The organism is Alteromonas sp. HB246098, from assembly GCF_054890645.1.
On the sequence record NZ_JBTZUG010000008.1, the window covers coordinates 1 to 57,671 of the forward strand.

Genomic DNA, 57,671 nt, shown 5'->3' on the forward strand with positions numbered 1-57,671 from the left:
GCTGTCGCCCCTTTTTTTAGTTTTTGTTTATAGTGCGCTTACAGTTAACACTCAATGATATTTACCGCGAGACCGCCTCGTGCTGTTTCTTTATATTTTGTTTTCATATCGTTACCTGTGTCTCGCATCGTCTTAATAACTTTATCTAACGACACTTTTTGTTCACCCGTACCGCGTAGCGCAAGGCGAGAAGCATTTATTGCTTTTATTGCACCCATAGCATTACGCTCAATACATGGAACTTGCACCAGGCCACCTACAGGGTCACAGGTTAATCCAAGGTTGTGCTCCATGCCGATTTCAGCAGCATTTTCTACGGATGCCGCTGTCCCGCCCATTATTTCTGCAAGGGCGCCTGCAGCCATAGAGCATGCAACACCCACTTCTCCTTGGCAACCCACTTCAGCGCCGGAAATAGATGCGTTCTCTTTGTAAAGTATGCCAATAGCACCAGCGGTAAGAAGAAAGCGGCTTGCTACTTCTTCATCAACGGGTCGAATAAATTTATCTACGTATTGAAGTACGGCGGGGATAATACCTGCGGCACCATTTGTAGGCGCGGTGACAACACGCCCTCCCGCAGCATTTTCTTCGTTTACTGCCAAAGCAAAAAGGTTCACCCAATCCATAGTTTGCATAGGATCATTGGTATGCTCGGTTTGAAGGCGACGATAAAGCCCAGGTGCGCGACGCACTACCTTTAGGCCACCAGGCAGTATGCCTTCGCTCTCAATACCACGTTGAATACATGCTTTCATTACCAACCAAATATGATGTAACTGCTGTTTTACTTCATGTTTCGGCCTAAAAGTCGTTTCGTTACGCAGCATCAAAGAGCTAATACTTAAACCGTTGTTCTTACACAGAGCAAGTAATTCTTCAGCGGTTTTAAAAGGGAAGGGCACCGAAGCTTGAAGGCTGGCGGCATGGGCTTTAGTTGCGTCAAAATCTTCGTCTTTGATAATAAAGCCGCCACCTATGCTGTAATAGGTTTGCTCTCTAACCAATTCACTTTTCGAGTAGGCGTAAAACGTCAGTGCATTAGCATGTTTAGGCAGTGTCTTACGGCGATGAAATACAATCGCATTTTTATTGGGGAAATGGACTTGCTTCTGACCGTTGAGGCACAGTAGTTCGGAATTACGAATTTCCTCGAGTTTGCTGTCAATAGTGTCAACATCCACTACGTCGGGAATTTCGCCTAACAAACCTAGAATGACAGCTTTACCGGTACCGTGTCCGATGCCTGTTTGACCTAGTGACCCAAACAACTCAACTTTTACGCTATCAACTGAATCGAAAAGCGCAGTATCCTGCGCAAGTTCAGAAACGAACTCGGCACCGGCTTTCATCGGTCCTACTGTGTGCGAACTTGATGGGCCAATACCCACACTGAACATATCGAATACACTGATCATAAACATTCATAAATTAAAACTAAGTAATATTAAGATCATGCATGCGCTACGTAAAAAGCTCAATACAGAAATGCTAATAGAGAGATTAGTTTTGCTAATAGGCTGTAAAGTTTAATTTATAGCGCTTTAGACAAAGGCGTCTAATTTTTGTTATCAGGGGTGAATATGATGCGACAGGTTTCGCAGCATAGCTGCTGTTGCACCCCAAATCATACGGTGCTGCCAAGGAATAAAGTATATAGGAAAAGTTTTGTTATTGCGGTGAGTATTATGGACTAGGTGGTTCTTTCTATTTAACACATGAGCAAGCGGGACTTCGAAAGCGCTCTCTACTTCATTCTTATCGATAACTGGTGTGAAGTCTGGGTTTACAAAGCCCACAACAGGGGCTATTTCATAACCACTGATTGTTCTATATTTTGGCAGCATGCCAATAACATCTACGTGAGTAGACGGAAGGCCAACTTCTTCTTCTGCTTCGCGAAGCGCTGCGGCAAAAAAAGAATTGTCGGTTTCATCCACCGCTCCACCCGGAAAGCTTATTTGGCCGGGGTGATGTTTTAGGTGGTGAGCACGTTCTGTTAGCAGAAGCTGAAGCGAGTTGCCATAGTCTATCAAAGGTATCAGCACCGCCGCGGGCCGTCCTGTTTTCTTTAAAGGAAAGTCAGGCTCAGTGTGAGTCAGCCTTAAATGATGAAATTGTGATAGAAATTCGCTTTTCTTCATAGATACTATTTATTTATAAATCACAATCCAACGCAAGTTACAAATCAGGCCAGGTCAAAAGCCAGATAATTAGCTTGTCGTTAGAGCGCATAAGACTGTTCTGTTACTGGTTCATCATTGCTAGCACGGGCAGTATTTTTGATACCTTATCAAGTGTTTCTTGATATTCTTCACTTGGTACGGAATCTAGCACGATACCACCGCCTGCCCAGCAATGTAATCTATTATTCTCAGCTAACACCGTGCGTATACAGATACTTGAATCCATATCTTCTCGGTACCCCATATAAAACACGCTACCACAATATATATGGCGACGGTGAGGTTCTAGTTCATCAATCACTTCCATAGCGCGTATCTTAGGTGCACCGGTAATTGAACCGCCTGGGAAGGCAGATGCTAAAAGCGCCAAAGGCGACGACGCGTCGTTTAATTCGCCTGTTACGGTACTAACTAGGTGGTGCACGGCCTCATAACTTTCAAGTGCAAAGAGTGCGGGTACTTTTACTGTGTGGGGCTTGCAGTGTTTTGAAACATCGTTACGAAGCAAATCCACAATCATTAGGTTTTCGGCACGATCCTTTTCGGCGTTAAGCAAACTCTGTGCACTGGCTTCATCTTTTTCTACATCGTTAAAGCGAGGGCGAGTGCCCTTAATGGGCTTAGTTTCTACAACCTTGTTTTTTACGCGCAAAAAACGCTCGGGTGAGATAGACGCTATACAGCCTTGTGGAAGGTTGTAATAAGCAGAAAAGGGCGCTTGATTCTGATTACGTAACTCGCAATAAGCCTGCCACATGCTTCCTTCAAACGCCGCACTAAATCGCTGTGCCATATTTACTTGATAGCAGTCGCCTGCGTGAAGGTAAGCGCTAATTTTAGCTAAACATGTTTCGTAGGCGTCTTTCGACAGATTAGACTCAAAGGGCGATGTGAGCTTAAAAGTCTTAGATGTTGGTACTTGCTTTAACGACTTAAATACTTGTGACAACGAACGATTATCTGCGCTGCAAAAATAGATATATCCGGTTTGTGTGTCTTCAATAAGAGAATACAGATACAAGCCAACGGTGAAGTCAGGTGTACTGTAATCGTTTTGAGCCATACTGGGTAATGTTTCATAGAATCGACCGGTGTCATATCCAGCCATTCCTGCTACACCAACAATAAAAGGTAAATGGGAAGTGTCAAAAGTAGCCTTTAATTCGATAGATTCGACTTTGGCATGCAAATGCGCTTGTACCGCTTCGAAAGGCCGCATGTTAAGACTCTGGCGTGAAGTGGTGTGTAAATCGATTAGTTCTGTTTGTTCACCTTTCGCCTCAATAACAGCGGTAGGTGAAAAGGCCATCATATTAAACCGGCCATCGCTCTTAGAAGAGCCTGAAGTGTCGAATAAAATAGCGTAGGGCTGTGCAGATATTTGCTCAAATAATCTATTGAAAACTATAGTGTTATCGCAGTCTAGCGCAAATTCGTTGGCTAACTCCTGTTGGGTAAAACGGGTGACATGAACATTGATAGTATCTGCGTGTGGCATAGGTTTTTCTGTACTTCTTTTCATCTAGGCCGTCGAGTGCTTAAAAGCAAAAAAGAACGACCGCCAATTTGTAACTGACACTTGCGAACAAGTGTTTTTATTGTCGCTATTTCAACGCTTTCTAATGCGTATAACTAATATAGCGCGTAAAAATATTTGGAATTAGCCCCAAGCACATGGTTTTGCATGGTGCGATGTCTTTAGATGCGCTAGTATACGCTTTTTTAGCTAGCTAAGACCACGAAAGCCAAATAAAAAGAGGATGTCATGACCGTTATCCGTCAACAAGACTTCATTGACAGCATTGAAGATGCCCTGCAGTTTATTTCTTACTATCACCCACTCGACTATGTAAAGGCCGTAGAAGAAGCGTACAAAAAAGAGAAGAGCCAAGCCGCGAAAGATGCAATGGCCCAAATTCTTATCAACTCGCGTATGTCGGCCGAAGGAAAGCGCCCATTGTGTCAAGACACAGGGATTGTAACCTGCTTCGTTAAAGTGGGTATGGGCGTTACATGGGACAAAACTGACATGACCGTTCAAGAAATGGTTGATGAAGGTACACGCCGCGCTTATCTTAATCCTGACAACCCGCTTCGTGCATCTATCGTAGCTGACCCAGCTGGTGCGCGTAAAAACACGAAAGATAACACGCCATCTGTCGTTCACATCGACATGGTTGCGGGTGAAAAGATTGAAGTAATGATCGCAGCAAAAGGTGGCGGTTCAGAGAATAAATCTAAAATGGTTATGCTAAACCCTAGCGATGATATTGCTGATTGGGTTGTTAAAACCTTGCCTACAATGGGAGCGGGCTGGTGTCCTCCTGGTATGCTAGGAATAGGCATTGGCGGTACTGCTGAAAAAGCTGCAGTGCTTGCTAAAGAAAGCCTTATGGACCCAGTAGATATTCAAGAGCTTATTGAACGTGGCCCACAAACTACTGACGAAAAACTTCGCTTAGAAATTTTTGACCGAGTTAACAAACTGGGTATTGGCGCACAGGGCTTAGGCGGTTTGACGACCGTTGTTGACGTTAAAATTAAGTCTCTGCCTACTCATGCTGCATCTAAGCCAGTAGCAATGATCCCTAACTGTGCAGCTACACGTCACGCACACTTTTATCTAGATGGGTCAGGTCCAGCAGAACTTACGCCGCCTAAGCTTGAAGATTGGCCAGAAGTAACGTGGGAAGTGAGTGAAAACACCCGCCGCGTGAACCTTGATGAAGTGACCAAAGAAGACATTCAAGAGTGGAAAGTAGGCGAAACGGTATTACTATCAGGTAAAATGCTAACTGGCCGTGATGCCGCACATAAACGCATCCAAACTATGATGGAAAATGGTGAGGGCCTTCCAGAAGGCGTTGACCTAACTAATCGCTTTATCTATTACGTAGGTCCAGTTGACGCTGTAGGTGATGAAGTAGTGGGTCCAGCTGGCCCTACAACAGCTACCCGTATGGATAAGTTCACAGACATGATGCTTGAACAAACAGGCCTTATCGGCATGATTGGTAAAGCAGAGCGTGGCCCAGCAACGGTTGACTCCATTGCAAAACACAAAGCTGTGTATCTTATGGCAGTAGGTGGTGCAGCTTATCTGGTATCGAAAGCGATTAAGAATTCACGCGTTGTGGCATTTGAAGATTTAGGTATGGAAGCAATCTACGAGTTTGACGTAGAAGACATGCCGGTAACCGTAGCTGTAGACAGCACGGGTGCAAATGCACATAAGAATGGCCCAGCTATTTGGAAAGCAAAAATAGAAGAGCTTGACGCTTCACTTTCTAAATAGCGAGTGACGGTGAGGCTTTTGCAAAGCTTTTACAAATAACTTGGCTAACGCGAAAATCATCACGAAGTGAGATTATCTCGCTTACCAAAAAAAATGTAAAAGCTTCGATTGATTAAATGAAACGGGCGCGCAGTCGCCCGTTTTTTGTTTTTAATTGAGATTACATGACCTTGGATGAAAAACTAGCACTTACGTGATTTACCTGACTTAACCCTATACAAATTGGTATATTTTCATTATTTTGTTTATAGTGCTGTACAAAATAACAGTATGAATGTGCACTATGATTACCAACCTTATCTCAAGCGAACCCGTCGCTTTCTTAATTGCTTTTATTAGTGTTTGTCTATTGGCACTTTATTCTTTCATCCGCAGCCAAAATAACTCGGCGAAGCTTTCTCAATCTTCACAGTATTGTGACAAGTTGCAAAATGAGTTGAGCAGCGAGAGGGTGGCTAACGCAAAACTTCAGGCACAAAACGAGGCCCACCAAGCGAGAATTCAAGCGCTTCATACGGCGCACGAAGACAAGTTAGCGGCTATGAATGCCTCTGAACAACGGTTGCAAACCCAGTTTGAGAATTTAGCAAACCGTATTTTTGAAGAGAAACAACAGCACTACACCCAACAAACCAAACACAACATTGAGGCTGTGCTAGCTCCGTTTAAGAATGAATTAGATGGTTTTAAACGCCAAATTTCAGAGCAGCACATACGTGAAGGCCAAGAGCGAGCGTCACTTAAAACGGAAATATTAGGCTTAAAAGCTTTAAATCAAAAAATTACAGAAGAAGCAGCTGCACTCACCAATGCACTAAAAGGTGATAACAAGAAGCAGGGTAACTGGGGGGAAGTCGTTCTCGAACGCATACTTAAGGAATCTGGTTTACGGGAAGGACACGAATTCGAAACTCAAATGTCTGCGACATCTGAACAAGGCAAGCGTTTCCAGCCAGATGTGGTAGTGCATTTACCAAACGATAAAGACGTGATCATAGATTCAAAAGTGAGCCTTGCGGCTTATGAGCGCTATTTTAATTGTGATGACGAAGCGGAAAAAGCGCAGTTTTTAAGTCAGCATGTAGCTTCAATTAAAGGGCATATTAAAGGCCTTGGCGCAAAAGACTACCAGAATTTAAAAGGTTTAAAGACGTTAGACTACGTTTTACTATTCATCCCTATAGAACCTGCTTTTTTGATCGCTGTAGAAGAAGAGCCCGACTTGGTCACCATGGCGCTTAACCACAATATTATGCTGGTAAGTCCTACAAACTTACTTGTAGCGCTTAGAACAATTAATAATATTTGGCAATACGAGTACCAAAATCAAAATGCGCAGCTTATTGCTGAACAAGCCGCTAAGTTATACGACAAGTTTGTAGGTTTTGTTACTGATATGGAGAAAGTAGGAAAATCTATGGATACGGCTCACGCAAGCTATGAACAAGCAATGAATAAATTAACTAACGGGCGAGGGAATATCGTCAGACAGATTGAAAAGTTTCGTGAACTTGGGGTTCAGCCCAGTAAACGGATGTCACAGCACCTACAGCAACTTTCAAAAGACGATTAAAAAAGGCCGCGATTGCGGCCTTTTTTACATTTTAAGAAAACGTTATGAACGTTTCATGCGTCTACGTAGGTATACCGCTGGAGCAAGAAGTAATGCAATCCAGCCCATAGAGCCACCGCTTGAACCTCCGCTTGAAGGTTGAGGTTGTGGAGGAGAAACATTACTCACATTCACTGTAGTTTGCGCAGTAACTGAACCTTTACCGTCAGATACAGTCACTTCGAATTCAAGTGTAGCGTCAATTGAAATCGAAGGAGTGCTAAATGTGAGCGTTGCCGTGTCAGCGTTGGTTAATTCTACATCCTGCCCGGCTGTTTGAACCCATGAGTAAGATAGGGTATCACCGTTACGGTCACTTGCTACTGCTTCAATAGTTCCAGTTTCACCTTCCGTTACCTCAATAGTCTCTGGTACTACTATACGCGGTAGTGAATTGTCACAATCTGCTGTATCACCGGCAACGACTTCATTAAATACAGGACCTTCTATATTAGAAAATGTTACATTATCGATAAACCATCCAAAGTCGCTTACAGCTGAGTCTGAAGCCATACGGAATCGGAATTTAACGACGTTTCCGTTGAGAACTTCGTCAAACACTATTGACTCTGTATTTCCTGCAGTACTAAAGTCGGCAGCCAAATTACGACCGCTGAAGACTGCTCTACCACTTAGAGGTTGGTCAGCAATCTCACCAAGGACCTGATTATAGCCCCCGTTTGTAAATTGACCAAAGTTAGTGGCATCTTGCCATTCACCGCCGTTTATGCTGATTTCGACAACACCACCGTCATAGCCGCTTTCAATTAGATAAGCATGCCAGAAAGATATGGTGAAGTTACCATTGAAACCAATTTCAACAGTATCGGTTTCATATGCTACATCAGATATAAAGTCGTTGTTTCTGATCAGCATAGTTTGAGCACCCAAGTTAACGCTTGGATTCGTAGACTGGAAGAAATTTGTGTTTACCGTATCTACAACACGAGTTCCAACTGCAAGGCCATCACCATCTATAACATTTTCTACAAAGTCTTCAAAAAGAGAAACTGTTTCCATATCGCTGGTCGATGAACCACCGACAGGTGCTTTCTTGTCGAAGTCAAAGTTCACAGAAGCTGTTAGCGAAATAGGTTCAGGCTCGACAATGTCATCACCCTCAACTTGCTCAGGGAAACGAATCTCTAACTCAATTTCATCCGCTGTTCCAGCCCCTTCTAATGAGACTTCAATTCCATCAACTGTGGAGGAACTAAAAGGCGTCATATCGCCGAACACAACAACGCCATCGTTTTCAATTACAACATCATGATCGCTTACAACTACAATCTGTCCGGTTACTCCCGTTAACGACTCGCTCCCGCTATTATTTACAGTTACCGATAAAGTAGCTGTCTCGCCATTGTCAAGAATGCCATCAGCACTACAATAACCAACAGTTTCACCATCATAATTTGCATCTAGTGTGAATGATGCTGCTGTAAACGAGGCTAACTCTACTGCGTTAGATTCTACTACATTCATGAGATCAGCATCGAATCTGTCTGGAGAAATTGCTCCCAGGCCCATACCACGCTTCGCGAAAGCAGCAATCGATAATTCAAAATCTTCAGGGTTATTTGCGTAAACTGAGGCAAGAATTGCATCGCGAGCTTCGGTATAAGTTGGCGCAACAGGCGTCATCTTATAACCCTCTACGATATAGCGAGACATCCGGTCTCGACCTTCGTCAAAACCGTGCTCATTGACAAGTGCTACGTACATCTCCCAAAGAGTTACTGCCCAAATTTCACCAGCACCGTGAGGGGAAGCATTTGTCGTAGCAGGGAACCCATCTGGGGCTGCACCTGTAGAAATATGTTGGAAAGTGAACGGGTTAATTTCCATGTTTGTCGAATAAGGTGCGCGACGAATACCACGGAAAAAATCAGCTACAAAAGTTCCAACGCCATAGTTTGCCTGAAGCATGTCATTACCAGGAATGGCAAGGTCTTCTTCTTTAGTAACAAATAATAAGGCGTGTACGTCTGACCAACCTTCACCCATCGCACGTCCCTGGAAATTTATAAGACCGCTTGCGTTTCCGACTAGGCGATTTTGAATGTAGTGACCAAATTCGTGGGCAATAATTGCATTGTCAAAAGTTGAATCTTTAAGAGGGAAATTGCTAAACATTTCAACTTGAAGGTCAATGTTTGCGTCAACTTCAGCATAAACCTGACTACCTTCTTCGAAGTTGAGACCCATGCTAGGAATTGATACTAAAGGGTCAGTTCCTCCCATAGGAGCAGGTGTTCCATCATCAATATTGTTTACAATTAACGCTCCGATAGCACCAGCTTCTTGTGCGTTAATTACTTTTTCAGTAAAGGCACAACCGCCTCTATCAATTATTGCAATATTACCAGCTAGAGCGTCGCTATTGATTGCGGGCTCGCAACCATCTGTTTCGGAACCAGCTGTTAAATCGCCGTCAACCAAGCGTACGACACTACCTGAAACATCTGAATATTGTTGAGGCCCAAACGAAGCAATTTGACTTGACTCTAGTAAGCCTAAACCATCAACGTTAGTAACGACTGTTCCCCAGTCTTCGCCAACAGTCGCATCTTTATCGTTCCATAAATATTGCTGCATACGAGGGCTTGAACCGTCTGCTGGCGTTGCCATGTTAGCGTTGTTTAGTCCAGAATAATCCTGCGCTTGAAGCTCTAAAGGATCCCCTTCAAAACCGCCACGATCGTAGTTTGACAGTTGCGCATTCCCAGATGCTTCATCGAAACCATAATCATAATAGTAGTCGTGTAAGAAATTGGTCATGTAAAACAGGTTTACAATGGCAGCTTTTCTGTTGTTATAACTGTTTGCGCGCTCGTCATCACTAAGTACGTAGTCAAAGGTGTTTTGCGACGTTGTTTCAGCAGTAAAGTCACCATTATTGAAACCTTGCGGGGGAATTACGTCTGCGTAAGCAAACGCGTTGTTTCCGGATGTAATGGTCGCTCCTTCTTCCAACCATGGATCTTCTGTGCTTAGGCTTTCATAGTGAGAGAGAGTAACGAGAGATGCATCAAGAATCTCAGTTGGATCATTTCCCTCAGTAAGTTGGGGGATGACGTCGCCGTGAGGTCCTTGTAATGGGTAACCATTTTCCTTCGCGTAAGCCCGATATGTAAATTCTGTTGAATGTGCTACGAGGTTGTTTTTCAATAAAACTTTACCTGAATTAGCATCTACCACATAACCAAAGTACTCACTTTCCACACTGTTAACATCTGCAACAGACACTTCAACATAATATGCGGCGATCAAACCATTGTCGCTGTCAAAATATACTTTTTTAGCGCGAGGCTTACTATCAACGACAAGGTCGTTCGAAAACGACGTTGCGACAAAAGTTTCATACTTTTCATTTGCCGAATCAGCATCAAGACTCAAGTTGATGTCCCCAGCATTAAGGTCTTTGAACGCTAGAGAAACTGCGGTATTTGAATTACCAAAATCCATATTAGGTGCAATCTGACCTTCTGGTAGAAGATTCTGTGAAAAATAACCCGAGCCAGCAACTAATGAATACTCAGCGTTTAACATTACGCTGTATTCACGGTTGAATACTTCTACCCCCAAAATATTTTGTCGATATTTTGCAATGCGGCTACCTTTACCAAGGTCATGCATGTAAACGAGATTTGCACTATTGACTGTTGATTTTGTGCGATTGACACCTGTTAATGCAGATAGGTAGTAATCAGCAGCAAACTCTGCGCGTGCCTCAGGTTCTAAGGCTGAAAGACTAGGTGCAGATAAGTTTTTTGGGGCCCATACAAAGGTCGCCTTGCCCATTTCGCTATCAAACTGACTAGCAATGCCAGATACTGTTGGTCTTGCGGCCAATTCACGTTGGAAGTCAGCATCGTGGCTTGTTGCGTTAAACGATGACGCTTTTGAAACAGAACTGCTATTTGAAAGCTTTGTGTAATTAGTAGGGACGGCGTCCACGGCTGTGCTGGCAAGAACAGCAGCCACGGCAGCTGACACTGTGGTAAGTTTGAGATTTAACATGTTGTTTCCCTGGTATTTTTTTAAGTGACCTTATTATGGTCTTATATTTTGCTGTTAGCTCTTATCCAATAATACATCTGTCAAAACAAAGTTTTGCCCTACGCTTTTAACATCAGCAAAATGCGAATGTGATGAAAAAGAGCCAACTTAAAAAATAAGGTCTTACACTCAATAAAGGCAAGAAAAATTCTGCTTAATATCTAACTTTAATTGTAAAAAATTGTTTATATTTACTTCCTAAGTACCAAGAGGAAACAAAAACAGTGAACCTAAAATCAAAATTTAGTATATATATCAAAATGTTATCGATGCTAGTAACAAGCGTAGCGGTCATTGCGTGTAGTAGTGAAAACGAAAAGGCTGTTGTAATGAAAGAAATTGTGAGAGAAGGCGAGAGTAATAACAATGTTAAAGCAAAGGATATTACATATGAAAACAAAGTAGAGTCCGTTATTGACAGCAAAAATAAGCAATCAGTTTCTCTTAATATAAACGGGGAGAAATACAAACTACTGTCTCCTGATTTTAAAGCGGGAAGCAAAGTAAGAAATGTATTAACTAACGAGATTGGAACAGTGATGGGATCTTTTTATGTATCGATAGAAGAAAAGATGGAATTAAACAAACTTAACACTCGCTTCAAAATAAAGCCATTATCTAACGATACATTTGAATTTATCCCACTAGACAGAAAAGCTCATCTAATAGAAATTTATAGAGAATTAAAACTTACCCCTGAATTTTTGCATGTTGAAATGAATATCATGTTTTTAGGAAGTCATGACGGCGACACAAAAAAGCAGTATTAAGACGATATTTTAAGAATAGAGGAAGGTTACTTCCTCATTCCCGCCTGTTAACTAAGCAAGTCAGTTTTCACACACTGTTTACAGTGTTTACATCTCCTTCACGTGATTTAGGATATTTGTTTCGTATTGGCATGGAACGATAGGAGGTTTATACCTTAGTAATTCATAAAAGCCAATTAATGAAAATGACACTCCTGCTTCTCCTCAACTAGCATATTGTTATCACTATAAGTCGCTAGGAACCCTCATATTTAAAGGGAGAAAAACGTGAAAGACAGAAATCATTTGGCCGAAGTAAAAACAACAAATAAGGTCGAAATTATTACTAAAGGGGTTGTTGATATCCCAATGCTGCAGATCCTTTCTGCTGAAGGTGAACTCATTGAAAAAGCTGTTGAGCCTAACCTCAGCAAAGAGGAAGCATTAAAAATATTTAATACCATGCATTATATCCGCGTGTTGGACGAACGCATGGTAGGTGCACAACGTCAGGGGCGTATAAGTTTTTATCTTGCTAGTACAGGTGAAGAAGCCGCATCAGTAGCAAGTGCGGCTGCGTTATCAGATGATGACATGATTATGTCCCAATATCGTGAACAGGGCGCGCTGGCCTACCGTGGTTATACGACCGAGCAATTCATGAACCAAATGTTTAGCAACAAGGACGATCCGAACAAAGGTCGTCAAATGCCTATCCATTACGGTGATAAGCCACTTAACTTCATGACGATATCTTCTCCACTAGGCACACAAATCCCTCAAGCTTCAGGTTACGCTTACGGACAAAAAATGTCGGGTAAAGACGTGGTAACCATTTGCTACTTTGGTGAAGGTGCAGCTTCAGAGGGCGATTTCCATGCTGGCTTAAATATGGCGGCTGTACTGAATTGCCCAGTAATTTTCTTTTGCCGTAACAATGGTTACGCCATATCAACGCCCGCAGAGGAGCAATTTGCCGGAGATGGTATTGCTTCTCGCGGCTTAGGTTACGGTATCAAAACTATCCGCGTTGACGGTAATGATGTGTTAGCAATTTATGCTGCTACTAAAGAAGCCCGCAGAATCGCCATTGAAGAAAAGTGTCCAGTGCTCATTGAAGCCATGACGTACCGCTTAGCTGCTCACTCAACGTCAGACGATCCAACAGGCTATCGCTCTCGTGAAGAAGAAGACAAATGGCGTGCAAAAGACCCTATCGCCCGTATGGAAAAATGGCTAGAAAGCAAAGGGTGGTTTGACGCAGCTGAAAATCAAAAACGTGTTGATAAAGCAAGACAAGATGTATTAGCAGCAATGAAGAGTTGTGAGAAAACAGACGTATGTGCTATCGACGATATAGTAGAAGACGTTTACGACACAGCGCCATGGCACTTAAAAGAACAGCTTAACGAACTAAAAGCCCATATCAAGAAATACCCAAAGATGTACCCTAAAACCGCAGGGAGAGTGAAATAATGGCTAAGATGAACTTACTACAAGCAATTAATAATGCACTCATCACAGCCATGACCGAAGATAAGAAAGTAATGGTCTTTGGTGAAGACGTGGGTCACTTTGGGGGGGTATTTCGAGCAACGAGCCATCTTCAAGAAAAATTTGGTAAAGCTCGTTGCTTCAACACGCCACTCACTGAGCAAGGCATTATTGGCTTTGCCAATGGTTTAGCCTCGCAAGGCTCGGTTCCTGTTGCAGAAATCCAGTTCGGTGATTACATCTTTCCAGCTTTTGATCAAATAGTGAACGAAACAGCGAAGTGGCGTTATCGCTCAGGTGGACAGTTTGATGTAGGTACATTAACTATTCGCACTCCATACGGCGGTGGGATCGCAGGCGGACATTACCATAGCCAGTCACCTGAAGCGTTCTTTGCACATTGCCCAGGTCTTAAGATTGTTATCCCACGTGATCCGTACCAAGCAAAAGGTTTATTGCTTGCGTCAATTCGCGATAAAAATCCCGTATTGTTTATGGAGCCTAAGCGACTTTACCGTGCCTCCGTATCAGAAGTACCAGAAGAAGATTACGAACTCCCGTTAGGTAAGGCAGATATTGTTCAAGAAGGTAGCGATATCACCTTATTAGGGTGGGGCGCGCAAATAGAAATTCTGCAAAAAGCCGCAGAAATGGCTCTTGAAGATGGAGTGTCGTGTGAAATTATTGATTTACGCAGCATATTACCGTGGGACGTTGAAACGGTTATGCAATCTGTAATGAAAACAGGTCGCTTATTGATAAACCACGAAGCACCGCTGACGGGTGGCTTTGCGAGTGAAATTGCCGCGAGCATTCAAGAACGTTGTTTCTTATACCTTGAAGCGCCGATTGCAAGGGTGTGTGGTTTAGATACGCCGTATCCTTTGGCGCACGAAAAAGAATATATGCCAGATGAAACGAAAACGTACGAAGCCATAAAACGTACGCTTCACTATTAAGCCGGGGGACGATGAAATGACAATTGAATTTATCTTACCGGACATTGGTGAAGGTATAGTTGAGTGTGAACTTCTGGAATGGTTAGTTTCTGAAGGAGAACATATTGAAGAAGATCAACCTGTCGCGGAAGTAATGACCGACAAGGCTACCGTGCAAATTCCTGCTATGCATGCAGGTGTAGTTAATAAACTGCACTACGCGGTAGGCGATATTGCAAAGGTTCATGAACCACTATTTTCAATGGCGCCTGATGATGCGAACGATGCAAGTGCAAATAGCGACACAAGCACTAAGGCAAATACGCAGAGTCGAGAAGAAAACGATAGCGCTGAAGGACCTGAACACACAGCTGCCGCCAAAGGTGGTTTATCAGCTTCAGGTGATTCCAACGGCAAGCACATTGAAGACTTTATACTGCCAGATATTGGTGAAGGTATCGTTGAGTGTGAAATTGTGAAATGGAATGTGGCCGAGGGCGACGACATAGAAGAAGATCAAGCTGTTGTTGAAGTGATGACCGATAAAGCAGTGGTTGAAATTCCTGCCAAAAATGCGGGAACCGTGCATCGGCTTTACTACGCCCAAGGCGACATCGCAAAAGTGCATAGTGCTTTGTTCGCACTAGAAGTTATCGGCAATTCTGAAGTGACAAACAGCACATCTGACGATTCAGGTGACGCATCTAAAGCGACAAGCACGCTTTCATCAAATGCTTCACCACAAACCTCAGATGAAAACACACAACCGAAATTCAGTGATGGTGAGTTTGAGCCACCTTTTGTTATAGAAGGTAAAGTGCTTGCGAGCCCTGCGGTAAGACGTGTTGCTAGAGAAAAGAATATCGACCTATCTACGGTTAAAGGAACTGGTAAAAAAGGGCGTATTCTTAAATCTGACGTAATGAATCTTCAACAAACAAATGTTGGTCTGCCGGCGCGACATACGTCAACTGCTTCGTCAAACGAGCCCACTGCACAAAAAGGCAATAGAAATAGCGTAAATACTGCGGTTAAAGGCAGCGTTAAGACTGAAAAAGTGCGCGGTATACAGGCCGCTATGGCCAAGCAGATGTCCGCGTCGGTCTACACAATTCCTCACTTCACTGTAAGCGACGAGTTGGGGATGGACAACCTAATGGCGTTACGTAACTTGCTTAAGCCTGAGTTTGAGGCGAGAAATGTTAAACTAAGCTTTATGCCGTTTTTCGTTAAAGCAATGTCGTTGGCACTTACCGAGTTCCCTGTAATTAACAGTCAATTCAATGACGATGCCACTGAGATTAGCTACTATTCTGATCACAATATTGGCTTTGCGGTAGATTCCAAAATTGGGCTTCTTGTGCCTAATATTAAAAGGGTACAAGAACTTTCACTACTGGATATTGCCGTTCAAATGCAAGATATTATCGAGCAAGCAAGGGCAGGGCGTGTAGCCGGCGAGCATTTAAAAGGCGGTACTATCAGTATCTCAAACATTGGTGCTATCGGCGGTATCACTGCTACGCCGGTAATCAACAAGCCGGAAGCCGCTATTGTGGCGTTAGGTAAAACTCAAAAGCTTCCTCGCTTTGACGATGAGGGTAATGTTAGCGCACAACATATCATGGCAGTTAATTGGTCGGGTGATCATCGAATTATTGATGGTGCAACTATGGTGCGCTTCAATAATTTATGGATGAGTTATCTTACACAGCCAGAAAAAATGCTAATGCACCTTAAATGATTTATTTAGTGCATTTTGATATGCCGTAGCGAAATAGTAAGGAGGCCAATATCAACGTATTGGCCTTTTTTGTTTTGTGTACCTCATCGCGGGATGGCGTTATTATAGCTACCTATAAACAAACATAAATTTTACTGAGGTTTTGTGCTTAGTTATCAACACGCCTTTCATGCTGGCAATCACGCCGACGTCATCAAACATCTCTGTTGGATTGGTGTTATCAACGCCTTAAAAAGGAAAGATAAGCCCTTTACGCTTTTTGATACGCATGCCGGTGCTGGCACATACGATTTGACCGACGACCTATCGTCAAAGAACAAAGAGTACGAATCAGGTATTTCCCGTCTTTTTGAGCAAGGTGATGGAACTGCAGCTCCAGATAACCTGGCTCCAAAAAACAAGAGCACGGAAAATTTGCCAAGCTTACTCAATGACTACCTGTCATTATGTGAACCTTTCTTAGCGCAACAGCAATATCCAGGCTCTCCTGCAATAAGCGCTAAGGCTAAACGCGGCATTGATACTTTACATTTGATGGAGCTTCATCCTGGCGAGTTTCAAAAATTAGAGAAAAACGTGTCGCGGCTTCGAACCGGACATAGCCACACACACAAACGAGATGGCTACGAAGGGCTTCGAGCACTCACGCCGCCAAAGCCTAATCGCGGTGCTGTTTTAATTGACCCTCCATACGAGAGAGTGAATGAGTATAGCGACCTTGTTAAAGGCGTTGAACAGGTGTTGAAACGTTGGCAGCAGGCGCAAATTGTCGTGTGGTACCCACTGCTATCAGGAAGGGCGGGAGCTAAAAGCGGTGCAAGTGAAGCAATGTGCAACAAGCTCGCAGAGCTTGGCAGACCCTGCTTTAAAGCTGAGATATGTGTTGCAGAAAATACGTCTGACGCAGGCATGTATGGTTCTGGTGTATTTGTACTAAATCCCCCATGGCGGCTAGATACGAACCTAGACAGTGCATTAACAAGCGTTGTTGACATGCTAGGTGAAAATGAAACAGGTTTTCACGCCACCGCGCATGTTACTTGGGTAAATAACGATACCTAATTAACTGTATTGACGGTCAATTAGGGACTAAATACGGTAGGCGCTTTGTTTATTATCTTGTTACCGCATAAAAGGCATAAGAATAATTCCATAACCGTGAAACAATGAAATGTCTCAGCTCAAAGGCTTAAAACACTTTTACATACCAGACGAACAGTCGATTTACTTGCTATCCCATGCGGATGCAAAAAAATTGAAAGACTGGGTAAATCTCTGTATGTCTCAACTTGCAGGGTTAGGGTATAGCGATATTGAGCTTTTAGGAAAAGGCGCATTTGGTTTTGCATTTGCAGGGAATGCGCCAAGTGGAGAATCACGAGTATTTAAGTTCTCGCGTATAACCTTGCCGCAGCATGTCCAAGACCGCTTAGAAGAAGAAGCTTTTATGCTTTCTCACGTTAACCACAAGTTTGTGCCGCGTTTTATTGAATATCAGCAGATACGTAAGCAATCAATCTTAGTTATGGGCAGAGCGCCTGGTGAAGATTTAGAAAAAGTAAGCTTGAAAACAGGCCCTTTACCTCCCCGAATTATCGTGAAAATAGCCGTTCAAGTGGGCGAGCTTTTGTCGAGTTTCCGCCAATACAGCGAGAATGGCGAAACTAAGCCTATTGTCCACGGCGATATTAAACCCTCAAATCTGGTCTGGGATGCCACTCATGAATCCATAGGCTTAATAGACTGGGGGTCTTCCGTCTTCGCTCAGACCGACATTGCTGGGCAATATGTGGGTAACAACGTCATGGATTTGATGTCCGGCGAACTTCATCAGACGAACGCACGGCTGGGCGATGTTTACTTTATTGGCGAAGAACAATTAAATGGGGCGCTTTCCAGCCCGCGTTTTGATGAGCAGGGTTTAGCTAGCACCCTATACGCACTAGCATCTGGGCAATCTTGTCGCTATGGCAGTAAAGTTATTACGCCATCATCCCTTGGTTTACCCAAAATGCTTGCCAATATTCTGGAGTATATGTTGAGTGATGACCCTGTTAAGAGAAGACAGGGTGGCGATTATTTGTTTAACCACCTTCATGTTTTAAAAAACATGGTTTTCACCCAAGACAAACAGACGCAATACACCCCCTTAATACCCACTTGGCTCACCCATACTCTTAATGCTGATATAGAAACCGTCGTTTATAGTTCGCGCAAGTCTTATTTACGCCAACAGGCGCTGCTATCTGATTCTTTAGATGATAGAGACGTAGAAGAGTTACGCTACATAGACGACGCGCAATTTGACCGCTATTACAAAAACTACCTGCAAGGTATGGGTGATACTGAGAAAGCCTTTGTGTCGGCGATTAGCCGATTGGGCCGCTACCCAGTAGTAGGTGGTATGGCGGTGCGTTGGGAGCCAGAGGGTATTTATGTAGATTCCAGCTTGAATTTGTATGATGAAACCCTCAAAACTGCCTTTGATTTAGCGGTAAATAACGTCATCAATTTAGCGAGAGCCATACACAAACCAGCGGTATTTAAATGCTGTATGTTTAATGCGAAGAATACGCTTCATATTGAACGCGACAGCGAAGATGAAGACTTTCTGCCTGGTAATGACCTTTCCATTCCTTATGAATTGTCACGTGTTTCTGCACACAAAGATGAAAGTCGAACTCACTCTTATTTTGAAGATGGCGACGACCCTGATGAACTACTAAAACTGCCGCAAGATATCATTGAAACTATTGTACAGTTAAACTCGATACACCACACTGGATGCATTATATTTGAAGCATTGCCTAAACACCTGAAGATACACAACTATTATACGTTGCTTGACCATAGCCAAGAGAAGCGCTTTAAAGCGTTATTGGCGCAACTAGTGCAACAAATCCCTAACATAAAAGGGCTAGGCATTTCAGGGTTTATGAAGTTACCCTATAAAGATACGCGCTTTTTTGAGCATAAAGCAAAATTGCCTGAAAAATATTATCCGCGAAACCCCAAAGCAGTTATTGAAGAGAACGTACAACATGTCCGAGATTAAACTATCATCACTATTTGAACTTGAAACAGTGGAAGCTGGCATCTATCGAGGTCAAAGCTGGGATTTAGGCTTTAGAGCTTTATTTGGCGGGCAAGTTTTGGGACAAGCTCTGGCAGCAGCCTATGAGACCGTATCACCAGACAGAGTGGCCCACTCATTTCATACTTATTTCCTATTACCAGGCGATGCTAAAAAACCGGTGGTATACGACGTGGAAATAGTAAGAGACGGAAGAAGTTTCTCAGCTCGTCGCATCAAAGCGATACAAGACGGCAGAAATATTTTCTATATGACAGCATCTTTCCAAGTGCCACAAGAAGGCATGGAGCATCAAAATTCGACCATGCCTAATGTTCCTGGACCTGAAGAAGTGCAATCTGACATAGAGTTTTACGAGGCGAATTTCAACAAAATAGCGCGCCCTATGCAGGAAGCGTTGAGCTACCACAAACCGGTTGATATTCGCACCGTAGATGCAGCTAATTCATATCACTCAGCTAAGCGTGAACCTACCCGCTATATTTGGTTAAAAGCAAGAGATACCATGGATGCACAACTTGCCGTACACCAAGCTGCACTTGCTTATGCGTCAGACTATCATTTTTTAAGTACATCATTACAACCGCATGGCGTTGCTGTAACTGATAAGTCACTTCGCATCGCAACCATTGATCATGCAATGTGGTTTCATCGCCCAATTAGCATGAATGAATGGATGTTATATGCAATGGAAAGCCCATTTAGCGGTGGATCTAGGGGCTTAGTTCGCGGTCAGATTTTTAATCAAAAGGGCGAACTTATTGCATCAACCATGCAAGAAGGGTTAATGAGAAAAGTAGACGAATAGGGAATAAGCGAATGCGTTATAAGTTAGGTTCAACAACACCGCAAGTTCACCAGAGCGCTTTTATTGCACCGGGCGCTCACGTCATTGGAAACACTGAACTTCAAGAGGGAGCCAGTGTTTGGTTTAACGCGGTAATCCGCGGCGACATGGACAAAATAACAGTTGGTGAGAATACAAATATCCAAGACGGTAGCGTGTTACATACCGATGCCGGAATTCCTTTGGTCCTTGGCAAAGGAGTGACAGTAGGTCATAAAGTTATGCTCCACGGTTGTGAAATTGGCGATTATTCGTTGATAGGTATTAACGCCGTGGTGCTAAACGGTGCGAAAATTGGAAAGTTTTGTATTATTGGCGCTAATGCACTAATCACTGAAAATATGGAAATCCCAGACTACAGCTTAGTTGTAGGGGCGCCTGGCAAAGTTATCAGGACTTTTGATGAAAACGTAGAGCCAAAGTTAAAGGCCTCAGCAGACCACTATGTCAGCAACGCAAAGACATACATGACATCTTTGCAACAGATTGATGAGTAATCATCCTACTCGCCATTTAATTTTTCTTTCCCCATAAAAAATGCCCAGAACAAACGTTCCGGGCCTAGGGGAATGGCTCATTGCTGAGCCGTGCGCTAACTTTTACAGGGAGAGTTTAAATAAAAAACTTTAAACGGACAATGAGTATAGTTTAAATTAGCTCAAAATATAAACAGCGTTTGTGTGAATTTTATCTTACACCCTGATTACTAACCTAAGTATAGAAATAACCTTAAATATATCAATGAACTAAATGCTGGTCGGATGTGGTAAAAATTTTTACTCAATTTGACGCACTTATTCACTCAGTTATACCTTTCCCACTTTCATAACATTGAACACCCTTCGCATACATAAAATCGAATGTATTGCATGGCGTTCATTCATGTTATTTATGTTCAAAACAGACGGTTGTTCCTTTTGACCAAACTTGTAGTATGACGGCATTGGTCATGCTTAAAAGGCAAGACACTCACTATAATAATTGGCTCTCACAAAAATAAGGATGGATTATGCAATCTTTATCTACTTTTATACCGCCTGAGCGTACCTTGATGGGTCCAGGACCATCCGACGTTAATCCCAGAATACTAAATGCCATGGCCAGACCTACTTTAGGTCATTTGGATCCTTTATTTATTGAGTTAATGGATCAAACGAAACAGCTGTTGCAATATGCTTTTAAAACCGAAAATGCCCTCACTATGCCCATTTCCGCCCCTGGCTCTGCGGGTATGGAAGCGTGTTTTGTTAATCTGGTAGAGCCTGGTGATAAAGTACTTGTATGCATTAACGGCGTTTTTGGTAACCGCATGGTCGAAAATGTTGAGCGATGCGGTGGTGAAGCTATTACCATCAATAATACGTGGGGTGAGCAAACCGACCTTAACGCTGTTGAGGATGCCCTAAAAGCCAACCCCGATATAAAAATTCTTGCCTTTGTTCATGCAGAAACATCAACAGGTGTGCGTAATGAAGCAAAAGCACTCTGCGAACTAGCTAAAAAATATGGTTGTTTAAGTATCGTCGACGCGGTTACTTCGTTAGGCGGCATTGAGTTAGACGTTGATGGGTGGGAAATTGATGCGATTTATTCAGGCTCACAAAAATGCTTAAGTTGCGTGCCAGGTATTTCACCTGTTTCTTTTAGCGATAAAGCAGTTCACGTTATTCAAAACAGAAAAACAAAAGTGCAAAGCTGGTTCTTAGACATGAATTTGATTGTCGGTTACTGGGGCCAAGGCGCAAAACGTGCGTATCATCATACCGCGCCCGTTAACAGCATGTATGCGATGTACGAATCACTTCTAATACTAAAAGAGGAAGGGTTAGAAAATGCGTGGAAGCGACATGCTTCAGGTCACGAAAAACTTGCACAAGGTTTAAATGACCTTGGTTTAGAGTTAACCGTAGACAGTACTTATCGTTTACCTCAGCTAAATGTTGTCAAAATACCAGATGGCGCAGATGATGCAGCCGTGCGAAAGCAATTGCTTCAAGACTTCAATTTAGAAATAGGAGCTGGGCTGGGCGATCATGCAGGCAAAGTATGGCGTATCGGGCTAATGGGTTATGCGTGTAAGCCACGCAACATAGACCACTGTTTAGCAGCGTTGCGAAGCGTATTGAAATAGTAGCGTATTGAAATAAACCAGGGTAACCAACCCCAAGTGTCTACTCTTACCTAATGTCTATAAAACGCCAACATGTTTAGCGAACTAGGTTATTGAACGTGTTGGCTTTCTAAGCTTCATCTTGTGAAGTTAGCCCATTAATACCCTTTGTTTTCTATTGTTAACAAGGGGCTTACCTTATAAATAATGCTGCTCGACGAAGTTGTAACTCTTTAGCTTATAGTTCAGTGCTAATATTTTCTGCATCGATTACATTCATACACTATTCAGCCATATACATTTATTCTCAATAACACAGTGAATAAAGATGTCGTCTGAAAAGGAATCATTATGAAATTATTTACGCATACAAAACTAATTACGTTTAGCAGAGCATTTTGGGCCTCAGCAGTAATCGCATTGTCCGCCCCAACGTTTGCTCAGGCAGCGCAAGATGCAGTAATAAATGTGCAAGGCGTAGGCGCTGTAGAAGTGACACCAAATGCTTACTCAGTGAAGCTGGTTGTTGAAGAAGAGGGAGCGACTGTAGGCAAACTTAATACGCGACTAGATGCAGACTTGCGTTCTATCGTTAAGTTTTTACTTAATCAAGGCATAGATGAGAAGCATATTCAAAGTATGCAAGTGCGCTTGCAACCTCGTTATACCAATACACCACAGGGGCGACAGCAAGAAGGTTTCACTCTGTCTCGTGATATAACTGTCACCTCAACTGATCTTGAAACCTACGATAAAGTGCTAGATGGCGTGCTAAAACGTGGTGTTGACCGTATCCAACAGTTTAATTTTATTACTATTGGTGAAGGCGATGCATACCAAAAAGCACTTATTGCTGCAGTGAAAGACGCAAAGCAACGCGCCCACCTGTTGGCGAAAGAATTAGAGGTGGAAGTAGGTGAAGTAGTTGCAATCTCAGAATCTGGTGGCAATATGCCGATTCCAGTAATGCGCGCTGAAGCTTTTGCCAAAGACATGTCTATGTCTTTACCTGGGCAAGAGCGTGTAGAAGCGCGGGTTAATGTGTCTTTTAATATTGTTCAATAGCAGGAAATTCGTTTGAAAGAACAACAGTACAACCGGTTAGTTGCCCAAGCAAAGAGCTTGGTTTCTGGTGAGCATGATCTTATTGCCAATATGGCCAACATCAGTGCGCTGCTTTTCAATAACCTCGAAGAGGTAAATTGGGCAGGCTTTTACCTTTTTAAAGAAGAGCAATTGGTACTTGGTCCATTCCAAGGTCAGCCCGCTTGCATTCGTATTCCCCTAGGAAAGGGCGTTTGCGGTACAAGTGCAAGTACCAGAACCGTTCAGCGCATAGCAGATGTTCATCAGTTTGCAGGACACATTGCTTGTGATGCCGCGTCTAACTCTGAGATTGTTGTTCCACTTGTACTCAATGATAAGCTTATCGGCGTACTTGATATCGACAGCCCTGTTTTTGAACGCTTTAACGAAGAAGACGAAAAAGGGCTCGTCGAAATTGCTCAAATTCTCATGGATTCGCAGAAATAATTATGAAATCCAGTGTCGATATACACGTTGTTTTATCCACATTTGAAGATATGGAAGACTTTCATGATGACCCAGATGAGGCATCTGAACGTTTAAACTTTATTCTTCACGCGGTTTATGACAATGCAGAAGAAGATATTGAAACACAGCGTTTAGAGCAAATTTTGCACTACGCATGGGAATCTTGGCAACAAGATAAGCATTTATTAGAAATAGATGACGACGAATTGCTTGATTGGGTTGACCACACGCTGGCAACTTGGGATGATGCAAGTAACGATGAAATCTCCTGAATAATTTAGAAAGTTAATGGAATCACCAGAGAAGTTTACTAACAGTAAGGAAGTGATAGCTTTCCTTGCAGAGACCTTTCCGAAATGTTTTAGCATTGAAGGCGAGGCCCGCCCACTTAAGATCGGTATTTTTCAAGATCTTGCCACTCGCTTAGAAGAAGAGGAACGCGTTAGCAAGACGCTTCTTCGCTCTACATTACGTCATTACACCAACAGCTGGCGCTATCTTTATAGCATCAAAGAAGGTGCGAACCGTGTAGATTTAGACGGCGTTGAAGGCGATGCGATTGAAAAAGAACATGCTGATCACGCGCAACAGCAGCTTGAGGAAAGCAAAGCAAAAGCCGCTGAAAAGCGTAAAGCTAAGCTTGCACAACAGCCTAAGCGTAAAGACAAACGTCAATTTAATCGCCCAAAAGGTGAAAAATCTGCAAATTCGGACCATGCTGATAGTAAGCGCGGAACTAAACCGAAAAATAACAGACCAAACAATACACCACCTGCGAAATTGACCGACAGCGATTTACAGCAAGGTACGCAAGTTACCGTTAAATTAGGTAAAGCACCTATGCCGGCAGTAATTACCGAAGTTGCTAAAGATGGCATCCACGTTCAATTAGACTCAGGCATGGTGGTTAAAGTAAACGCAGACGCTTTACGTTTGGCACGCTCCAAGAGGTCGTAAAATATGAGAGACATCCTTCGAATTTCCATCGCCAGTGCTTTTCTTACCGTAGGGGTAGGAGCTGGTGCCGTTACGTCAACACCAGAGGTAGACGAGCTTCCTATTTTACAGCAGGAATCTCAACACAGTGTTGCGGCAAAGCGAGTAAGCGCACTTTTTACAAGGGCGCATTACAAGGAAATATCGTTGGATGACGCGCTCTCTGCTCGAGTTTATCAGCGCTTTATCGATAGTTTAGATCACAACAAGCAAGTATTGTTATTGTCTGATGTGGTAGGTTTTGAAAAATACCGCACCTTGTTCGATGATGCGCTGAGTAAAGGTAATCTTTCAGTTGCCTACGATATGTATAATGTAAGTGCGAAGCGTCGCATTGAACGTTACGAGTTTGCATTATCATTGTTAGAAAAAGGGCCATTCGATTTCGAAAAGGAAGGCGATAAATTCTTTTACGATAGAGAAGATGCAGATTGGCCTGCAAGTAAAGCTGAGCTTGATGAGATCTGGCGTCAACGGGTTAAGTATGATGCGTTGAATTTGATACTTGCAGACAAAACTTGGGATGAAGCGAAAGAGCTGCTTACCAAACGTTACACGCGAGCAATTAAACGTACAAAGCAAGCAAAAAGCGAAGACGTGTTCCAAACTGCAATGAATGCCTTTGCACGCACCATAGAAGCCCACACTAGTTATTTATCTCCGCGAAATGCTGAACGTTTCCAAATGGACATGAACTTGTCGTTTGAAGGTATCGGTGCGGTATTGCAAAGCGAAGATGATTACACAGTTATAAAAAGTGTAGTGCCAGGCGGTCCAGCAGACGAATCGGGCGCAATAAAGCCTGAAGATAAGATTGTTGGCGTAGCGCAAGATGATGAAGAATTTGTAGACGTAATTGGATGGCGACTAGATGAGGTCGTTGAGCTTATCAAAGGCCCGAAAGGAAGCACTGTTCGATTACAAGTTGAAAAAGGCGCCTCTGAGTCTAAAACTACCTCGGTGGTTAGTCTTACTCGCGATAAAATTAAACTTGAAGATCGCGCCGCTAAGTCTGAAGTGTATGTACCTGAAACAGGTCCTCACGCAGGCGAACCCTTAGGTGTAATCACCATTCCTAGCTTTTACAACAATCTAAGTATGGATGTTGCAAAAGAAATAGAAAGCTTGAAAGCACAAAACGTAAAGGGCGTGATTGTTGATTTACGCGGCAACGGAGGTGGCTCACTTACCGAGGCCACATTGTTAACCGGCTTATTCATAGAAAAAGGCCCAGTAGTTCAAATTCGCTATGGTCAAAGCAAAGTGAGCGTAAATCGAGATACTGACGGTGAGGTCGCCTACGATGGTCCACTGACGGTATTAGTTGATCGCTATAGCGCTTCTGCATCAGAAATTTTTGCAGCGGCCATGCAAGACTATAACCGCGCACTCATTGTTGGCGAACAAACTTTTGGTAAAGGTACAGTTCAACAACACCGCGGCTTAGGCAAGATTTATGACCTTTACGATAATCCACTTGGCAGTGTTCAATTCACTATCGCTAAGTTCTATCGTATTGATGGCGGAAGCACTCAGCATAAGGGCGTTATTCCTGACATCCTTTATCCATCTGCTGTAGAGCCATCAGAGTGGGGCGAAGCTCAAGCTGAAAACGCACTTCCATGGGACAGTATAAATCGTGCTAACTATACGACATTTGCTGACGGCACTGCCGCATTGGACGTATTAACAGCCAAACACAACAAACGCATTCTGCAAAACCCAGAGTTTTCTTATATTTATGACGATATTGAAGAATACAAAGAAAACAAAGATAAGAACTTTATCTCACTGGTGAAGTCTGTGCGCGAAGCAGACAAGAAAGAGGCGGAAGAGAAATCTCTCGCACGTGCTAACGAACGTTTACAGCGAATGGGAATGGAAACTGTCACATCATTGGACGACTTACCGGAAGATATGGAAGAATTAGATCCATTCTTGGATGAAGCAGCCAACATCACCTTCGATATGATTGAAACAGGCCGTTACGCTATCACAAGAAACTAAGTGATTAGAGAAAAGGGCTGGTCTAGGGCCAGCCCTTTTTTTGTGTCTATAAATAAACTAATAAAACAATAATAAAGGGAAATAACATGGCTATCAGAGGCGAATTTTCCTCTCGAATAGGGTTCGTGCTAGCAGCGGCAGGCTCAGCAGTTGGACTCGGTAATATTTGGGGTTTCCCCACAAAAGTAGCGAGTAACGGAGGGGCTGCGTTTGTTCTTGTTTACTTACTCCTTGCATTCGTTCTTGCTTACCCAGTTCTCATGGCTGAACTTATTATTGGACGCAGCTCCCGTTCAAATATGGTTGACGCGTTAGGTAAAATATCAGGTAACTTCGCCGGAAGACTCACCGGAATATGGGGCTGTGTTACCGTTTCGCTCATTCTTGCCTTCTACGCAATTGTTGGTGGATGGATGCTAGTTTATTTCGCCGATGCTGCTGTTAGTTTAGTCGGATTAAGCGATGTAAGCGACTGGTTGCTTACTTCATCGGTTACGCGTAACATTGTTTTTTGCTTTTTATTCATGGGGTTAACCGCATTTATCGTTGTTGGTGGTGTAAAGTCAGGTATTGAGAAGTGGTCAGTACGACTTATGCCAACTTTAGTTATATTAATCCTCGCGCTTATTGTTTACGTAAGCCTTCAGCCCGGTGCAGTCGAAGGTTGGTCAGCTTATCTAGTGCCTGACTTCTCCCGTGTTCTCGACCCAGAACTACTAATCAATGCAATGGGGCAAGCGTTTTTCTCAATGTCATTAGGTGTAGGTACTATGCTGGTCTACGGTTCATACCTCAGCAAAAATGAAAACTTACCGTCTATTGGTGCTTCTGTTGCTTTAGTTGACATTGGGGTAGCCGTTATTGCTGGTATGCTTATTATTCCAGCTATGTACGTTGCGCTGAATAACGGCGTCGAAATCTTTACGCCAGAAGGCGCGTTAATTCAAGGCGATACACTAATTTTTAAAGTACTGCCCGCGCTTTTTGACACCATAGGTACTGTAGGGCTTTTTGTTGCTTTTACTTTCTTCGCATTGATGGCTATCGCAGCGGTAACCTCTTCTATATCGATGTTGGAAGTGCCGGTTGCCTTTATGGTGGAAAGCAAAGGTCTACAGCGTAAAAAAGCAGTTGTGCTAATGGCTTCGATTATCTTTTTATTAAGCTGCATCATTATTTTAAATTTCGAAACCTTGTTTGGCCTTGTAATCGCACTAACCACAGAGTACAGCCAGCCACTCCTTGGGCTAGCGTTATGTATTTTTGCCGGTTGGGTATGGCGTAGAGACGCAATACTGGAAGAACTCAAGCAAGGCGACCAGTATGCTGAGCACAGTATATTCTGGAAAATTTGGCCTTGGTACGTGCGCTTTGTATGCCCGGTTATCATCGCGCTAATGTTCTATCGCTCAGTGTTCTAAAGCACTAAAAGTTGCAGCAAGCAGCACGTTTAACGCGTTATAAATACAATAAAAAAGGTTTTTAAAAACGACAATGACGAATAAAGAGATAAAAACGCCGTCACTACTCGATGCAATACTTCCTATTCTTGCGCTAGTGGTCATGATGGGAAGTGCGGTTTACCTGTTTGCGGATAATTCATCATATGGTCCGAACCAAATTGCGTTACTTTTGGCAATGGGCCTAGCTGCTATTATCGGCATGAAAAATGGGTACAGCTGGAAAACGATAGAGAAGGGTATCGTAGATGGAATTTCCATGTCTCTGGGGGCCTGCCTAATATTGTTAGCCGTAGGCTCACTCATTGGTACATGGATGCTTGCCGGCACAGTGCCTACGCTTATTTATTTTGGTTTAGAGCTACTAAACCCATCGTTTTTCTACGCCGCTGCATGTTTAATCTGTGCGGTAGTTGCTATGAGTATTGGTAGTTCTTGGACTACCGCAGCAACGGTAGGTGTGGCATTAATGGGTGTATCAGCGGGAATGGAAATGTCAGCTGCTATTACGGCTGGCGCTGTTGTCTCTGGTGCGTATTTTGGCGACAAAATTTCGCCATTATCTGAGACCACTAACTTAGCTCCCGCTGTTGCAGGCACTGATTTGTTCGAGCATATCCGCTATATGCTGTGGACGACCATTCCAAGCTTTGTCATTGCCCTTGTATTATTCACTGTCCTTGGCTTTAGCGAAGTAGGTGAAGCTAAAGCAGAGCGTATTGAACAAATGCAACTACTGCTTAATGACTCTTTTGACTTGGGCTGGCATTTGCTAATTCCTCTTGCCGTTCTACTTACTTTAGCAATTAAGAAAATGCCGGCTTTCCCAGCGGTTTTTATTGGCGCTTTGTTAGGGGGCGTTTGGGCTGTCGTGTTTCAATGGGATGTAGTTACATCCATGGCAAGTAGCGATGACTCTGCAAACATTGGCGCGTTGAAAGTTGTGTGGACAGCGCTATTTGATGGGGTGAGCTTTTCTACGCCAGATGAAAATTTAAATAGCTTGCTGTCTCGCGGCGGCATGTCATCTATGCTAAATACAATTTGGCTTATCATTTGTGCTATGTCTTTTGGAGCCGTTCTTGAGCGTGTAGGTCTGTTAAAACGTGCCGTGTCTGCCATATTAATTGGCGCTAAGTCAGCCGGTGATATGGTAAGTCGAACCATTCTTACGTGTTTTGGAACTAACCTTGTAACGGCCGATCAATATATTTCTATCGTTATGCCAGGTCGCATGTACAAAGAAGAATTTAAAAAGCGAGGGTTAGACCAGCTTAACCTTTCTCGTAGTCTTGAAGACGGCGGTACACTTACATCTCCGCTAATTCCTTGGAACACCTGTGGTGCCTACATGCACAGTGTTTTATTGGTAAACCCATTTGATTATGTGTTCTATGCATTCTTTAACGTAATCAACCCGATCCTTGCTGTTGTGTATGCGTACTTAGGTATTAAGATTCTACGTATTACACCACCACACGTTGAAGTTAACAGTAAAGAAACGGTTTAACCAAACGTTCCAAATAAACCCACGTAGGCTTTCTTTTAGGAGGATCTATGTCAGTTCAAGCTAAACGCCGGGCGGATTATCAGCCGCCCGCTTTTTCAATAGCGACAGTTGACCTACATATTACGCTACATCCAACGCAAACGCAGGTTATCAGTACATTATCCGTAACTCGTAATGGAAAACATACCGGCCCTTTAATTCTAGATGGCGATAACTTGTCGCTAAACGCTATTGCGATTAACGGTAATGCTTTATCTGATGAAGAATATTCAGTGTCAGATACATCGTTAAGCATTGCTACACATCACGATGAATTTACCTTAGAGATTACTAACACCATTGCGCCTGAACAAAATAAAGCCCTTGAAGGCTTGTACTTATCGGGCGGCGCTTATTGCACGCAATGTGAAGCGGAAGGGTTTCGCCGAATTACCTATTTTATGGACCGCCCTGACGTTTTGTCTGTTTACACGGTTACTGTGGTTGCTGAGAAATCAGTGCCTATGCTACTTGCCAACGGCAACCCGGTAGATAAAGGGGATATCGATGAAAACACCCATTTCGTGAAATGGCACGACCCGCATCCCAAACCTTGTTACCTTTTTGCATTGGTCGCCGGTGATTTCGATTTACTAACCGATAGCTACACAACGACAAGCGGTAAGGAAGTTGCGCTAGAGTTGTATGTCGACAAAGGCAAAAAGTCCCAAGGCGTATTTGCTTTAGAGTCTCTTAAACGAGCGATGAAATGGGACGAAGATGTTTTTGGGCTAGAGTACGATTTAGATATCTACATGATTGTTGCCGTCGACTTCTTTAATATGGGAGCGATGGAAAACAAAGGTTTAAACGTCTTTAATAGTAAGTTTGTTTTAGCCGACCAAAAAAGTGCGACTGACGATGACTTCTTCAATGTAGAGTCTGTTATTGCACACGAATATTTCCACAATTGGACCGGAAATCGGGTTACATGTCGCGATTGGTTCCAACTAAGCCTCAAAGAAGGGCTTACCGTTTTCAGAGACCAACAGTTTAGCGCGGACATGACCTCGGCACTAAGTAACCGTATTAAGCATGTTCGCGTAATGCGAGAGCATCAGTTTGCTGAAGACGCCAGCGCAATGAGTCATCCAATTCGCCCTGAAGAAGTAATTGAAATGAATAACTTCTACACGGTAACAGTTTATGACAAGGGCGCAGAAGTCATTCGCATGTTCCACACCTTACTTGGTCCTGATGGATTCAGACGAGGTATGGATGAGTACTTCAGAAGGCACGATGGTCAAGCGGTCACGTGCGATGACTTTATTTCAGCCATGCAGTCAGCGACTGATTTAGATTTAACGCAATTTACACGCTGGTACAGTCAATCTGGTACGCCTGTCATTTCTGTTAAGCACAGTACAGAAGCTAGCGACAACGAGACTATCAGACATACCTTTACTTTGACGCAACACACGCCCGTTACTTCAGATCAAAGTGAAAAGCTTCCCCTTTATATCCCAGTGAATATTGAGATAATTGATAAAGAGGGCAATACCTATACTGACAACGAATCGCTTATCGATGACGGTATGGTTATTTTAAAAGATGCCTCAATGCGTTTAACCGTAGATGCTAAACATAGTGAATTAACACCGGTAGTGTTAGGTAACTTTTCAGCGCCAGCCAAAGTTGAAAACCCGCTAGATACAGAATCATTACTTACCATTTTTAAACATGCGAAAGATCCATTCAATCGCTGGGACGCAATGCAAGCTTTGTATGACCGCTGTATAAAACAGTTGGAAGAATCTCCGGGCTCTGCCATTAGTAACGATATTTGGAATGGTATTAAGCAGGCTATAGCTCAGGAGCAGAATAACCTAGAACTACTTGGCGAATGTTTAGTTATTCCTTCTTTTGAGACCTTGTGTCAAAGTCGTAGCAATATCACTGTGTCCGCGCTCTCAAAAGCTCGAAAGGCATTTTGTGACCAGTTTTCTCGCGCGCTAGAGCAAGAACTGTTTGCTGTGTTCAACAACATTGAACAAAGCGCATACAGCTACACGCAAGATGCAATCAATCAGCGCCGTTGCAGAAATGTGGTGCTTGCGCATTTAGCACGCTTACCTCAATACGAAGACCTCGTCTTGTCGCAATTTGATAATGCAGATAACATGACCGATACACTTGGAGCATTGAGAAGTGCGCAACACTGCAGTTCTGCCACATTCGATAGCTTGATGGCTCAATTTGAACAAACGTGGAAACACGACCCACTCGTACTAGATAAATGGTTTGCGCTTCATGCAACGCAAAATCGCGAAGATATCTTTGCCACCATCACAATGCTTTGTGAGCACCCGCAATTTGCAATGAGCAATCCAAACCGTGTTCGCTCAGTCATTGGTAGTTTTGCGTTTTATAATAGCGAAAGGTTCCATGCTGCAGATGGGAGCGGTTATAAGTTTGTAACTGACTATTTGCTTAAGCTGGATGCAGTCAACCCGCAAGTTGCGGCTCGTATAGTCACACCGTTAACCCAGTGGCAGGGTTTCGCTAGTGAACACCAAGTTCATATGAAGCAGCAACTTGGCCGCTTACTTAACCATAAGGGCCTAAGTAAAGACTTGTTTGAAAAAGTAAGTAAAAGCCTTGCTTATGAAAAGCATTAACGCATCAGACTCCGTCTTTTATTTTTCAATAAACGCACCTTACAAACAATGTGAGGTGCTTTATGCCCCGTCTATGCCAGATGTGGTCATGTTAAGTGAATCCGGTCTAAGTGTTCAGGTACCTACGAATCGGCTTCGCCAATTTGTCACATCGGACGGTATCAAAGGCCGTTTCAGAATGGTCATTGACGCTAATAAAAAAATTAAATCTTTTGAAAGGCTCGGATAGGGCCTTTTTATTTTCTCACAGCTGTAACTTACGCAATACTACAACTGCCTGCACATCTTAGGTTCAAGGTCTTCACAAATACGCCAAACTCTTGAAAAAGCGACTTAACGATAAATCAAATTATCGCTCGTTAAACTTGTACAATTTTCCTGCAAGTTTATAAATGCCTTTTATACTCACAATAAAGCAATAACTATTTGATACGACTAATGTTGTAAATTTTGTTAACTGGTAGGATTAGTTCTTGCGGTTATGGCAAAATGATGTAATGATTTTGTTAATCGTTATGGTTGGTCATGATGTCACGTATTAAGTCACATCGACTTGGGAGTATAAAAATATGAAAAACGGGCCTAGCGCTTTTAAGATATCACCGGTAGCAGCGGGAGTTCTCTCTCTGTTAGGTGCTGCTGCAGTACCAGTACACGCTGCAAATTGGCAAGTAGGTGATGTAAGTATTTCTTTAGATTCGACATTTACATTAGCTACAAGTATTCGAACAGAGGCAAGAGATTACGACCTTATTGGTAACAGTAACCATCCTCAGTTTGACTGGAGCGGTTATCACGCAGCTTTCAATCCTTTATACCCAAGTGGCGATGTGTGGGGGTTAGCAGATGGTGCGTATTCAACGAATGGTGACCTCGGTAACCTAGCGCACGATCCAGGCGATGCGTTCGCAACGCAGGTTTCAGGCTCACATGAATTAGATATTAACTTCGGCGACTATGGTTTCTTCGCTCGGGGTTTCTGGTTCTATGATTTCGAGCAAATGGATGGTGACCGTCCTTACTCTAACCCAATAACGGGCGACCAATACGATCTTTGTCAAGACCCAGAGGCGGAAGACCTTTTATGTACAGATGTTCGTTTGTATGATGCTTTCTTCTATGGCGACTGGTGGATTGGTGACAAGCCACTAACGCTTCGTGTTGGCCGCCAAGTAATAAGTTGGGGTGAAAGTACGTTCATCCAGCATGGTATCAACACGACCAACCCTGTGGATGTAACGCGTGCTCGTGCACCAGGTGCCGAACTAAAAGAGGTATTCCTACCGGTAGGTATGGTTTACGCGTCTTTAGGCCTAACCGATACGGTGAGCATTTCAGGTTACTATCAATATGAGTGGCAACGCAGCTGGCTTCCTGTGTCAGGCAGCTACTTCGCCGGTAACGACTTTGCAGGTGAGGGCGGTCAACGCCAGAATATCCAGTTAGGCTTTAGTGGTAACCCTGATATTGACTTAGATCACTTATTAACTGCTTTAAATGGTTACGGTGATTTATTACGCTCAGGTGCTGATGCTGCAGATATCTCTCAAGCTTATCTTGCTTACCCGACAAAAGTTGCAATTCGTGGTTTCTCTGATGAGGCGCATAACGATGCAGACGACCAAGGCCAGTATGGCTTGCGCTTAACGTGGTTTGCTGAGAATTTGAATGAAACAGAATTTAGTTTCTATCACATTAACTATCACAGCCAGCGTCCGCTTATTTCTGGTAAAACATCAGACTTTACTGCCGAAGGTATTGGCGCAGACCTAGCGTTCCTGGCTACTAACACGGTTACTCGGGATAACATTACAGAGCTGGGTGCCTTCACGCAGTCTGAATTCTACTATCCAGAAGACATCAAACTTTACGGTATGAGCTTCAACACCAATATTGGTACTACGGCTCTTGCGGGTGAATTTGCTTATCGTGTCGATGAGCCACTTCAAATAGACGATGTAGAGTTGCTTTACATGGGGATGCCTGAACAGTTAGCTAACGCAGGCTTACGTCCAGATCTTGAAGGAATCTCTCAGCTAAATAACATCGGTAGAGCGGTTGGCCCAGGTGAAACCGCAGAAGGTTTCCTTTTCTCTGATACCTGGCAAATGCAATTTACCGCGTCACATGTATTCGGCCCTAAATTTGGATCCGACAACTTCGTACTTCTAGGCGAAGTAGGTTATGTAAACGTTGTTGATATGCCTGACCCAGATGTTATTCGCTTAAATGCACCGGGTACTGCTCGTACACCGTCGCTTGAACCAATTAACGGTAACGCTCGTGAAGGTCTACACCAAGGCCTTTCAGACGGACCTGAGACTAACCCGTTTGCAACTGACGATGCGTGGGGCTATCGCTTATTGGCGGTTGCTGACTACAACTCAATATTCGCTGGTATGAACCTTCGAGTTCGCGGTACTTTCTCTCATGACGTTGAGGGTACTACGCCAGATCCATTATTCCTTTTCACAGAAGATGTTAAGTCTGCTGCACTTTCTTTCACGTTCGATTATTTAAGTAAATGGTCTGCAACGGCGTCTTACAGTGCATTCTGGGGCGGCATTGGTACAACTAATGCGCTATCTGACAGAGACTTCATTTCATTTAACATCAAATACGCAATCTAAGAGTGGTTTTTATGATTAGAAAAGTAGGAATTATTGCAGCCGCCTTGTCACTGGCTTTATCTGGTGCAAGCGTTATGGCTAAAGTGTCTGATGCAGACGCAAACAAGTTGGGTAATGAACTAACGCCGCTCGGCGCTGAAAAAGCGGGTAATGCTGATGGCAGTATTCCTGCCTGGACTGGCGGTATCACGTCTGCGCCTGCAGGGTACAGTGTGGGTGACCACCATCCAGACCCTTACCCAGAAGACAAAGTGTTGTTCGAGATAACAGCACAGAACTATAAAGAGTATGCGGAATTCTTATCTGAAGGCCAGAAGAAGCTTTTTGAGGCTTATCCAGAAACGTTCCGTATGCCGGTATACCCAACACGTCGCTCTGCGTCAAACCCTCAGGCTATTTATGATGCGACTAAGGTAAACGCAACTCGCGCTGAGCTTCTCGACGACGGTAATGGTCTTAAAGGTGCAGTGTTGGGTATCCCATTTCCAATACCACAAAACGGTCTTGAAGCAATTTGGAACCATATTCTTCGTTATCGCGGAGCAGCAGTTCAGCGTAACGGTGGGCAAGCAGCGGTTACTACCGGTGGTGATTACAACGTAATCGGTTTTGATGAGCAGTTGCTAATTAAATATGCTGAAGAAGGTGCTACACCTGAAAAGCTAACAGATGAAAATATTCTGTTTATGTTTAAGCAAAAAGTAACTAAGCCAGCCCGTCTAGCAGGTACGGCGTTACTTGTTCACGAGACCGTAGATCAGGTTAAAGAGCCGCGTAAAGCTTGGACGTATAACACGGGTCAGCGTCGTGTTCGCTTAGCCCCTAACATCGCTTACGATACGCCGGGAACAGCGGCTGACGGCCTGCGCACTACTGATGATTTCGACATGTTTAACGGTTCTCCTAATCGTTACAACTGGAAGCTTGTTGGTAAGCAGGAAATGTTTGTCGCTTACAACAACTATGCACTACATTCAGACAGTGCTTCATACGATGAAATCTTGAAGCCAAATCACGTTAATCCAGACCTTACCCGTTGGGAAAAACACCGTGTTTGGGTAGTTGAAGCTACGTTGAAAGAAGGTTTCCGTCACATTTATCAAAAGCGCGTATTCTTCATTGATGAAGATAGCTGGCAAATTCAAGTAGCTGATATGTATGATAATCGTGGCGAACTCTACCGCGTTGGTGTAGCTTATGGTGTTAACTACTATGAAGTTCCTACGCAATGGTCGACGCTTGATGCGTACTACGACTTAAACTCTCGTCGTTATTTGGCCATTGGCCTAGACAATGAAGAGCAAATGTACGACTTCACCGTACGCCCTCGAGATGTGGAATTCACGCCTCAGGCGTTGCGACGAGAAGGTAAGCGCTAATCACCTTACACAACAAACGGTTGGCAATTGCCAGCCGTTTTTGTATACAGACAATTATAAATAGGGGGAATGGTTAATTATGAAAAAAACCATTGCAGCGTGCATTGCCGCCACATTCGCAGCTAATTATTCTACAGCTGCACTTGCCGAAGAAGCATTCATGGCACCTTTGGTTGAGCAATCAGTTCTTTTGGACATAGACGCTGATTCATTTGTCGTTATTGTCGGTGAACGCGGTCACGTATTAGTGTCGGAAGATGGCAAAACTTTCAATCAAAAAGCGGTGCCAACTCAATCAACGCTTACCGCAACCACGGTTGTGGGCGAAAAAATATGGGCAGTAGGTCACGACGCTGTCATTCTTCATTCTTCAGATAGGGGCGAAACATGGGAGATACAAAATTATCAACCCGAACTTCAACGCCCATTTTTAGATGTATTGTTCTTCAATGACCAACAAGGCATTGCTACAGGCGCTTACGGCCTGTTTTATCGTACGAAAGACGGTGGGAACACGTGGACTGCCGAGCGTCACGCGAGCTTGTTAGACCCTCTTGACCAAGAGTACCTCGAAGAAGTCCGCAAGGAAGATGAAGCATTCTATCAACAAGAACTAGAATCTATTCTGCCTCACTTAAATCGTGTAACCCTTGATGGTGATACGCTTTATCTAGCGGGTGAAGCGGGACTTTTGGCCAAGAGTGTTAATAAAGGTGAGTCTTGGGAACGTTATTACGTCGACTACACAGGCTCTTTCTTCGATATCAAACCGCTGGATGAAAACACGGTACTTGCAGTAGGTCTTCGTGGGAATATTTTCGTAAACAGAAATCAAGGGGAATGGGAATATGTACAAACCTGTTCAACGAGCACCCTTAATTCAATCTTAATTGAATCAGAATCACAGGTTTATGCTTTGGGTAACAACGGCATGATGGTAAGTGCACAACGCCCGCTACCTACCAGTACGCGTGACCCTTATGCCAATCCATCCAATTGCCAAAGTGATGACGGCATTTCCGTGTCTCAAATAAAAGATAAAGCGGCGATTTTAAACGCCACCGAGTTTAACGGTACCAGCATTGCTGTTACTGCAAATGGCATTAAAACGTTGAATTTAAAATAGGGCAGTATAAAAACAATGACCCATTTTCTTGAAAAATTAGTGTTTGGTAACCGCAAAGTTGTGGTGGCACTGTTTGCCATTGCTACGGTTTTTCTAGGTTACCAAGCCTCACAGATGCGCCTAGACGCAGGTTTCGAAAAGAATATTCCGCTTAATCACGAGTACATGAAAACGTATATTGAGCACCGCCAAGATTTTGGTGGGGCCAACAACATCCTAGTTTCTGTATGTGATAAAAACGATAATATTTATAATCAAAATTTTTTCGATACGTTAAAGAACGTTCACGACCAGCTTTTCTTCATCAATGGCGTAAACCGTTCGTTAGTAATTTCACTTTTCTCTCCCTCTACACGCTTCACTGAAATTGTAGAAGGTGGTTTCGCGGGCGGCCCTGTCATACCAGCAGACTTCGACTCGTCAAGGCCAGAGGCCCTGGAGCTTGTGGCTGCGAACGTGGAAAAAGCGAACATCGTTGGTAGACAGGTTTCGAGTGACTACAGCTGCGCAATGGTAACTGCACAGTTGCTGGACATTGACCCTCAAACTGGCGAGCCCCTTGATACCCTTGCGTTAGCTGCAGAGCTTGAAGAACAGCTGCGCGGTCAGTACGAAAACGAAAATACCTCAATCCATATTATTGGATTTGCGAAAATGATTGGCGACGTAGCCGATGGCGCTAAAGATGTACTACTGTTTTTCGCTATTGCTATCGCGATTACAGCCGTTATGGTGTACTTCTTTTCACGAAGCCTGATGCTTACCGTGTTGCCATTGGTATGTTCAATTATCGCCGTTATTTGGCAGCTCGGGCTTTTGACTTCCATTGGTTTTGGCATGGACCCTATGTCAATTTTAGTGCCATTCCTTGTATTCGCTATCGGTGTAAGCCACGGCGTTCAAATGATTAACGCGGTAGAAAAGCAAGCGGTGACGGGCATTGGCGCGAAACAGGCTTCAATGGCGGCATTTAGAAACCTTCTAGTACCCGGCGGAATTGCCTTGTTATCTGATACTGTAGGCTTCATGACGCTACTGGTTATTGATATTGGTATCATTCGCGAGCTAGCCATAACAGCAAGTATGGGTGTTGCGGTAATCATACTTACCAATCTTTTATTACTTCCTGTCCTTATGAGTTTCTTAAAGCTAGACCAGAAGTATGTAGAGAAATTTGCTGGTAAAGAAAACGCAAATTCTAAATTCTGGGAAGTAATTGCTGCGTGTTCACGTAAAAAGCCAGCTGCGTTTATTTTAATTGTCACCGCTATTTTATTCGTGCTCGGTCATTTCCAAGCGCAGAATATGAAAATAGGGGACTTACACGCCGGTGCACCAGCGCTACACGAAACTTCTCGCTACAATGAAGACACTTTTTTGATCACTGACAAGTACGAAGTAACGGTGGATTATATCTCTATACTTGTAGAGACGACCCCGGAAGCTTGTACCTCGCACAGTGTGATGAAAGCCATGGATGACTTCCAGTGGAAAATGGAAAACGTTCAGGGCGTGCAGTCTGCGGTGTCACTTGCGTCAGTCGCCAAAATTGTTAATGCCGGTTACAACGAAGGGAACGTAAAATGGCAGGTTCTTCCGCGTAATCAACAAACGCTGGTTCAGGCAATCTCTCGCGTGCCTACCTCATCTGGACTACTTAACGGCGATTGTTCAGTTATGCCTATCATCCTGTTTATGGAAGATCACAAGGCAGAAACCATCTCTCGCGTTGTTGATGCAGTTAAGTCGTATCGCGATGCGTATCAAACTGACGATATGAAGTTTAGTCTTGCTTCTGGCCCTGTCGGCGTAATGGCTGCAACTAATGAAGCAGTGAGCGCGGCGCAAGATCCAATGATGCTTTATGTATTTGGAGCTGTTATCGCGCTCTGCTTAATTAGCTTCCGCTCAATACGTGCCACGTTAGTTGTAGTAATACCGCTATATGTAGTGTCTGTGTTGGCTCAAGCACTAATGACATACCTTCAAATTGGCCTCACCGTTTCTACATTACCAGTTATCGCACTTGGCGTGGGAATCGGAGTGGACTATGGTATTTATATTCTTTCTACCAAAAGCTTAATGCTGAAGAAAGGTGCTACCGTCCAAGAAGCTTATTTTGCTGCTTTGAAAGAGCGCGGAAGTGCAGTGTTGTTTACCGGCATAACGCTAGCTATAGGCGTAAGTACCTGGGTATTCTCTTCACTTAAGTTCCAAATGGATATGGGTATTTTGCTAACATTTATGTTCGTTGTGAACATGCTTGGAGCAATAATTGTACTGCCCGCCTTGGCTAGGTTCCTGTGGTGGAATAAGAACGACCCTGATGCATAAATTATTTTTGCATAGCTACGCATAAAAAAGGGCCTTTAGGCCCTTTTTTTTGGGTGTTTTCTGCATAGTTATCTATGCTGTTAATATAAGGTTAAAAATGGGCTTTCATTAGCGTCATTTATTAGAGAAAATAGTTAGGTACTCGGCACTTATACCAAGTTCAATTGGTATTACGACATTCAAAAAAGGTTAACAAATGACAGTCACCTCACAGCGACACTCAGTACTGCTAGACAATGTATTTGCACTTATTGATAAAAAAGTAGATACCAAGCAGAAGTCTCTTGTGCAGCAATTCGGACGTCTGTTGTATAAAAACATATCAAGCGACGATTTAGAAAATCGCAACGACAGCGACCTGTATGGTGCAACACTTAGTTTATGGAATGGTTTAGCAAAATTTGAATACGCTTCGCCTTACGTTCGTGTTTTCAACCCAGAAATAGCTAAACACGGTTGGCACTCAAGTCACACAATAGTAGAGATTATTGTGTCAGACATGCCGTTCTTAGTTGACTCTGTGCGTATGCTACTGAACCGGTTGAACATTACTGCGCATTTATTTCTTCATAGCCCTATTGGCGTTAAACGCGACAAATCGAACAAAGTCGAAACCTTTGCAGAACCAGGTCAAACCATAGAAGGTGCTAAAAAAGAGACTGTCATTTTCATTGAAATCGATAGACAGACGTCGAAAAAAGATATTGATGCTTTAACTAAAGAGCTTTACTCGGTAGTTGATGAAGTCTCTTTAGCTGTTGAAGACTGGCAGGGCATGACCAGCACTTTACAGGACGTTATTAAGAATAACGCGAAATACAATTGGCCTGTTTCCGCAGATGCAAAAAAACAGACTAAGGCATACCTTGAGTGGTTGGGTGACCATAATTTTACCATGATGGGATATCGCTATTATGAAGTTAAAGCAATTGAAGGCGATCATAGATGGATACCGAAAAACGACACCAGCTTAGGTCTTCTTAAAAACTCGATAAATGACCGCGAACGTCTGTTATCAAGACTGCCTGCATCAGCAAGAGCTGAAGCATTAAGCAAAAACCCGTTGATACTGACCAAAACAAATTCTCGTGCCCGCGTGCATCGGCCAGCCTATATGGACTATGTGGGCGTGAAGGTATTTAACAAAGACGGGCAGGTCGTAGGTGAGCATCGCTTTCTAGGACTTTATTCAGCATCGTTTTATAACAACAGCGTAACCCAGCTACCCATTTTACGAGAGAAGATTAAGCGAATTTGTGAATTATCCGGCTTTGAGCCAGGCACACACGCATACAAAGCTTTTGCGAACATTATAGAAACCTATCCACGTGATGAGTTACTGCAAACACCAGCAGAAGAACTCGCACAAATTGTGATGGGCATTTTTCAGATGCAAGAGCGCGGTATATCTCGTTTGTTTATTCGAAAAGATACATTTGGCCGCTTCTTCTCTTGCATGGTATTCGTACCAAGAGAGCGCTATAACACTCAGTTGCGTAAAGAGACTCAAGAGCTACTTAAAGCGTCATTAGGCGCTACTGAAGAAGTCGAATTTACCACCTTCTTTTCAGAGTCTGTATATGCCCGTACGCATTACATTGCTAGAGTCAACGACAACAACGCGGAATTCGATGTGAAGGAAATAGAGCAAAACATTATTGAGTTGACCAAAACCTGGAACGACAGACTAGCGTCAGCAATTTCAGCGGCTCACGGCGAAGCATCTGGCAAGGCGCTTGAGCGCAAATACAACAATGCGTTTTCTCGTAGCTATATGGAGCATAACCTTCCATCGGCAGCGCTGGTAGATATCGGCAAGCTAGAGATGCTTGACGACAATCACACCTTGGATATGTTGTTCTACCGCCCACAAGAAGAAGACGCTGAAAGCCAAGTGGTTAAGCTTAAGCTTTTCCACCGTGCAGAACCCATTCACTTGTCTGACGTACTCCCCATGCTGGAGAACTTTGGGTTACGCGTAATCGACGAAAGTCCATATAAAATCACGTGTTCCGAAGGTGAGCGAAATTGGGTAATGGACTTCACCATGCTGCACAAAAGCGGCCAGCACTTTGATATGGAAATGGCGCAAACCCTTTTCCAGGACGCTTTTGCGAAGGTGTGGTATAAAACGCTTGAAGATGACGCGTTTAATCGCCTGATTTTGGGCGCCAATATGACGGGTCGAAAGGTGACGGTTCTGCGTGCCTACGCTAAATATATGCGTCAAACTGGCAGCTCATTTAGCCGTGACTATATTGCAAATACCCTTTCTAACTATCCAGATATTGCCCGTTTATTGGTAGACTTCTTTGACCAACGCTTTGACCCCAAGAAAAAGCGTAATCAGAAAAAAGAAGACGCAATTCTAGAGACCATCAAGGAACAGCTAGACAATGTAAGTAACCTAGATGACGACCGTATTATCCGTCGTTATTTGGATATGATGTCGGCAACTCTACGAACCAACTTCTATCAGCCAGACGATGCAGGCATCGAAAAGTCTTACGTGTCATTTAAGATGATGCCAGAGCTTATTCCAGAAATGCCGCTTCCGTTGCCTAAGTTTGAAATCTTTGTATACAGCCCACGTGTTGAAGGGGTACACCTTCGCGGCGGCAAAGTTGCCCGCGGCGGTCTTCGTTGGTCTGATAGACAAGAAGATTTCAGAACCGAAGTACTAGGTCTTGTAAAAGCACAGCAGGTTAAAAATACGGTTATTGTTCCTGTGGGGGCGAAAGGCGGGTTTGTTTGTAAAAATTTGCCAGTAGGCGAAGGCCGTGCAGCTATTCAGGCTGAAGGCCAAGCCTGCTACCGGACTTTCATCACGAGCTTATTAGATATTACTGATAACATCGTTAATGGCGAAATAGTACCGCCAAAAGACGTCGTTCGCCTTGATGATGACGACCCGTATCTAGTTGTAGCCGCAGATAAAGGAACTGCAACTTTCTCTGATATCGCAAACGGTATTGCGGAAGAGTTTGGTTTCTGGCTAGGTGATGCATTTGCCTCCGGCGGAAGCATTGGTTACGACCATAAGAAAATGGGCATCACTGCACGGGGCGGCTGGGAGTCTGTGAAGCGTCATTTCAGAGAAATTGGCATTGACTGTCAGACTACCGATTTCACCGCTGTAGGCGTGGGCGATATGGCTGGTGATGTATTTGGTAACGGTATGTTGCTGTCAAAGCACACGCGCTTAATCGCGGCGTTTAACCACTTACATATTTTCTTTGACCCAAGCCCTGATGCGGCAGCAAGTTACAAAGAGCGCCAACGTTTATTTGAAAACCCAAGCCTTAGCTGGGAAGACTACGATAGCAAACTTATCTCGAAAGGCGGTGGTGTATTCAGCCGTGCCTCTAAGTCAATCAAGCTGACACCTGAGATGAAAAAGTGGTTAGGAACGCGTCAATTAACAATGACGCCTAACGAGCTTATTCACAACATTCTTAAAATGCCGGTTGATTTACTATGGAATGGCGGCATAGGTACTTACATCAAGAGTAAGAAAGAATCTCACTCTGAAGTGGGCGATCGTGCGAATGATGATTTACGGGTTAATGGCCGCGACGTTCAGGCTAAAATCGTGGGCGAAGGTGGTAACTTAGGTTTAACCCAATTAGGCCGTATCGAGTACGCCTCTAATGGCGGTCGCGTTAACACTGACTTTATCGATAACGTTGGTGGTGTGGATTGCTCGGATAACGAAGTTAACATTAAGATTTTGCTTAACAGCCTTGTCAACGATGGTGAGCTAACGCTTAAGCAGCGTAATAAGCTTCTTTACGATATGACTGACGACGTTAGTACGATTGTATTGAAAGACTGTTACCGTCAAACTCAATCTATCTCTATTACCGAGTTAGCTGGCGTGAAGCAACTTAAAGAACAGCTTCGCTTTATTCACGGTCTTGAGCGCGAGGGGCAATTAAATCGTGAGTTAGAGTTTATACCGAGCGATGACGAGATTTCCGACCGCGTAGCAACCGACCAAGGCCTAACTCGCCCTGAACTTAGCGTGTTAATTGCCTACGGTAAAATGGTGCTTAAAGATGCGCTTAATATCCCAGAAATTACTGACAATCCTTACCATGGTAAGCTATTAGTTGAAGCTTTCCCTAAAGTACTACGCGAAAAGTTTGCATCACACATGCAGCAGCACCCGCTTAGAAGCGAAATTATCGCCACTAAATTAACCAATAATATGGTTAACGATATGGGCCTTAACTTCGTGTTTAGAATGCAGGAAGAAACTGGTGCAAGCGTAGACGAAATTGCAGATGCTTACGCGATTGTGCACGGCATTTTCAATATGGATACGCTATGGGAGCGTATTGAAGAATTAGACAACGTTATCCCAGCAAAGCTTCAACTAAAAATGCTTGATGAAGCGCGCAGAATTATGCGTCGTGCCGCCCGCTGGTATATACGTCACGGCAACAAAGCGCAGTCAATTGAAGAGGCGATTGCGAGCTATCGCGGTACATTCGATATACTGTCGAAAAACTTACAGCATTATCTTGTTGAAAGTGAATACGCGCAGCTAGAAGCCGCAACGCAGAAATATATCGATAAGGGTGTACCTCAAGATATTGCGTATCAAGTAGCGAGTTTCTCAAACATGTTCTCAAGCTTTGATTTGGCACAAATTGTAGAAGCCGATAAGCATGATACTGATGTTGTCGCCAAGCTTTACTACCAATTGGGGTCACGTCTAGAACTTCACTGGTTCTTAGATCAAATCAACAATCAGGCGGTAAGCAACCACTGGCAGGCATTGGCTCGTGCTTCATATCGTGAAGAACTTGATTGGCAGCAGCGCTCAATCGCAGCAAACCTGCTAGCCTCTCGCGAAGATGTGAGCAACGCTGACCAAATTCTAGATGAGTGGATTGAAAGTAATCAGGCGCTTCTTAAACGTTGGTATCACATGATGTCAGAGTTTAAGACCAGCACAACGCACGAATTTGCGAAATTTTCTGTCGCTTTACGCGAATTGATGCTTTTAAGCGTGAAGTCTAACCATTAGAATACACGCACCTTAATGATTTAAGCCCTGTTTATCAGGGCTTTTTATTGGCCGATTGGTTATTATTGTCTAGCTTTACAGCGTTTTTTGTCAGCAGATGATCTGTAAACGCAAGGCATAGCAACGACCAACAGACCCTTAATAAGCGAGCGTTAAACACAACCATGCAATCTCTAGTGCAAAAATTCTTACTTCAGTGTGAACCTGAAAAAAGTCACGATTTCACCATTAACTGGTTAAACAAGACACAACATACACCGCTGAAATGGATGTACAGCACGCCAACGCTTAAAAAGCCCGTCACTGTTGCCGGCATGACGTTCGATAATCCGGTAGGGTTAGCCGCAGGTCTCGATAAGAATGGTGACTGTATTGATGCGTTTTCAAGCATGGGCTTTGGCTTTGTAGAAATTGGTACGGTAACGCCGCGTCCGCAACCGGGGAACCCTAAACCTCGCTTATTTAGAATTCCTGAAAAACACGCCATTATTAATCGCATGGGATTCAACAATAAAGGTGTTGATCATCTTGTTGAGCAAGTAAAAAAGGCCCAGTTTAAAGGTCCAATTGGCATTAACATTGGCAAAAACAAAGACACCGAAGAAGCGAATGCACTCGACGATTATCTGATTTGCTTAAATAAGGTTTACCCTTACGCCAGCTATGTCACTATCAATATTTCATCGCCTAACACACCAGGGCTTAGAAACCTGCAGTACGGTGAAGCACTTGATAAACTGTTAGTAGGCTTAAAAGCTGCGCAAGAAACGCTGACACAAACCCACGGAAAGTACGTGCCGTTGTTTATTAAGATAGCGCCAGATTTAAGTGATGTGGAAATCGAAAGTATTGCGGCATCGCTAATCAATAGCAAAATGGACGGCGTCATTGCAACAAATACAACGCTGTCACGGGACTCAGTTGCTGGCCTAGAGCATGCTGATGAAATGGGTGGCCTAAGCGGCTCTGTTATGACCGATATGAGTTTAGAAGTAACCCGTAAACTGAATAAGGCACTTGACCGCGCTATACCTATTATCGGCGTAGGGGGCATCGACTCTCCTGAAGCGGCGCAAGCGCGCTTAGATGCTGGCGCATCATTAGTGCAAGTCTACTCGGCCTTTATTTATCAAGGCCCATCTCTCGTTAAACGCATCGTAAACGCGTTATAATACAGTCGATATAAAGTACACCCGAAACCAATCTCTCGTGTGCGTGCTTTACGGTAAGCGCGTACATCAAAAACAGGTACATGAATGAATACTATTCTGGTTACGACCAGTCGCGGTCTTGACGAACTATTGAAACAAGAGGTGCTAAGCCTTTGCCCTGATGCACAAGTTAAACAGGGGCCTGGTACTATTCAGTTTGAAGGGTCAAAAGAAGACGCTTATAAACTTTGCCTATGGTCACGCTTAGCTAATCGCGTAATTTGGGTGCTTGCATCAGGAAAAGCAGGTGACGCAGATGCACTTTACAACACGGCGATGGGCATTGACTGGCAAATGCAGATGGATTCACGTCATACCTTATCTGTACAGTTTATCGGAACTAACTTTGCTATCAAAAATACCCAATTTGGTGCGGTTCGTGTTAAAGACGCCATAGTCGATTCATTCGTAGAGCAGGGCTTACCGCGCCCATCAGTAGAGCGTAAAACCCCTGATATCTCTGTATATGCAAGGCTGCATCGCGATAACGTGATTTTAGGCATAGACCTAGCTGGCGCCAGCTTGCACCAACGCGCGTACCGACAAGAAACGGGCGACGCGCCGCTTAAAGAGCATATTGCAAGCGCCATGTTAATGCGTAGTGGTTGGACGGAAAATACCGACGCGCCATTAGTAGACCTTATGTGCGGTTCAGGCACTATCGCCATAGAAGCGGCTTACATTGCCCGAAATATCGCACCGGGTATAAAGCGTTCATACTGGGGCTTTACTAAATGGCTTGGCCATGAAGCTAAGGTTTGGGACGATTTGATTGAACATGCTATTTCAGTTCAAAAGCCAAGCTGCGGCGGTATTTATGCGGGCGACTTCAGTCGCAAAATGGTGGCGATTGCAAAAGCTAACGCTGATTTTGCTGGCGTGTTTAACGATATATCGTTTTCTCAGCAAGATGCTACCAAGTCCTCGCCGCCAGTTAGTACTCCTGGCTACGTGGTTTCCAACCCGCCATACGGAGAGCGTTTAGGTGAACTTACTTCGTTGATCCCGCTATTTAGCGATTGGGGTAAGCGCTTTAAAGAAGCATGGAAAGGCTGGCACGTGTCGCTTTTAAGTAGTAACCGTGACTTGCTACGTGTACTAAAGCTTCGTGCCACTAAAGACTATGCCATGAATAACGGCAAGTTAGAGTGTCGCTTGGCCAACTATGTGCTTGATGAACAAAACACGGTTCAATTTAGTGAAGACGCCAGCAACCATGAGTTTGCGAATCGCCTCAAGAAAAACCTTAAACGCATGAAAGGTTGGATAAAGAGCGCTAACACTAACTGTTACCGCATATACGATGCTGACTTACCGGACTATAACGTTGCTGTAGACAGGTATGGCGATTGGCTGGTCGTTCAAGAGTACGCGCCACCAAAAACCGTATCAGAAGATAAAGCCCGTAAACGCCTCCAAGAGGTTTTACTACATTTACCAGCAGTAACCGGAGCCTCACCCAAGCACATTGCGCTTAAAGTGCGTAGCCAGCAGAAAGGGACTAAGCAATACGAAAAAATTAACCAGTCAGGCGAAATGATGGAAGTGTTCGAAAATAACGCACGCTTTTTGGTAAACCTGACTGATTACTTGGACACGGGTCTTTTCTTAGACCACCGTAATACCCGTCAAAAAGTAAAAACCTTGTCTAAAGACAAAGACGTGTTGAATTTGTTTTCTTACACGGGCAGCGTATCTGTATTTGCAGCTATGGGCGGCGCCAAGTCTGTTACCACAGTAGATATGTCGAATACCTATTTGGAATGGGCAAAGAAAAATATAGCGCTTAATAAATTAAGTGGTCCCCATGCCTTTATTCAAGCCGATTGCACCACATGGCTAGGTACGCACAAAGGTAAATATGACCTAATATTTATCGACCCACCGTCGTTTTCTAACTCAAAGCGGATGCAAAGCACGTGGGATGTACAGCGCGACCACGTAAAAATGCTTACCGACGCTAAAGCGTGTTTAAAAGAGCAGGGGATCATCATCTTCTCTAACAACAAGCGTGGTTTTAAGTTAGACGAGCCAGCCATCAGCGACCTTGGCTTGGACATTGAAAATATCACCCACGAAACCATACCCGAAGATTTTGCCCGTAAAGGGAAAATACACCAGTGCTGGATTCTACGTTCATGAAAATAATTTTCTACACGGGCCCTCAATGTGGTCTTTGTGATTTAGCCGATGTTGAACTGCAGCAAACGTCTATGTTTTCATCGCTTGTTATTGAGAAAGTCAATATTCGTACAAGTACCGAGCTTTATCACTTGTATGGCGCTCGTATTCCAGTTTTGAAGCGGGCCGATAATGAAAAAGAAATTGGATGGCCTTTTAGTGCCGCCGATTTAGAGGAGTTTCTTCAGTGAGCATTTTGCAGTTAAAAAACATCACTGTTATTTACGGAAATCCGCCGCTTTTAGACGGCGTTGAGCTGGTTGTTCAACCTAAAGAACGCGTATGTTTAGTTGGGCGCAACGGGAGCGGTAAATCCACCCTTATGAAAGTTATCGCAGGCGATATTATTGCCGACGATGGCCAGCGCATTATCGAAAATAATACCGTAATTGCACGTTTAGAACAGGACCCACCGCAGACGACAGACGTAACTTTGTTCGATTATGTTGCCGAAGGCTTATCTGATGTGGGCGAAACGCTGAAAGCGTATTTTCATCAAACCCGCGTCGTGGGTGAAGACCCAAGTGAAGCTAACTTAAATAAGCTGCAGCGTTTACAAGAGCAATTAGAAGCCAGAGACGCGTGGCAGTTCGAGCAGCAGATTGAGCAAACGCTTACCATGCTTAAGCTTGACCCTGAGATATCGTTATCAACGTTATCTGGAGGCTGGCGAAGAAAAGCCGCTTTAGCCCGTGCGTTAGTGCGCCAACCAGATATATTACTGTTAGACGAACCCACTAACCACCTTGATATTGAGATGATCCGCTGGCTTGAATCGAGCTTGAGCAATTATCAGGGTGCTATTGTGTTTGTAAGCCACGACCGTGCATTTATACGTGCCATGGCTACGCGAATTATTGACCTTGACCGTGGCTCGGTTACGAGCTATCCGGGTAACTACGAAACTTATTTAGAAAAGAAACAGCACGATTTAGAAGTTGAAGCGTCACAAAACGCTGAGTTTGATAAAAAGCTAGCGCAAGAAGAGGTGTGGATTCGTCAGGGCATTAAAGCTCGCCGTACCCGCAACGAAGGCCGAGTTAGAGCGCTGAAAAAGCTCCGTGAAGAGCGCAAAGCGCGCCGAGCAGTTCAAGGCAATGCGGTAGTCAATCAACATCAGGGCGCACGCTCTGGAAAAATGGTGTTTGAAGTAAAAGATTTGAGCTACAGCATTGAAGGAAAACCCATTGTTAAAGGGTTAAACCTGAATGTTTTACGTGGCGACAAGCTTGCTCTCATTGGTCCTAATGGAAGCGGTAAAAGTACGCTTATCAAGCTATTATTGGGCGAGTTGCAACCCGACAACGGCAACTGCAAACAAGGCACAAACCTTGAAGTGGCATACTTTGACCAACATCGCCACGGCTTGGATTTAGAGAAGTCTGTGATAGACGCAGTAGGCGACGGTAAACGCGACCTGATGGTAAATGGTCATCCGCGCCACGTTATTAGCTACCTACAAGACTATCTATTCACACCTGAGCGCGTTAATGCGCCAGTTAAATCGCTATCTGGTGGTGAGAAGAATCGCTTAATGTTGGCCAAACTCATGCTTAAGCCAAGTAATGTTTTGGTACTGGATGAGCCAACTAACGATCTTGATGTCGAAACCTTAGAGATGCTCGAAACATTACTCAACGAATATACCGGCACCGTGCTTTTAGTCAGTCACGATAGGGAATTTGTGGATAACGTAGCGAATAGTAGCGTGGTGTTCGAGGGTAATGGAATGCTTCGCGAATTTATTGGGGGTTTCACTGACGTAGAAAACTGGTATAAAGAGCAACAGGAAAAACGTCAGCAAATCGAAAAGGAAGAGAAAGCCAAGGTAAAGAATGAAACTAATTCAGCTTCAGACAGTCCTAGTGCTAAGTCTTCTCCCCGTAAGACGAAAAAGCTATCATACAAAGACCAGCGTGAACTTGAGTCCTTACCGAAAGAACTAGAAACACTTGAGGAAGAACTTGAGGCTATGCAAGAAAAAGTCAACGACCCAGACTTTTTCAAACAAGACAGTGACGTTACTGCCAAGGCGTTAGCCGAGCTGGCAGATAAAGAAGAATTACTTTCCCAGAAATATGCGCGCTGGGATGAACTAGAAAGTATGCTGGAAGATAATCAGCAGTAAATAGGATTTTAAATGAAACGAACTCAGCTTGCCGCCGCCGTTCTGTTGGCAACAGGAAGTGTTTCGGCATTTGCCGCGACCTATTCAGTGACGCCTCTTCCTTTACAGGATACCGCTAGAAACAATTTTGCACGTTCAATCGACAACTCAGGCAAAATGCTGTCTGTTGTGCAGCTTGAATATAACCCACCTGTAGATGTGGAGCAGTTAGAAGAAGATACCACTTTCTTCGATGTTAACGGCTCTGCTTTAGAAAATGAAGACGATGCGCGCCAAGGTGTGTTCACTGATTCAGATTATACGACAATCGTTAACTATCTACTCTCGTCTAGTACTGCGACCACAGGTCAGAAACTTGCGCCTTTCAGAACCTTCTTAACTGACACCCAAGATACTTCTTTGGTACCGGGTTTGGACGAAGTGACTGAAAAATTTGATGATTACACCCGCTCGGTAGAAGCGATAGGTAGAGACAGCTTAAACGGCAACTTTGTAGTAGGCGATTCATCTGGTTTAGTTGTTTTAGACCCATACGAAGATGAAGATGGCGATACCATAAACTACACTTATGCAGAATCGGCGCAGCAAGGTTTTATTCAAGCATCTGGTGTGTCTAAAGCACTACCAGCTGTAGACACAACAGCAGGCGGCTTTTCTTCGGCCCGAGCAATAAATGCAAACTTACAAGTAGCAGGCTTCAGTACGGTCAGTTTTCAAGACCAGGTAGATGAAGCTATTGAAACTTGTGCAGACGATGAGTTACGTGGCGATCAGTCTGAAGGGCGTTGTCTTTTCACCATTTACAATGGTGACTTTGCAGTACCACGCATTTCTAGTTATTTCTTAAATACTTCTACGAACTACTTGCCTGGCTTCGTTTTGTTGTCAGAAGTTAACGCCACCATATGGCAAGTTGACGTTAATGGAGACGTGATTAGCACTGATACTTATCCATTACTGTTCGAGCCGGATGAAGACGATACAGCACACTACTTTACCTACGCTTATGATATTAATGATCAAGGTATTGCGGTGGGAGAAGGGCTAACTGGCGATCGCATTACGATCAACCGACCTAACCAATCGGGCTTAACTGAAAGTGAGCGCGTTGCAACTGTATTCAGAGACGGCGAGACTATTGAACTTCTTCCTCGCGAAGAAAATCTTATCAGCCAAGCAATTGCTATAAACGATGAGAACTGGGTAACTGGCGCTGTACTTCGTTCGCAAAGCAGTATCGCTCGTTCACGCCTTTTTGTTTATAACTTAGATACTCAAGAACAAAAATACCCTGATGGCTTTTTCGTGAGTGCCGGTGTTACTGCGAACGCAATTAACAATAACAATATCGTGGTGGGTAAGGCAGATGTCGATGCGACAAGCGACACGCTACGTGAAACCGCTGCATTTATGTATAACATTGATACTGAAGAGTTTTTGGATCTTAATGATTTAGTCTCGTGTGACAACACTTACGAATTAATCGAAGCGGTTGATATCAACGATGACAACGAAATTATTGCTAATGCGCGTATTAAGATAAACAGTAAATACGTAACCGGCGTCGACATCATAAACTCAAGCGGTGAAACAGAACTGGTTGACTCTGTCGTTGCAGTTAAGCTATCTCCGATAGCTAATGGCTCTATCGAAGACTGTGAAGTACCTGAGGACGAACAGCCGTTTGAGCGCAGTGGCGCATCCACTGGCTGGCTTACGTTCTTTGGTTTGTTTGCCGCTGCTTTTGTGCGCAGACGTTTTAAAAAATAAATAACCTCCTCATGTAAATTCATGATGAGTTTAATAAAGCCACATTCGTGTGGCTTTTTTTATGCCTAAAAAATGCAAAAACAGACATATTTATGCATAAAAAATGTAATATAAATTTCATCGAAACTTCATTTATTTAACGATTGTCAAGCGTTTTAATTTTATATTTTTCTTGAACCATTTTGTTAATTGCACTATCAAAGTAGTGTACGCAATCACTTTTCCGGCACTATCAACCGATATGATGTAGAGCGCTCGAGAAAATGATTTGTTGTACGTCCAACAAACAAAAGAGGCTAATCAATGAAAAGACAAAAAAGAGATAAAATGACTCGCGCTCATTCTAAAGGCTATCAAGCTGGTATTAGCGGTCGTTCAAAGGAAAATTGTCCATTTCAGCAAAACGATGCACGTTCACAGTGGTTAGGTGGGTGGCGTGAGGCAGTAGAGGATAGACACTTAGGTTTAAGCGTTAAATAACACTTCTCTTTTATGAACTGATTATGCAAAAAGGAAAGCCCCTGAAAAGGGGCTTTTTTGTGCGGCAGCGTTTTTATATACAATGTCGACTAAAAACAGCGTTTAAAAATTTGATGTATCTTGGAACAGACCTACTTTCAAATCTTTCGCGACATAAATTTCACGCCCGTCGACCTCAACCGAACCATCAGCCATACCCATGAAAAGTTTACGCTTAATTACGCGCTTCATCGTAATTTTATACGTAACTTTTTTGGCTGTTGGTAGAATCTGACCGGTAAACTTCACTTCACCAACACCTAGCGCACGCCCTTTGCCAGGCCCGCCGCTCCAACCAAGGAAAAAGCCAACTAGTTGCCACATTGCGTCTAGACCAAGACAGCCTGGCATGACAGGGTCGCCTGGAAAGTGGCAATCAAAAAACCATAAATCTGGGTTAATATCTAACTCAGCAATAATCTCGCCTTTGCCATGTTCACCGCCGTCTTCAGTAATTGAAACAACACGGTCCATCATTAGCATATTTGGTGCAGGTAGCTGGCTGTTACCCGGACCAAACATTTCACCACGGCTACACGCCAATAAATCTTCTTTATTAAAACTACTTTTCTTCTCGGACATTCCCAACTCATTGTTGTTATTTAAGTGACGGTGTTAATTTAGCGAACACTTGTACGCCAAACAACTCTGAACAGTCATTTTTCTGAAGAAAAACGCATGCTAATATATTCTTAGTTAATTTAACTCGTGCAAATGTTGCCCTACAAGCGCAATTTATAAACAGCGATTATTCTACGCTTCACAATAGCGTACCTTTATGTGAAAACTATGACAGAACAAACAACAAAAAAAGCCATAAAAAAGAGTCCTGCGGATAAAGCTAAAGCAAATGCGGACAAGCAGCGCCGGTTTAGAGAAAGACAGAAAGACGCAGGAAAGAAACTTGTAAGAGGGTACGTGAGCCCAGAGGCTAAGGCTTGCTATGACGAAATTCGTGACAAAACAGGTTGGACCGACAGTGAAGCTATGTCGAACGCTATGCGGCTAATGTATGCGGCCTACAAGTGTGGTCAGATTAAGCTATTAAATGAGTGGCTAAGAAAGAATAACCGTTAGGCTGTTTTTTCAATTTGTGATTTGAGCCATATTCTGCTTGGACTATTTTGCATGGTATGGCGCCTGACAATACGCTGCGCTTCTTTTACCACATCATCGCGCTCGCGATAGTCCCATAAACGTTTCGCTGTTATACGGTTATTCTCTGCAATATCAATAATGGGCAGCACATAATCTTGTTTAACGTCAAAACCAAGCATTTGCGCTTCTAATGGCGGTAGGTCGTAGGGCGCATGAACTGCTTCATTAGGTAGTTTAGCTAGCTCTGGCACCCACTTCTTAATAAATACGCCATCAGGGTCTAATTTTTGTGACTGTGTTGCCGGGTTGTACAGCCTTACGGTATGGATACCAGTGACACTTGCCTGCATTTGTATTTGGGGGTAGTGGATCCCCGGTTCAAAGTCTAAAAACTGTGTTGCAAGGTAATGTGCGGCTTTCAGCCAGTGCACGTTTAAATGGTGGCATAAAAAACTCGTTACCATTGCCCGCATCCGAAAGTTTATATATCCGGTATGTCGTAGCGCTCTCATGCAGGCGTCTACCAAAGGGTAGCCTGTATGTCCAATGCTCCAGAAATAGAAACGTCGCTCAGCTTCCGGCCCGTCTATAAAAGGGAAGTGCTCATAAGCACGGTTCATTGGGCGCCACTCTATACTGGCCTCACTCTCAAATTTTTGAATAAAGTGGCAGTGCCAGTGCAGCCTAGATGTTAAAGCGGATAGGGCGCGACTCCACTGTTTGCGCTGTGATGTTGGCAAAGCTTTCTTAGCTTGTTTTTCCAACTGAACGCTTTGATAGACCTGCTTGATAGAAATGTTGCCCCATGCGAGATAAGGGCTTAATCGTGAGCATGCGCGTCGTGCATACTCAGGTTTTGAAATATGTTGGTGATAATACTGTCCACGAGAACTGAAAAAATCCTTCAAAACCTGCCAAGCACGCTTTTCGCCACCAGGCTGCATCAACGCGATATTAGGTGTTACTTCAACTTCAGTCATTTCGCTCTTGAGTGCGCTACCGTCTATATTACCGCTACAGTAGTTGGGTAGGTCAGGCGATGACCGTTTAAGTTCAGCTATCTCGTTAATAGATTTCGACGCGTTTAAAATGTCTTTATATTCACGCCAGTTAGCCCAATTAGCCGTTTCTATATCAAAATCATAGGTGGGGGTTTCGAAATGGAGCTCCCAGTGTTGCTGCCATTGTGCTCTATGAGGCAGACCACGTATTACTGCACCATACTGATATTCAGCGAATACAATTGGTCTATTTATCAGGTATTTAGCAACGTCAATATCACGGTTATGCGTAACTGAAAGACCGGTTTCTTGGTAACTCCTAACCGCTCCAATGTTGTAATTTTGAGCAATAAGTTCAAGTGCCTCTATTACTTCACAGTGCAAGGACAAAACACGTGCATGAGCGGGCAATTGACTGTTAATGTCATCTATACTTTGTTGCATAAATTGCCAATGGCGAAGGTCCATATGCGGGTCTGCGATAAGCGAGGGCTCCCAACAAAATAGTGGGAGTATCTTTTCTCCTGCCTCAACAGCGCGATAAAAAGGCTCGTGATCACGTAAGCGAAGGTCTCGCTTTAACCATATAACCGTGACTATCTCTTTTAAGTTAGCCTTTTTTAAGTTATCTGACGCCATACAGTTTAAAAACTACAGCCATTTATTACGAAATGCGCCTGCCGGATCGTAAATTTCAGTCTGTTTTTGAAGGTTGAATTGCCTATGTCCGCGAGGGTCGCTTCCCACGCCGGCAAGGTAGAGCCAATTTCCCCAATTGCTTCCCACATCATGATCAACTAACTGATGCTCAAACCATGCAGCACCGTAACGCCAGTCTTGCCGAAGTTCGTGTACAAAGCAGCTAGCAACAAGCTGCCTACCGCGGTTCGACATATAGCCTGTTTCTGCTAGTTGTCGCATACACGCGTCTACAATAGGGTATCCAGTATTGCCTTCACACCATTGAGCAAAGGTCTCAGGGCAATGTGAAGTGGAAGGAGTTTTACCTTGAATGCCGCTAAAGCGAAACCATTTAGCGCCATACTTACACTGCAGCCAGTGAAAAAATTCTCGCCACAAAAGCTCGAAATAAATCCAATAAGTGGAATCATTTTTTTCAACGGTCTCTTCAAAGTTATGTACTTGCCTCATCACTTCGCGCGCAGAAAGTGAACCATTTGCTAACCAGGCAGACAACTTTGTGCTGTCTTTCCATGTATCAAGTGCATTACGTGTTTCCTTGTAGGATGACGCAGCATGCCAGTCAAATAAATACGTGTTTAGGTGAGAAAGCGCTGCGGTTTCACCACCAACGAACGAAGATTCAGACGGTTTCGGTAAATCGAGGTCAAGACTGAACAGAAAAGACGCGTTTAATGTTGGTGTGAAGGAGGTAGGTAGGGACTCAGGTGTAGGATGAACCGCTAACGGTTTGCAATGTTTCTCTACTTTGCGTCGAAACGGACTGAAAACATCGGGCATCTCTTCAATACTAAACGGAAATGTTTGTGCGTCAAAAAGACCAAACGTCGAGCGCTCGACAATAGTTAGTGAGTCAAAGAAACGTTTTACTGTGTTTAATTCTGCGGTTTCATCATAACCACAATATTGACTAACTCCAAGGTGGGTGTACTGCCCTGACTTCAACAGCTCAACTAGACACTGAGCGGCACTACCTTTCGCAACAAGTAAGTCGTGGCCAAACTTTGCTAATTGGCGTTTTAAATCTAACAATGTCTCAAGCAAAAATGTGCGTCTATGCTCGCCCATTGGATTAAGCCCGAACGCGTTAGGCGTAAAGTTTTTGTCATCTAAAATATAGACGAATGTGATTTGACTGACCTGTTCACACAACGCTGTAATGGCCGCATTATCGTGCAGTCTCAGATCATGCCTGAACCAAAATAGGCCTCGTTTATCATTAAATTTAGTTTTATCGTTAGAATGTTGATTTATCATACTAATTTTAAGCGTTATTTTTAATATCTAGACGGATCTTGAATCCGCTTTTCTTCGTAAGACATTAGATACGAATAATATTTAAATTTGGCGCAACGCCTGAGGAAAAAAAGTGACCGTTCCTGTTAGTATCATGTGGTTCAGACAAGACCTACGCGTAAAAGACAATCCGGCATTAAATGCAGCTTGTGATATGGGGAAAATAGTACCCATCTATATTTATGATGATACAACCCCTGACGGAAGAGTACCTGGAGGAGCCAGTAAATGGTGGCTTCATCATTCTTTAGCTTCTCTGAATCAGCGCCTTAATGGCCACCTACAAATTTTTAAAGGCAACCCAAAGGATATCATTTCAACATTAATGAAATCTTTTGACGCAAAAGCTATCTTTTGGAACCGGTGCTATGAACCATGGCAGATAAACCGCGACAAAGAGATTAAGCAATTTCTCATTGACAGTGATTACGAAGCGCACAGCTGTAATGGAAGTCTTTTATGGGAGCCAATGAAAGTGCTCAAAAAGGACGGCACGCCTTATCGCGTATTTACTCCTTATTACAAAAAAGGTTGTTTGCAAGTAGAAGAGCCGCGTTATCCTAAAGCGCCACCAGCACGCATAACTTACGCAGGTGTAGAAAATGAAGGCATTGAATTAGCATCGCTGAACTTACTGCCCACTATCAATTGGGACGAGACCATTTCGAAAGAATGGTCCCCAGGCGAAGACGGAGCTGCGGATAATCTAGCAGATTTTATCGAAAACTCTGCACGCAAATATAAAGACGGGCGAGATATCCCTTCAGCTCGCGGCACATCGCGCTTATCACCCCATTTGCACTTTGGTGAAGTTTCGCCAAACCAAGTGTGGTACGCAATAAAAGACAAATTTGGCAATAGTGAAGACAAAAGTATTGAAACCTATTTGAGCGAATTAGGTTGGCGAGAGTTTAGCTACTACTTGCTGTTTCATTTTCCAACTCTG

At 43.7% G+C, this 57,671-nt stretch carries 40 protein-coding genes (1 of these 40 running past the window's edge); 33 read left to right on the forward strand and 7 right to left on the reverse strand.

Annotated features, from left to right (window positions below):
* Positions 1 to 44 precede the first annotated feature (44 nt).
* From ACYTPF_RS15710 to pabB, 3 genes are all read right to left on the reverse strand, one after another.
* On the reverse strand, positions 45 to 1,418 hold the full coding sequence (locus tag ACYTPF_RS15710; RefSeq protein ID WP_269917092.1) for an L-serine ammonia-lyase: 1,374 nt from the start codon (positions 1,416 to 1,418) through the stop codon (positions 45 to 47).
* Between the two features lie 153 nt (positions 1,419 to 1,571).
* Complete coding sequence (locus tag ACYTPF_RS15715; protein WP_461852868.1) at positions 1,572 to 2,144, reverse strand: CoA pyrophosphatase; 573 nt, start codon at positions 2,142 to 2,144, stop codon at positions 1,572 to 1,574.
* Between the two features lie 103 nt (positions 2,145 to 2,247).
* Positions 2,248 to 3,684, reverse strand: a complete 1,437-nt coding sequence (gene pabB / locus ACYTPF_RS15720) for an aminodeoxychorismate synthase component I (RefSeq protein WP_461852869.1) — start codon at positions 3,682 to 3,684, stop codon at positions 2,248 to 2,250.
* A 267-nt stretch (positions 3,685 to 3,951) separates the two neighbouring features.
* Here pabB and ACYTPF_RS15725 point away from each other — a divergent pair, with 267 nt between their 5' ends.
* Together ACYTPF_RS15725 and rmuC are read left to right on the forward strand one after the other, a co-directional pair.
* Complete coding sequence (locus ACYTPF_RS15725) at positions 3,952 to 5,481, forward strand: fumarate hydratase (RefSeq protein WP_461852870.1); 1,530 nt, start codon at positions 3,952 to 3,954, stop codon at positions 5,479 to 5,481.
* 283 nt (positions 5,482 to 5,764) lie between these two features.
* Complete coding sequence (gene rmuC / locus ACYTPF_RS15730) at positions 5,765 to 7,054, forward strand: DNA recombination protein RmuC (RefSeq protein ID WP_461852871.1); 1,290 nt, start codon at positions 5,765 to 5,767, stop codon at positions 7,052 to 7,054.
* Positions 7,055 to 7,096: 42 nt separating this feature from the next.
* Here the strand turns inward: rmuC and ACYTPF_RS15735 are convergent, their stop codons facing one another.
* Positions 7,097 to 11,116 (reverse strand): rhombosortase-dependent M36 family metallopeptidase, encoded by a 4,020-nt coding sequence (locus tag ACYTPF_RS15735; protein ID WP_461852872.1) that lies wholly within the window; start codon positions 11,114 to 11,116, stop codon positions 7,097 to 7,099.
* Positions 11,117 to 11,379: 263 nt separating this feature from the next.
* Here ACYTPF_RS15735 and ACYTPF_RS15740 point away from each other — a divergent pair, with 263 nt between their 5' ends.
* From ACYTPF_RS15740 to rmf, 29 genes are all read left to right on the forward strand, one after another.
* Positions 11,380 to 11,925 (forward strand): hypothetical protein, encoded by a 546-nt coding sequence (locus ACYTPF_RS15740; RefSeq protein WP_461852873.1) that lies wholly within the window; start codon positions 11,380 to 11,382, stop codon positions 11,923 to 11,925.
* 267 nt (positions 11,926 to 12,192) lie between these two features.
* Entirely contained in the window at positions 12,193 to 13,380 is a 1,188-nt protein-coding gene (locus ACYTPF_RS15745; RefSeq protein WP_461852874.1) for a thiamine pyrophosphate-dependent dehydrogenase E1 component subunit alpha, read from the forward strand.
* Positions 13,380 to 14,357, forward strand: a complete 978-nt coding sequence (locus ACYTPF_RS15750; protein WP_461852875.1) for an alpha-ketoacid dehydrogenase subunit beta — start codon at positions 13,380 to 13,382, stop codon at positions 14,355 to 14,357. The genes ACYTPF_RS15745 and ACYTPF_RS15750 overlap by 1 nt, the downstream gene beginning before the upstream one ends.
* Before the next feature lie 16 nt (positions 14,358 to 14,373).
* Positions 14,374 to 16,080 carry a dihydrolipoyllysine-residue acetyltransferase gene (locus tag ACYTPF_RS15755; protein ID WP_461852876.1) on the forward strand — a complete coding sequence of 569 codons (1,707 nt, stop codon included), beginning with the start codon at positions 14,374 to 14,376 and terminating at the stop codon, positions 16,078 to 16,080.
* A gap of 144 nt (positions 16,081 to 16,224) precedes the next feature.
* Positions 16,225 to 17,142 carry a 23S rRNA (adenine(2030)-N(6))-methyltransferase RlmJ gene (locus ACYTPF_RS15760; RefSeq protein WP_461852877.1) on the forward strand — a complete coding sequence of 306 codons (918 nt, stop codon included), beginning with the start codon at positions 16,225 to 16,227 and terminating at the stop codon, positions 17,140 to 17,142.
* A 109-nt stretch (positions 17,143 to 17,251) separates the two neighbouring features.
* On the forward strand, positions 17,252 to 19,135 hold the full coding sequence (locus ACYTPF_RS15765; RefSeq protein WP_461852878.1) for a protein kinase domain-containing protein: 1,884 nt from the start codon (positions 17,252 to 17,254) through the stop codon (positions 19,133 to 19,135).
* Entirely contained in the window at positions 19,122 to 19,982 is an 861-nt protein-coding gene (gene tesB / locus ACYTPF_RS15770; RefSeq protein ID WP_461852879.1) for an acyl-CoA thioesterase II, read from the forward strand. The genes ACYTPF_RS15765 and tesB overlap by 14 nt, the downstream gene beginning before the upstream one ends.
* 11 nt (positions 19,983 to 19,993) lie before the next feature.
* Positions 19,994 to 20,518, forward strand: coding sequence for a gamma carbonic anhydrase family protein (locus ACYTPF_RS15775; protein ID WP_179983460.1), 525 nt, complete (start codon positions 19,994 to 19,996; stop codon positions 20,516 to 20,518).
* 512 nt (positions 20,519 to 21,030) lie between these two features.
* Positions 21,031 to 22,152: a pyridoxal-phosphate-dependent aminotransferase family protein gene (locus ACYTPF_RS15780; protein ID WP_461852880.1), complete on the forward strand. Its 1,122-nt coding sequence runs from the start codon at positions 21,031 to 21,033 to the stop codon at positions 22,150 to 22,152.
* Positions 22,153 to 22,482: 330 nt separating this feature from the next.
* Positions 22,483 to 23,196, forward strand: coding sequence for an SIMPL domain-containing protein (locus ACYTPF_RS15785; protein WP_179983461.1), 714 nt, complete (start codon positions 22,483 to 22,485; stop codon positions 23,194 to 23,196).
* 12 nt (positions 23,197 to 23,208) lie between these two features.
* Positions 23,209 to 23,664 (forward strand): GAF domain-containing protein, encoded by a 456-nt coding sequence (locus tag ACYTPF_RS15790; protein ID WP_461852881.1) that lies wholly within the window; start codon positions 23,209 to 23,211, stop codon positions 23,662 to 23,664.
* A 2-nt stretch (positions 23,665 to 23,666) separates the two neighbouring features.
* Positions 23,667 to 23,957, forward strand: a complete 291-nt coding sequence (locus ACYTPF_RS15795; RefSeq protein WP_118494789.1) for a hypothetical protein — start codon at positions 23,667 to 23,669, stop codon at positions 23,955 to 23,957.
* Positions 23,958 to 23,973: 16 nt separating this feature from the next.
* Complete coding sequence (gene proQ, locus ACYTPF_RS15800; RefSeq protein WP_118494787.1) at positions 23,974 to 24,642, forward strand: RNA chaperone ProQ; 669 nt, start codon at positions 23,974 to 23,976, stop codon at positions 24,640 to 24,642.
* A gap of 3 nt (positions 24,643 to 24,645) precedes the next feature.
* Positions 24,646 to 26,688: a carboxy terminal-processing peptidase gene (gene prc / locus ACYTPF_RS15805; RefSeq protein ID WP_461852882.1), complete on the forward strand. Its 2,043-nt coding sequence runs from the start codon at positions 24,646 to 24,648 to the stop codon at positions 26,686 to 26,688.
* An 86-nt stretch (positions 26,689 to 26,774) separates the two neighbouring features.
* Complete coding sequence (locus tag ACYTPF_RS15810; RefSeq protein WP_461852883.1) at positions 26,775 to 28,109, forward strand: sodium-dependent transporter; 1,335 nt, start codon at positions 26,775 to 26,777, stop codon at positions 28,107 to 28,109.
* Between the two features lie 73 nt (positions 28,110 to 28,182).
* Positions 28,183 to 29,658 carry a Na+/H+ antiporter NhaC gene (gene nhaC, locus ACYTPF_RS15815; RefSeq protein WP_179983465.1) on the forward strand — a complete coding sequence of 492 codons (1,476 nt, stop codon included), beginning with the start codon at positions 28,183 to 28,185 and terminating at the stop codon, positions 29,656 to 29,658.
* A 47-nt stretch (positions 29,659 to 29,705) separates the two neighbouring features.
* Positions 29,706 to 32,315: an aminopeptidase N gene (pepN, locus tag ACYTPF_RS15820; RefSeq protein ID WP_461852884.1), complete on the forward strand. Its 2,610-nt coding sequence runs from the start codon at positions 29,706 to 29,708 to the stop codon at positions 32,313 to 32,315.
* Positions 32,302 to 32,544, forward strand: a complete 243-nt coding sequence (locus tag ACYTPF_RS15825; RefSeq protein WP_269917075.1) for a DUF2835 family protein — start codon at positions 32,302 to 32,304, stop codon at positions 32,542 to 32,544. Before pepN ends, ACYTPF_RS15825 begins: the two co-directional genes overlap by 14 nt.
* A 340-nt stretch (positions 32,545 to 32,884) precedes the next feature.
* Positions 32,885 to 34,945, forward strand: coding sequence for a DUF1302 domain-containing protein (locus tag ACYTPF_RS15830; protein WP_461852885.1), 2,061 nt, complete (start codon positions 32,885 to 32,887; stop codon positions 34,943 to 34,945).
* 11 nt (positions 34,946 to 34,956) lie between these two features.
* Entirely contained in the window at positions 34,957 to 36,324 is a 1,368-nt protein-coding gene (locus ACYTPF_RS15835) for a DUF1329 domain-containing protein (RefSeq protein ID WP_179983469.1), read from the forward strand.
* Between the two features lie 79 nt (positions 36,325 to 36,403).
* Positions 36,404 to 37,450 carry a WD40/YVTN/BNR-like repeat-containing protein gene (locus ACYTPF_RS15840; protein WP_461852886.1) on the forward strand — a complete coding sequence of 349 codons (1,047 nt, stop codon included), beginning with the start codon at positions 36,404 to 36,406 and terminating at the stop codon, positions 37,448 to 37,450.
* Positions 37,451 to 37,465: 15 nt separating this feature from the next.
* Entirely contained in the window at positions 37,466 to 39,784 is a 2,319-nt protein-coding gene (locus ACYTPF_RS15845) for an efflux RND transporter permease subunit (RefSeq protein WP_461852887.1), read from the forward strand.
* Positions 39,785 to 39,980: 196 nt separating this feature from the next.
* Positions 39,981 to 44,819: an NAD-glutamate dehydrogenase gene (locus ACYTPF_RS15850; RefSeq protein ID WP_461852888.1), complete on the forward strand. Its 4,839-nt coding sequence runs from the start codon at positions 39,981 to 39,983 to the stop codon at positions 44,817 to 44,819.
* 164 nt (positions 44,820 to 44,983) lie between these two features.
* Positions 44,984 to 45,991 carry a quinone-dependent dihydroorotate dehydrogenase gene (gene pyrD / locus ACYTPF_RS15855; RefSeq protein ID WP_461852889.1) on the forward strand — a complete coding sequence of 336 codons (1,008 nt, stop codon included), beginning with the start codon at positions 44,984 to 44,986 and terminating at the stop codon, positions 45,989 to 45,991.
* Between the two features lie 84 nt (positions 45,992 to 46,075).
* On the forward strand, positions 46,076 to 48,172 hold the full coding sequence (gene rlmKL / locus ACYTPF_RS15860) for a bifunctional 23S rRNA (guanine(2069)-N(7))-methyltransferase RlmK/23S rRNA (guanine(2445)-N(2))-methyltransferase RlmL (RefSeq protein ID WP_461852890.1): 2,097 nt from the start codon (positions 46,076 to 46,078) through the stop codon (positions 48,170 to 48,172).
* Entirely contained in the window at positions 48,169 to 48,402 is a 234-nt protein-coding gene (locus ACYTPF_RS15865) for a glutaredoxin family protein (RefSeq protein ID WP_179983474.1), read from the forward strand. The genes rlmKL and ACYTPF_RS15865 overlap by 4 nt, the downstream gene beginning before the upstream one ends.
* Positions 48,399 to 50,339, forward strand: coding sequence for an ATP-binding cassette ATPase Uup (gene uup / locus ACYTPF_RS15870; protein WP_461852891.1), 1,941 nt, complete (start codon positions 48,399 to 48,401; stop codon positions 50,337 to 50,339). Before ACYTPF_RS15865 ends, uup begins: the two co-directional genes overlap by 4 nt.
* Before the next feature lie 12 nt (positions 50,340 to 50,351).
* Positions 50,352 to 52,109 (forward strand): DUF3466 family protein, encoded by a 1,758-nt coding sequence (locus ACYTPF_RS15875; protein WP_461852892.1) that lies wholly within the window; start codon positions 50,352 to 50,354, stop codon positions 52,107 to 52,109.
* Between the two features lie 303 nt (positions 52,110 to 52,412).
* Positions 52,413 to 52,589 carry a ribosome modulation factor gene (rmf, locus tag ACYTPF_RS15880; RefSeq protein ID WP_039220169.1) on the forward strand — a complete coding sequence of 59 codons (177 nt, stop codon included), beginning with the start codon at positions 52,413 to 52,415 and terminating at the stop codon, positions 52,587 to 52,589.
* A gap of 102 nt (positions 52,590 to 52,691) precedes the next feature.
* Here rmf and fabA read toward each other — a convergent pair whose 3' ends face one another.
* Positions 52,692 to 53,210: a bifunctional 3-hydroxydecanoyl-ACP dehydratase/trans-2-decenoyl-ACP isomerase gene (gene fabA, locus ACYTPF_RS15885; protein ID WP_025255307.1), complete on the reverse strand. Its 519-nt coding sequence runs from the start codon at positions 53,208 to 53,210 to the stop codon at positions 52,692 to 52,694.
* 207 nt (positions 53,211 to 53,417) lie between these two features.
* On the opposite strand from fabA, the gene ACYTPF_RS15890 reads away from it, so the two are divergent.
* Positions 53,418 to 53,705 carry a hypothetical protein gene (locus ACYTPF_RS15890; RefSeq protein ID WP_136781566.1) on the forward strand — a complete coding sequence of 96 codons (288 nt, stop codon included), beginning with the start codon at positions 53,418 to 53,420 and terminating at the stop codon, positions 53,703 to 53,705.
* Here ACYTPF_RS15890 and ACYTPF_RS15895 read toward each other — a convergent pair.
* Both ACYTPF_RS15895 and ACYTPF_RS15900 read right to left on the reverse strand, forming a co-directional pair.
* The gene (locus ACYTPF_RS15895) at positions 53,702 to 55,366 is read right to left on the reverse strand and encodes a cryptochrome/deoxyribodipyrimidine photo-lyase family protein (protein WP_461852893.1); all 1,665 of its coding nucleotides are present in this window, start codon (positions 55,364 to 55,366) and stop codon (positions 53,702 to 53,704) included. The genes ACYTPF_RS15890 and ACYTPF_RS15895 overlap by 4 nt on opposite strands.
* Before the next feature lie 12 nt (positions 55,367 to 55,378).
* Positions 55,379 to 56,686 carry a DASH family cryptochrome gene (locus ACYTPF_RS15900; protein WP_461852894.1) on the reverse strand — a complete coding sequence of 436 codons (1,308 nt, stop codon included), beginning with the start codon at positions 56,684 to 56,686 and terminating at the stop codon, positions 55,379 to 55,381.
* Between the two features lie 112 nt (positions 56,687 to 56,798).
* Between ACYTPF_RS15900 and ACYTPF_RS15905 the strand changes: the two genes are divergently transcribed.
* Positions 56,799 to 57,671, forward strand: partial view of a cryptochrome/photolyase family protein gene (locus ACYTPF_RS15905; RefSeq protein WP_461852895.1) — the 5' portion only. Its footprint extends 552 nt past the window's final position; only the first 873 of its 1,425 coding nucleotides appear in the window; its start codon is at positions 56,799 to 56,801; the stop codon falls past the right edge of the window.

Bases quoted from the DNA above. Each gene is read 5' to 3' on its own strand.
- ACYTPF_RS15710 (WP_269917092.1), bottom strand. From the start codon at position 1,418: ATGATCAGTGTATTCGATATGTTCAGTGTGGGTATTGGCCCATCAAGT.
- ACYTPF_RS15715 (WP_461852868.1), bottom strand. From the start codon at position 2,144: ATGAAGAAAAGCGAATTTCTATCACAATTTCATCATTTAAGGCTGACT.
- pabB (WP_461852869.1), bottom strand. From the start codon at position 3,684: ATGCCACACGCAGATACTATCAATGTTCATGTCACCCGTTTTACCCAA.
- ACYTPF_RS15725 (WP_461852870.1), top strand. From the start codon at position 3,952: ATGACCGTTATCCGTCAACAAGACTTCATTGACAGCATTGAAGATGCC.
- rmuC (WP_461852871.1), top strand. From the start codon at position 5,765: ATGATTACCAACCTTATCTCAAGCGAACCCGTCGCTTTCTTAATTGCT.
- ACYTPF_RS15735 (WP_461852872.1), bottom strand. From the start codon at position 11,116: ATGTTAAATCTCAAACTTACCACAGTGTCAGCTGCCGTGGCTGCTGTT.
- ACYTPF_RS15750 (WP_461852875.1), top strand. From the start codon at position 13,380: ATGGCTAAGATGAACTTACTACAAGCAATTAATAATGCACTCATCACA.
- ACYTPF_RS15755 (WP_461852876.1), top strand. From the start codon at position 14,374: ATGACAATTGAATTTATCTTACCGGACATTGGTGAAGGTATAGTTGAG.
- ACYTPF_RS15765 (WP_461852878.1), top strand. From the start codon at position 17,252: ATGTCTCAGCTCAAAGGCTTAAAACACTTTTACATACCAGACGAACAG.
- tesB (WP_461852879.1), top strand. From the start codon at position 19,122: ATGTCCGAGATTAAACTATCATCACTATTTGAACTTGAAACAGTGGAA.
- ACYTPF_RS15775 (WP_179983460.1), top strand. From the start codon at position 19,994: ATGCGTTATAAGTTAGGTTCAACAACACCGCAAGTTCACCAGAGCGCT.
- ACYTPF_RS15780 (WP_461852880.1), top strand. From the start codon at position 21,031: ATGCAATCTTTATCTACTTTTATACCGCCTGAGCGTACCTTGATGGGT.
- ACYTPF_RS15785 (WP_179983461.1), top strand. From the start codon at position 22,483: ATGAAATTATTTACGCATACAAAACTAATTACGTTTAGCAGAGCATTT.
- ACYTPF_RS15795 (WP_118494789.1), top strand. From the start codon at position 23,667: ATGAAATCCAGTGTCGATATACACGTTGTTTTATCCACATTTGAAGAT.
- proQ (WP_118494787.1), top strand. From the start codon at position 23,974: ATGGAATCACCAGAGAAGTTTACTAACAGTAAGGAAGTGATAGCTTTC.
- prc (WP_461852882.1), top strand. From the start codon at position 24,646: ATGAGAGACATCCTTCGAATTTCCATCGCCAGTGCTTTTCTTACCGTA.
- ACYTPF_RS15810 (WP_461852883.1), top strand. From the start codon at position 26,775: ATGGCTATCAGAGGCGAATTTTCCTCTCGAATAGGGTTCGTGCTAGCA.
- nhaC (WP_179983465.1), top strand. From the start codon at position 28,183: ATGACGAATAAAGAGATAAAAACGCCGTCACTACTCGATGCAATACTT.
- pepN (WP_461852884.1), top strand. From the start codon at position 29,706: ATGTCAGTTCAAGCTAAACGCCGGGCGGATTATCAGCCGCCCGCTTTT.
- ACYTPF_RS15825 (WP_269917075.1), top strand. From the start codon at position 32,302: ATGAAAAGCATTAACGCATCAGACTCCGTCTTTTATTTTTCAATAAAC.
- ACYTPF_RS15830 (WP_461852885.1), top strand. From the start codon at position 32,885: ATGAAAAACGGGCCTAGCGCTTTTAAGATATCACCGGTAGCAGCGGGA.
- ACYTPF_RS15835 (WP_179983469.1), top strand. From the start codon at position 34,957: ATGATTAGAAAAGTAGGAATTATTGCAGCCGCCTTGTCACTGGCTTTA.
- ACYTPF_RS15840 (WP_461852886.1), top strand. From the start codon at position 36,404: ATGAAAAAAACCATTGCAGCGTGCATTGCCGCCACATTCGCAGCTAAT.
- ACYTPF_RS15845 (WP_461852887.1), top strand. From the start codon at position 37,466: ATGACCCATTTTCTTGAAAAATTAGTGTTTGGTAACCGCAAAGTTGTG.
- ACYTPF_RS15850 (WP_461852888.1), top strand. From the start codon at position 39,981: ATGACAGTCACCTCACAGCGACACTCAGTACTGCTAGACAATGTATTT.
- pyrD (WP_461852889.1), top strand. From the start codon at position 44,984: ATGCAATCTCTAGTGCAAAAATTCTTACTTCAGTGTGAACCTGAAAAA.
- rlmKL (WP_461852890.1), top strand. From the start codon at position 46,076: ATGAATACTATTCTGGTTACGACCAGTCGCGGTCTTGACGAACTATTG.
- ACYTPF_RS15865 (WP_179983474.1), top strand. From the start codon at position 48,169: ATGAAAATAATTTTCTACACGGGCCCTCAATGTGGTCTTTGTGATTTA.
- ACYTPF_RS15875 (WP_461852892.1), top strand. From the start codon at position 50,352: ATGAAACGAACTCAGCTTGCCGCCGCCGTTCTGTTGGCAACAGGAAGT.
- rmf (WP_039220169.1), top strand. From the start codon at position 52,413: ATGAAAAGACAAAAAAGAGATAAAATGACTCGCGCTCATTCTAAAGGC.
- fabA (WP_025255307.1), bottom strand. From the start codon at position 53,210: ATGTCCGAGAAGAAAAGTAGTTTTAATAAAGAAGATTTATTGGCGTGT.
- ACYTPF_RS15890 (WP_136781566.1), top strand. From the start codon at position 53,418: ATGACAGAACAAACAACAAAAAAAGCCATAAAAAAGAGTCCTGCGGAT.
- ACYTPF_RS15895 (WP_461852893.1), bottom strand. From the start codon at position 55,366: ATGGCGTCAGATAACTTAAAAAAGGCTAACTTAAAAGAGATAGTCACG.
- ACYTPF_RS15900 (WP_461852894.1), bottom strand. From the start codon at position 56,686: ATGATAAATCAACATTCTAACGATAAAACTAAATTTAATGATAAACGA.